This window comes from Pyxidicoccus fallax, assembly GCF_012933655.1.
Classification (GTDB): domain Bacteria; phylum Myxococcota; class Myxococcia; order Myxococcales; family Myxococcaceae; genus Myxococcus; species Myxococcus fallax.
In genome coordinates this window covers 1-55306 of sequence record NZ_JABBJJ010000040.1, presented here as the reverse complement: position 1 = coordinate 55306, position 55306 = coordinate 1, and the positions used below count along the sequence as shown (strand labels likewise).

At 68.2% G+C, this 55306-nt stretch carries 48 protein-coding genes, 1 tRNA gene and 1 pseudogene; 21 read left to right on the top strand and 29 right to left on the bottom strand.

Going from position 1 to position 55306, the window contains the following annotated elements; genetic code table 11:
- Positions 1–1277 (top strand): DUF2314 domain-containing protein (locus HG543_RS11635; protein ID WP_169344785.1); only part of this gene is annotated, 1277 nt, incomplete at its 5' end.
- Here HG543_RS11635 and mnmA read toward each other — a convergent pair.
- On the bottom strand, positions 1274–2320 hold the full coding sequence (gene mnmA, locus HG543_RS11630; RefSeq protein WP_169344784.1) for a tRNA 2-thiouridine(34) synthase MnmA: 1047 nt from the start codon (positions 2318–2320) through the stop codon (positions 1274–1276). The genes HG543_RS11635 and mnmA overlap by 4 nt on opposite strands.
- 504 nt (positions 2321–2824) lie before the next feature.
- Positions 2825–4093 carry a CCA tRNA nucleotidyltransferase gene (locus HG543_RS11625; protein WP_169344783.1) on the bottom strand — a complete coding sequence of 423 codons (1269 nt, stop codon included), beginning with the start codon at positions 4091–4093 and terminating at the stop codon, positions 2825–2827.
- A gap of 66 nt (positions 4094–4159) precedes the next feature.
- On the opposite strand from HG543_RS11625, the gene HG543_RS55205 reads away from it, so the two are divergent.
- Together HG543_RS55205 and HG543_RS11615 are read left to right on the top strand one after the other, a co-directional pair.
- Positions 4160–4360 (top strand): BTAD domain-containing putative transcriptional regulator, encoded by a 201-nt coding sequence (locus tag HG543_RS55205; protein ID WP_169344746.1) that lies wholly within the window; start codon positions 4160–4162, stop codon positions 4358–4360.
- A gap of 35 nt (positions 4361–4395) precedes the next feature.
- The gene (locus HG543_RS11615) at positions 4396–4953 is read left to right on the top strand and encodes an RBBP9/YdeN family alpha/beta hydrolase (protein ID WP_169344782.1); all 558 of its coding nucleotides are present in this window, start codon (positions 4396–4398) and stop codon (positions 4951–4953) included.
- Here the strand turns inward: HG543_RS11615 and HG543_RS11610 are convergent.
- Positions 4917–5456 carry a class I SAM-dependent methyltransferase gene (locus tag HG543_RS11610; RefSeq protein WP_169344781.1) on the bottom strand — a complete coding sequence of 180 codons (540 nt, stop codon included), beginning with the start codon at positions 5454–5456 and terminating at the stop codon, positions 4917–4919. The genes HG543_RS11615 and HG543_RS11610 overlap by 37 nt on opposite strands.
- 172 nt (positions 5457–5628) lie before the next feature.
- On the opposite strand from HG543_RS11610, the gene HG543_RS11605 reads away from it, so the two are divergent.
- Positions 5629–6618 carry an aldo/keto reductase gene (locus tag HG543_RS11605; RefSeq protein WP_169344780.1) on the top strand — a complete coding sequence of 330 codons (990 nt, stop codon included), beginning with the start codon at positions 5629–5631 and terminating at the stop codon, positions 6616–6618.
- Positions 6619–6762: 144 nt separating this feature from the next.
- The gene (locus HG543_RS11600) at positions 6763–8397 is read left to right on the top strand and encodes a Na+/H+ antiporter (protein WP_169344779.1); all 1635 of its coding nucleotides are present in this window, start codon (positions 6763–6765) and stop codon (positions 8395–8397) included.
- 12 nt (positions 8398–8409) lie between these two features.
- Here the strand turns inward: HG543_RS11600 and HG543_RS11595 are convergent, their stop codons facing one another.
- The 3 genes from HG543_RS11595 to HG543_RS11585 all read right to left on the bottom strand — a co-directional run bounded on the left by HG543_RS11595 (position 8410) and on the right by HG543_RS11585 (position 12345).
- Positions 8410–9315, bottom strand: coding sequence for a LysR substrate-binding domain-containing protein (locus tag HG543_RS11595; RefSeq protein WP_169344778.1), 906 nt, complete (start codon positions 9313–9315; stop codon positions 8410–8412).
- A 49-nt stretch (positions 9316–9364) separates the two neighbouring features.
- Complete coding sequence (locus HG543_RS11590) at positions 9365–10555, bottom strand: hypothetical protein (protein ID WP_343073327.1); 1191 nt, start codon at positions 10553–10555, stop codon at positions 9365–9367.
- A 461-nt stretch (positions 10556–11016) separates the two neighbouring features.
- On the bottom strand, positions 11017–12345 hold the full coding sequence (locus tag HG543_RS11585) for a DUF885 domain-containing protein (RefSeq protein WP_211193863.1): 1329 nt from the start codon (positions 12343–12345) through the stop codon (positions 11017–11019).
- Positions 12346–12557: 212 nt separating this feature from the next.
- On the opposite strand from HG543_RS11585, the gene HG543_RS56255 reads away from it, so the two are divergent.
- A complete protein-coding gene (locus HG543_RS56255; protein ID WP_281404391.1) occupies positions 12558–13742 on the top strand; it encodes a zinc-dependent metalloprotease in 1185 nt (394 codons plus the stop codon).
- An 84-nt stretch (positions 13743–13826) separates the two neighbouring features.
- Here the strand turns inward: HG543_RS56255 and HG543_RS11575 are convergent, their stop codons facing one another.
- Entirely contained in the window at positions 13827–16271 is a 2445-nt protein-coding gene (locus tag HG543_RS11575; protein WP_169344776.1) for a PKD domain-containing protein, read from the bottom strand.
- Between the two features lie 191 nt (positions 16272–16462).
- Here HG543_RS11575 and HG543_RS11570 point away from each other — a divergent pair, with 191 nt between their 5' ends.
- The gene (locus tag HG543_RS11570) at positions 16463–17128 is read left to right on the top strand and encodes a glutathione S-transferase family protein (RefSeq protein WP_169344775.1); all 666 of its coding nucleotides are present in this window, start codon (positions 16463–16465) and stop codon (positions 17126–17128) included.
- A 25-nt stretch (positions 17129–17153) separates the two neighbouring features.
- Here HG543_RS11570 and HG543_RS11565 read toward each other — a convergent pair whose 3' ends face one another.
- Entirely contained in the window at positions 17154–17876 is a 723-nt protein-coding gene (locus HG543_RS11565) for a Coq4 family protein (protein ID WP_169344774.1), read from the bottom strand.
- A gap of 107 nt (positions 17877–17983) precedes the next feature.
- On the opposite strand from HG543_RS11565, the gene HG543_RS11560 reads away from it, so the two are divergent.
- Positions 17984–18610, top strand: a complete 627-nt coding sequence (locus HG543_RS11560; protein WP_169344773.1) for a TetR/AcrR family transcriptional regulator — start codon at positions 17984–17986, stop codon at positions 18608–18610.
- A 57-nt stretch (positions 18611–18667) separates the two neighbouring features.
- Here the strand turns inward: HG543_RS11560 and HG543_RS11555 are convergent, their stop codons facing one another.
- The 5 genes from HG543_RS11555 to HG543_RS11535 form a co-directional block, all read right to left on the bottom strand.
- Positions 18668–19525, bottom strand: a complete 858-nt coding sequence (locus tag HG543_RS11555) for an SDR family oxidoreductase (protein ID WP_169344772.1) — start codon at positions 19523–19525, stop codon at positions 18668–18670.
- A gap of 20 nt (positions 19526–19545) precedes the next feature.
- Positions 19546–20850 carry a dipeptidase gene (locus tag HG543_RS11550; protein ID WP_169344771.1) on the bottom strand — a complete coding sequence of 435 codons (1305 nt, stop codon included), beginning with the start codon at positions 20848–20850 and terminating at the stop codon, positions 19546–19548.
- A gap of 61 nt (positions 20851–20911) precedes the next feature.
- Positions 20912–22357 (bottom strand): GTPase HflX, encoded by a 1446-nt coding sequence (gene hflX, locus HG543_RS11545; protein WP_169344770.1) that lies wholly within the window; start codon positions 22355–22357, stop codon positions 20912–20914.
- Positions 22358–22721: 364 nt separating this feature from the next.
- Positions 22722–23912, bottom strand: coding sequence for an alpha/beta hydrolase family protein (locus HG543_RS11540; RefSeq protein ID WP_169344769.1), 1191 nt, complete (start codon positions 23910–23912; stop codon positions 22722–22724).
- A gap of 228 nt (positions 23913–24140) precedes the next feature.
- Positions 24141–25184, bottom strand: coding sequence for an aldo/keto reductase (locus HG543_RS11535; protein WP_169344768.1), 1044 nt, complete (start codon positions 25182–25184; stop codon positions 24141–24143).
- A gap of 123 nt (positions 25185–25307) precedes the next feature.
- On the opposite strand from HG543_RS11535, the gene HG543_RS11530 reads away from it, so the two are divergent.
- On the top strand, positions 25308–26318 hold the full coding sequence (locus HG543_RS11530) for an AraC family transcriptional regulator (RefSeq protein WP_169344767.1): 1011 nt from the start codon (positions 25308–25310) through the stop codon (positions 26316–26318).
- A 117-nt stretch (positions 26319–26435) separates the two neighbouring features.
- Positions 26436–26509: transfer RNA gene (locus HG543_RS11525), tRNA-Arg, on the top strand.
- A 252-nt stretch (positions 26510–26761) separates the two neighbouring features.
- Here HG543_RS11525 and HG543_RS11520 read toward each other — a convergent pair.
- The 7 genes and pseudogenes from HG543_RS11520 to HG543_RS11490 all read right to left on the bottom strand — a co-directional run.
- Positions 26762–26953, bottom strand: a pseudogene (locus HG543_RS11520) (transposase domain-containing protein); the annotation flags it as partial.
- A 441-nt stretch (positions 26954–27394) separates the two neighbouring features.
- On the bottom strand, positions 27395–27760 hold the full coding sequence (tnpB, locus tag HG543_RS11515) for an IS66 family insertion sequence element accessory protein TnpB (protein WP_211193862.1): 366 nt from the start codon (positions 27758–27760) through the stop codon (positions 27395–27397).
- Positions 27754–28080 (bottom strand): IS66 family insertion sequence element accessory protein TnpA, encoded by a 327-nt coding sequence (tnpA, locus tag HG543_RS11510; RefSeq protein WP_169344766.1) that lies wholly within the window; start codon positions 28078–28080, stop codon positions 27754–27756. The genes tnpB and tnpA (HG543_RS11510) overlap by 7 nt, the downstream gene beginning before the upstream one ends.
- Positions 28064–28339 carry an IS66 family insertion sequence element accessory protein TnpA gene (gene tnpA / locus HG543_RS54440; RefSeq protein ID WP_211193861.1) on the bottom strand — a complete coding sequence of 92 codons (276 nt, stop codon included), beginning with the start codon at positions 28337–28339 and terminating at the stop codon, positions 28064–28066. The genes tnpA (HG543_RS11510) and tnpA (HG543_RS54440) overlap by 17 nt, the downstream gene beginning before the upstream one ends.
- A 421-nt stretch (positions 28340–28760) precedes the next feature.
- Entirely contained in the window at positions 28761–30407 is a 1647-nt protein-coding gene (locus tag HG543_RS11500) for a GmrSD restriction endonuclease domain-containing protein (protein ID WP_169344765.1), read from the bottom strand.
- Positions 30404–31393: a hypothetical protein gene (locus HG543_RS11495; protein WP_169344764.1), complete on the bottom strand. Its 990-nt coding sequence runs from the start codon at positions 31391–31393 to the stop codon at positions 30404–30406. The genes HG543_RS11500 and HG543_RS11495 overlap by 4 nt, the downstream gene beginning before the upstream one ends.
- Positions 31390–32694, bottom strand: a complete 1305-nt coding sequence (locus HG543_RS11490; protein ID WP_169344763.1) for an AAA family ATPase — start codon at positions 32692–32694, stop codon at positions 31390–31392. The genes HG543_RS11495 and HG543_RS11490 overlap by 4 nt, the downstream gene beginning before the upstream one ends.
- A 650-nt stretch (positions 32695–33344) precedes the next feature.
- Between HG543_RS11490 and HG543_RS55200 the strand changes: the two genes are divergently transcribed.
- The 3 genes from HG543_RS55200 (at position 33345) to HG543_RS11475 (ending at position 35305) form a co-directional block, all read left to right on the top strand.
- The gene (locus tag HG543_RS55200) at positions 33345–34073 is read left to right on the top strand and encodes an SMI1/KNR4 family protein (protein ID WP_246356935.1); all 729 of its coding nucleotides are present in this window, start codon (positions 33345–33347) and stop codon (positions 34071–34073) included.
- Between the two features lie 78 nt (positions 34074–34151).
- Positions 34152–34907, top strand: a complete 756-nt coding sequence (locus HG543_RS54435) for an SMI1/KNR4 family protein (RefSeq protein ID WP_246356934.1) — start codon at positions 34152–34154, stop codon at positions 34905–34907.
- A complete protein-coding gene (locus HG543_RS11475; protein WP_169344762.1) occupies positions 34886–35305 on the top strand; it encodes a hypothetical protein in 420 nt (139 codons plus the stop codon). The genes HG543_RS54435 and HG543_RS11475 overlap by 22 nt, the downstream gene beginning before the upstream one ends.
- On the opposite strand, the gene HG543_RS11470 is transcribed toward HG543_RS11475, so the two are convergent.
- Positions 35300–36511, bottom strand: coding sequence for an aminotransferase-like domain-containing protein (locus tag HG543_RS11470; RefSeq protein WP_246356933.1), 1212 nt, complete (start codon positions 36509–36511; stop codon positions 35300–35302). The genes HG543_RS11475 and HG543_RS11470 overlap by 6 nt on opposite strands.
- Positions 36512–36619: 108 nt before the next feature.
- Positions 36620–37396 (bottom strand): alpha/beta hydrolase, encoded by a 777-nt coding sequence (locus tag HG543_RS11465; protein ID WP_169344761.1) that lies wholly within the window; start codon positions 37394–37396, stop codon positions 36620–36622.
- 172 nt (positions 37397–37568) lie between these two features.
- On the opposite strand from HG543_RS11465, the gene HG543_RS11460 reads away from it, so the two are divergent.
- Positions 37569–39158, top strand: a complete 1590-nt coding sequence (locus HG543_RS11460; RefSeq protein WP_169344760.1) for an MBL fold metallo-hydrolase — start codon at positions 37569–37571, stop codon at positions 39156–39158.
- Positions 39159–39224: 66 nt separating this feature from the next.
- The gene (locus HG543_RS11455; RefSeq protein WP_169344759.1) at positions 39225–40115 is read left to right on the top strand and encodes a sulfotransferase domain-containing protein; all 891 of its coding nucleotides are present in this window, start codon (positions 39225–39227) and stop codon (positions 40113–40115) included.
- 6 nt (positions 40116–40121) lie between these two features.
- Here HG543_RS11455 and cysC read toward each other — a convergent pair whose 3' ends face one another.
- From cysC to cysD, 3 genes are read right to left on the bottom strand one after another with little or no spacing between them, the layout of a single operon-like run.
- On the bottom strand, positions 40122–40679 hold the full coding sequence (gene cysC / locus HG543_RS11450) for an adenylyl-sulfate kinase (protein WP_169344758.1): 558 nt from the start codon (positions 40677–40679) through the stop codon (positions 40122–40124).
- A gap of 10 nt (positions 40680–40689) precedes the next feature.
- The gene (locus HG543_RS11445; protein WP_169344757.1) at positions 40690–41946 is read right to left on the bottom strand and encodes a GTP-binding protein; all 1257 of its coding nucleotides are present in this window, start codon (positions 41944–41946) and stop codon (positions 40690–40692) included.
- A complete protein-coding gene (cysD, locus tag HG543_RS11440; protein WP_169344756.1) occupies positions 41946–42851 on the bottom strand; it encodes a sulfate adenylyltransferase subunit CysD in 906 nt (301 codons plus the stop codon). Before cysD ends, HG543_RS11445 begins: the two co-directional genes overlap by 1 nt.
- A gap of 214 nt (positions 42852–43065) precedes the next feature.
- On the opposite strand from cysD, the gene HG543_RS11435 reads away from it, so the two are divergent.
- Positions 43066–43851 carry a thioesterase II family protein gene (locus tag HG543_RS11435; protein ID WP_169344755.1) on the top strand — a complete coding sequence of 262 codons (786 nt, stop codon included), beginning with the start codon at positions 43066–43068 and terminating at the stop codon, positions 43849–43851.
- A 16-nt stretch (positions 43852–43867) separates the two neighbouring features.
- Here the strand turns inward: HG543_RS11435 and HG543_RS11430 are convergent, their stop codons facing one another.
- On the bottom strand, positions 43868–44644 hold the full coding sequence (locus HG543_RS11430; RefSeq protein ID WP_169344754.1) for a 4'-phosphopantetheinyl transferase family protein: 777 nt from the start codon (positions 44642–44644) through the stop codon (positions 43868–43870).
- 81 nt (positions 44645–44725) lie between these two features.
- Between HG543_RS11430 and HG543_RS11425 the strand changes: the two genes are divergently transcribed.
- On the top strand, positions 44726–45937 hold the full coding sequence (locus HG543_RS11425) for a phosphatase domain-containing protein (RefSeq protein WP_169344753.1): 1212 nt from the start codon (positions 44726–44728) through the stop codon (positions 45935–45937).
- A 133-nt stretch (positions 45938–46070) separates the two neighbouring features.
- Here HG543_RS11425 and HG543_RS11420 read toward each other — a convergent pair whose 3' ends face one another.
- Entirely contained in the window at positions 46071–48038 is a 1968-nt protein-coding gene (locus tag HG543_RS11420) for a galactose oxidase-like domain-containing protein (protein WP_169344752.1), read from the bottom strand.
- Between the two features lie 295 nt (positions 48039–48333).
- Here HG543_RS11420 and HG543_RS11415 point away from each other — a divergent pair, with 295 nt between their 5' ends.
- Genes HG543_RS11415 through HG543_RS11400 form a run of 4 tightly spaced genes read left to right on the top strand, consistent with a single transcriptional unit; the run spans position 48334 to position 52554 of the window.
- Complete coding sequence (locus HG543_RS11415; protein ID WP_169344751.1) at positions 48334–49587, top strand: glycosyltransferase family 2 protein; 1254 nt, start codon at positions 48334–48336, stop codon at positions 49585–49587.
- On the top strand, positions 49584–50684 hold the full coding sequence (locus HG543_RS11410) for a hypothetical protein (protein WP_169344750.1): 1101 nt from the start codon (positions 49584–49586) through the stop codon (positions 50682–50684). The genes HG543_RS11415 and HG543_RS11410 overlap by 4 nt, the downstream gene beginning before the upstream one ends.
- Positions 50685–50716: 32 nt before the next feature.
- Positions 50717–51853, top strand: coding sequence for a hypothetical protein (locus HG543_RS11405; RefSeq protein ID WP_169344749.1), 1137 nt, complete (start codon positions 50717–50719; stop codon positions 51851–51853).
- The gene (locus HG543_RS11400) at positions 51850–52554 is read left to right on the top strand and encodes a hypothetical protein (protein ID WP_343073326.1); all 705 of its coding nucleotides are present in this window, start codon (positions 51850–51852) and stop codon (positions 52552–52554) included. Before HG543_RS11405 ends, HG543_RS11400 begins: the two co-directional genes overlap by 4 nt.
- A 57-nt stretch (positions 52555–52611) precedes the next feature.
- Here HG543_RS11400 and HG543_RS11395 read toward each other — a convergent pair whose 3' ends face one another.
- Together HG543_RS11395 and HG543_RS11390 are read right to left on the bottom strand one after the other, a co-directional pair.
- A complete protein-coding gene (locus tag HG543_RS11395) occupies positions 52612–54225 on the bottom strand; it encodes a Rieske 2Fe-2S domain-containing protein (protein WP_169344748.1) in 1614 nt (537 codons plus the stop codon).
- Positions 54226–54500: 275 nt separating this feature from the next.
- A partial coding sequence (locus HG543_RS11390) for a carbohydrate-binding protein (RefSeq protein ID WP_169344747.1) occupies positions 54501–55306 on the bottom strand: 806 nt, incomplete at its 5' end.

The window sequence follows — 55306 nt, the reverse complement described above, 5'->3', positions numbered from 1 at the left end:
CGCTCCCGCCGGGGCCCCTCTTCTCGGCGCGCGCGTCGTTCCGCTACGCGCTCATCCACACGCCGAAGCCGGGCGCCCCCACTCCCCCGCCCCTGGAGGCGCGGCTGCGCGAGCGCTTCCCCGCGCTGCGGCTCGCGAGCGGCGAGTCGGACCCGGGGCCCCTGCCCACCGTGGCCGTCACGGAGGTGGCGTTGAAGGACTACCCGCTCCCCGAGCAGGGAATGCTGGAGGTCGCCGCGCGCAACCTCGCGCCCGAGGAGCAGGCCCGGCTCGCCGCCGCCGAGCGCGTCACCGTGCTGCACTTCGCCACCGAGCCCCCAGCCGTGGAGGCGGTGCGGCAGGCCCAGGCCCTGACGCTGGAGCTGGCGAAGGAGCGGGACGCGCTCCTGTGGGACGAGCAGATGGTGGAGCTCTTCTCCGTGAAGGACTGGTACGAGCGCCGGCTGGAGGACTGGGACGGCGGCGAGCCGCTGCTGCCCCGGCACTTCAACACCCAGGTCTACTCGGACTGGGACGGCACCGTGCGCCTCATCACCGCGGGCCTGACGACGTTCGGCCTGCCGGAGCTGGGCGTGCAGCAGGTGCCCGCGCCGCTGGCGGACAGCCTGGGCTCGTTCCTCAACCTCGTCGCCCAGCTCATGCTGGAGGGCACCGCCGTGCGCGAGGACGGCGCCTTCCCCGTCGCCATCGACGCGCTGAAGCTCGCGGAGTGGCGCGAGGCGCTGAAGCTGCAGGTGCGCCCGGACGCGCGCCAGAAGACGCTCATCGCGCTGCTTCCGGTGGACCCGAAGGACGTGGGCGGGCTGCCGCTGGTCGAGGTCGTCTTCCAGGCCCGCCCCGGAGACACGCCCTCGGAGCGTCCCTATGCCGCCGTGGCCGAGGTGTTCGGCGCGCGCAGCGAGATTGTCTCCGCGAACGAGGAGGACGCGGAGCTGCAGGCGGCCAGCAAGGCCGCGCGCGAGACGCTGCTCACGCGCATCAAGCCGCGCTTCCAGGAGGGACTGGAGGCGGAGTCCCGGCTGCTCGTGAAGGCCCCCTTCGACACCTCGGACGGCGGCATCGAGTGGATGTGGGTCCACGTCACGGCCTGGGAGGGCACGTCCCTGCACGGCACGCTGGACAGCCAGCCCGGGGACGTGCCGGGCCTCAAGGCGGGCGCGCAGGTGACGGTGAGGGAGGACTCCCTCTTCGACTACCTCCTGCGGCGGGGGGACGGCTCCGTCGAGGGGAACACCACCGAGCGCATCATCCTGGAGCGCGCCGGCGGGGCGCCCTAGACAATCCACCCGCCGCCGAGCACGCGGTCCTTGTCATAGACGACCGCGGCCTGGCCGGGCGTCACCGCGCGCGCGGGGGTGTCCAGCTTCACGGAGACGAGCCCGTGAGGCGAGACGTGGACGCGGCCGGAAGCCCCCTGGTGCCGGTGGCGGATGCGGACCTCCACGGGCTGCTCGGGCGGGGGCGGCGCGTCCACCCAGTGCGGCTGGAGGAGGCCGAAGCTGTCGCGGGCGGTGCCCTCGGCGGGCCCGACGACGACACGCTGGGTCTCCGGCTCCAGGCGCTGGACGTAGCGGACCTCGCCTCCGCCCAGGTTGAGCCCCTTGCGCTGGCCCACGGTGTAGCGGTGGATGCCCTGGTGCTTGCCAAGCACGTTGCCCTCGGTGTCCACGATGTCGCCCGCGGGCTGCGGCCCGGCGACCTTCTCCACGAAGCCGGCGTAGTCGCCGTCGGGCACGAAGCAGATCTCCATGCTCTCCGGCTTCTGGCTCGTCACGAGGCCATGGCGCTCGGCGACGGCGCGGACCTCGGCCTTCGTCATGTCTCCCACGGGGAAGACGATGTCGCGCAGCTCGTCCTGGCCGAGCGTGAAGAGGAAGTAGCTCTGGTCCTTCGCGGCGTCGGCGGCGCGGCGCAGGACGTAGCGGCCGTCCACCTCCTCCACGCGGGCATAGTGGCCGGTGGCGAGCCGCGCCCCGAGCGCGCGGGCGCGCTTGAGCAGGAAGTTGAACTTCACGTCGCGGTTGCAGGCCACGCACGGGATGGGCGTGCGGCCGCCGAGGTAGGACTGGACGAAGGGGTTGATGACCCGGTCCTGGAAGATCTCCTCGGCGTTGGCCACGTAGAAGGGAATCCCGAGCGTCTGGGCCACGGCGCGCGCATCGTCGATGTCGTCCGGGCTGCAGCAGCTCCCACACTTCGCCTTGCCCTCGTAGGACCAGACGCGCAGGGTGATGCCGATGACCTCATGGCCCTGCTCCTTGAGCAGGGCGGCCGCGGCCGAGGAATCCACCCCGCCGCTCATGGCTACGACGACTCGCATGGTGCTCCTTCCTACACGCCCGGACGCCCGGGCGCACGGGGGAGGACGCCCGGGCGGCCCCTTTCCCGACATGCGCCCGCGCCCGCCGGGCCTGCTTCGCCTCCACCATCCGAGAGACGAGAGCCTCGCCCTCCCCCTACCTCGCCAACGGACGAGGCGTGCGACAGGGGATGGCCCCCGCCTCCTTCCCCGCTACGCGGAACGGACGTTCCATTCCGGGAAGGGGACCGGGCAGAAGCCGCTGGCCTTCCTGGAATGGACGTTCCATTCCGGGAAGGGGACCGGCAGAGGCCCCTGGCCCGCCCGGAATGGACGTTCCATTCCGGGAAGGGGACCGGGCAGAGGCCGCTGGCCTTCCTGGAATGGACGTTCCATTCCGGGAAGGGGACCGGGCAGACGCCGCTGGCCTGCCCGGAATGGACGTTCCATTCCGGGGCGGACACGGGAGGCGCCCCCCTCCCCTGTTCCGTTGGGCCCGGGGTGGAGGCGGGGGACTCCCGTGGCTCACCGCCCGGAGCGGGCGTGCCACTCCTTCAGCCGGGCCCTCAGCGTGTCGGCCGTGTTCAGCGCCGGATCATCGAGCACGGAGTCCAGGAGGAACCGCGTCGCCTCGCCGACGATGGGAGACGGCCCCACGCCCAGGGTGGCCATGATGTCGCCGCCCGTGAGGGCCAGCTCCTTCGCGCTCAGCGGAGGCTTCGCGGCGGCAAGCGCCTCCAGCCGGGCGGCGAGCGCCTCGACCTCGGGCAGCCGCTCCGGGGCACGCACCGACACACGGGCACGAGCCACGGCGAGCAGTTGCGGAAGCTGCGCCAGCCCCACGCGGGCCAGCAGCCTGCGGAGCGCGGGGTCCGCCTCCCCCACCCGCTCCTCCAGCTTCGCGTGCTCCACCAGCAGCGCGACGAGGTCGGCCACCTTGTTGGGGAACTTGAGGCGCAGGCCGATGTCCCGGGCCTGCGTGCGGTCCACCAGGTCCGCGAGGAGCACGGCGAGCCGGACCTCGATTTCGAGGGGGGCGGCCTGCACGGCGGCGCGAGTCAGGCGCGCGGCCTCGGCGCTGGCGCGGGCCACCTCGGGGAGGAAGACGTCCAGCAGACCGGTGTCCGCGAGCAGCACCAGCCCGCCTTCCGCGCGAGGCGACAGGAGCAGCTTGACGAGCTCCTCGCGCACGCGCTCCAGCGCCACCTTGCGGAACACGCCGAGCGTGGCGGGGATGGCGTCGCGGGTAGCGGGGTCCAGCGAGAAGCCGAGCACCGCGGCGAAGCGCACCGCGCGCAGGGGGCGCAGGCCGTCCTCGGAGAAGCGCTCCTGCGCGGAGCCCACGCACCGGATGAGGTGGGCCTGGAGGTCCGTCTGCCCGCCGAACGGGTCCACGAGGTCCCGGTCCAGCGGGTTGTAGGCCATGGCGTTGATGGTGAAGTCGCGCCGGGACAGGTCCTTGACGATGTCGCGCTCGAAGGCGACGGAGCTGGGCCGGCGGCCGTCGAGGTAGTCACCCTCGGACCGGAACGTGGTGACCTCCACGTGGGTGCCGCCCTGGACGACGGTGACGGTGCCGTGCTGGATGCCGGTGGGGATGACCTTGCGGAAGGCGCGCTGGACCTCCTCGGGCAGCGCGCTGGTGGCCACGTCGAAGTCCTTGGGGTGGACCTTGCGTACCATGTCGCGGACGCAGCCGCCCACGAGGTACACGGCATGGCCCAGCTCGCGCAGCCGGGCGATGACGTCGAGCACGGGCCGGGGGATGTCGGCGTTGTGGAGGTTGGCGATCATCGGCGCGTGGAGACAGGCGGTGGAACGGGTGTCCCCCGTTGTACCCGTCCGCTCTCCGGCTTGCCAATGTCCAGGACGTCCGGAGGGCACGGCCGCGCTTCCGAATGGGCTCCGGCGCTCGCCACCTTCGAGAGGCTGCGCGCCACCCTCTCGAACGAGCTGGGCGTCACGCCGATGCCGGACACGCTCGCGCTGGTGCGGCAGATTGAAAAGGGCACGGCTCCGGCCGGTACCGGCCCGGAGAGTCCCGGGCTCTCGCGGACTTGACCGGCGCGGGGGCCGCCAGCTACGCCGAGTCCACCATGCCCACCGCCGTCAGCCCCACCGTGTTCATCCTGCCGGGCCTCTACAACTCGGGGCCCGAGCACTGGCAGACCCACTGGGAGCGGGAGCGGAGGGATTGCCGGCGCATCGAGCAGGCGGAGTGGAACACGCCTCGGCTTCGGGACTGGGTGGCCACGCTGGAGCGTGCCGTCTCGGAGGCGCCAGGGCCCGTGGTGCTGGTGGCGCACAGCCTCGCGTGCATCCTGGTGGCGTCCTGGGCGGCGACGCATCCAGAGAGCCACGGGAAGGTGCGAGGAGCGCTGCTCGTCGCACCGAGCGACACGGAGGCTCCGGGCTTCCCGAAAGGCACGGAGGGGTTCGCGCCCATGCCGCGCCAGCGGCTTCCCTTCCCGTCCGTGGTGGTGGCGAGCACCAATGACGCGTTCATCTCGATGGAGCGAATCACGGGGCTCGCCGCGGACTGGGGCGCGAGGCTGGTGAACGTGGGCGCGAAACACCACCTGGGCAGCGCGGCCCGGCTGGGCTCCTGGGCCGAAGGTCAGGCTTTGCTGGAGGAGCTGCTCGGGACGGCGTGAACGCAGGCCACGCTGGCGGGCTTCAGTTTCTTCACGCGCACGTCGCGCACGGTGAAGCCGTGGGCCTCCAATATCCTGGGCGTCCCATCCGCCCAGGGCCGCACCTTCGCCTCCAGCGGTGGCTGGTGGAACAGGTACAAAGCGCCTCGCGGACGGAGCACGGCGCGCAGGGTCTCCAGGGAGCGCGCCGGTTCCTTTCGAAGGAAATCCACGTTCACGGCGAACACCTTGTCGAAGCGTGCGCCGCCGAAGTCCGCATCCTCCAGTGAGACAGCGTCCAGGATGATGGCTCGTCCCGCCGCGACATGCTCGCGGTTGCGGCGGCGAGCCTGCGCAATCATCGCGGCCGAGCGATCAATCGCGAGGATGCTCCCGGAGCGCAGCCGCTCGCAGACAAGCGACACCGCGACGCCCTGGCCACAGCCGACCTCCAGCAACCGGTCCGCGGCGCGCACCTCCAGCGTCTCCACCGCCCAGACGAGTCGTTCGGAAGCAGGGGTCATGAAGTTCGCAGTATAGGAACACCCGCGAAGGTGCGCTCCTCATCGAAGAGGCCGTCCGCATTGTCAACCTGGGCTTAAGAGCCCATTGGCTCCCCGCCCTCTAGTACTTCGCTGTATCGGGGCGTACCTCTCTTCCAGTCGGTCCTGAAGGGTCCACGGAGGAGAAACAGCAATGCAGAAGCGCAAGCTTGGAAGCAGCAACCTGGAAGTCTCGGCCATCGGGCTCGGCTGCATGGGAATGAGCCACGGCTACGGTCCGCCCGCGGACAAGCAGCAGATGATCTCGCTCATCCGGACGGCATTCGAGCGGGGCGTCACCTTCTTCGACACCGCCGAGGTCTACGGCCCGTTCACGAACGAGGAGCTCGTGGGCGAGGCCCTGGCGCCCATCCGCGCCAAGGTGGTGATCGCCACCAAGTTCGGTTTCAAGCTCGACGCCAACGGGAAGCAGGCGGGCCTGGACAGCCGGCCCGAGCACATCAAGCAGGTCGCCGAGGCCTCCCTCAAGCGGCTCAAGACCGACGTCATCGACCTGTTCTACCAGCACCGGGTCGACCCGGACGTGCCCATCGAGGACGTCGCGGGCGCGGTGAAGGACCTGATTCGCGAAGGCAAGGTGAAGCACTTCGGCCTCTCCGAGGCGGGAGCCCAGACGATTCGTCGCGCCCACGCGGTCCAGCCAGTCGCGGCCCTGCAGAGCGAGTACTCGCTGTGGACGAGAGGCCCTGAAGCGGAGGTGCTACCGACCCTCGAGGAGCTCGGCATCGGGTTCGTTCCGTTCAGCCCGTTGGGCAAGGGCTTCCTGACGGGCAAGATGAGCGAGAACACCCACTTCGACGGAAGCGACTTCCGCAACATCCTTCCGCGCTTCAAGCCGGAGGCCCTCAAGGCGAATCAGTCCTTCGTCGAGCTGCTCGGCAGGGTCGCGGAGCGGAAGAAGGCCACCCCGGCCCAGATTGCCCTGGCGTGGCTCCTCGCGCAGAAGCCGTGGATCGTCCCCATCCCGGGCACCACGAAGCCGCACCGCCTGGAGGAGAACCTCGGAGCAGCCAACGTCGAACTGACGCCTGACGAGCTCCGTGAAATCGACAGCGCGGCCTCGAAGCTCACCGTACAGGGGGCTCGCTATCCCGAGCACCTGGAGAAGATGACCGGCCGCTGAGTTCTACCCTCGCACCGTTTCGAACGGTCGAAACAGGACGCCGTGCGGCCAGTCCTCGCATACGGTGCGCGCCCGACCAGGTAAGGAGCGGCGGAAACGAGGCCGGTACACAGCCTGGAATTCACCAGGGGACTCGCGCACCGCATGGAAGTCTTCGAGATCATCATCGCGTTGTTGCTCGCCGGTGCGGGCCTCACCGCACTGTCCCGGCGCCTCGGGACGCCCTACCCGGCCATGGTGGCACTGGCCGGCGCGGGGCTGGCGCTCGTTCCTGGCACGCCGACGCTCGTCCTGGACCCCGAGCTCGCGCTCACGCTCTTCGTCGCGCCGGTGCTGCTGGACGCCGCGTTCGATGCATCGCCGCGCGACCTCCGAGCGAACTGGCGGAGCGTCGCCAGCCTCGCCATCGGTGCCGTGGCCCTCACCATCGTCGTGGTCGCGGGGGTGGCCCGCCTGCTCGTGCCCGGAATGCCATGGGCCGTCGCGGTGGCGCTCGGGGCGATTGTCGCGCCCCCCGACGCGGCGGCCGCGACCGCCGTCCTCAAGCAACTCCGTCCGCCGCACCGGCTCCTCGTCATCCTCGAGGGCGAGAGCCTCTTCAACGATGCGAGCGCGCTCCTGGTGTTCCGGCTCGCCGTCGGTGCCACGCTCGCGGGCACGCTGTCCCCGGCGGGCGTGCTCCCGACGCTCCTCGTCGTCACCCTGGGCAGCGTGGTGCTCGGGTTCGTGCTGTCGCGGTTGATGCTCCTGTTGACCCGGCGGATGCACGACGTCGCCATCGCGGTTGTCGTCCAGTTCTGCGGGACGTTCGCGGTCTGGATGCTCGCGGAGCGGCTCCACCTCTCCGGCATCCTCACCGTGGTCGTCTTCGCGATGGCCATTGCCCGCCGCGCCGCGGACGTGATTCCGGCGCGCGTCCGCATCCCGTCGTACGCGGTCTGGGAGTTCGCCGTCTTCGTCTTGAACGTGCTCGCCTTCATCCTCGTCGGCTTCCAGCTGAAGGCCATCCTCGGCAGGATCGACTCGCGCACGCTCCTCGGGTACGCCGGTGTCGCGGCCGCGGTGTGCGTTGCGACGATCCTCGCGCGAATCGCCTGGGTGTCGGGCGCCGCGGCTTTCAGTCGCTGGTGGTGTCGTCCAGCTCGGGACGGCACGACGGAGCGTCGTGACACGGTGGCCCTGTCGAAGGGCGCCGCGGCCGTCGTCGGGTGGTGCGGCATGCGAGGCATCGTGACCCTTGCCGCGGCGCTCGCCCTTCCGACTGGCGGATCCGACGGGCCCGCGTTTCCCTACCGGGACCTGGTCCTGTTCACCGCGTTCTCCGTCGTGCTCGGGACCCTCGTCATCCAGGGCATGACGCTGCGCCCGCTCATGAACATGCTCCGGCTCGAGGACGACGGCGAGGTGGAGCGGGAGGTGCGGCTGGCCCGGGTCGAGACGTTCCGTGCCGCGCTCTCTGCCACGGCCGAGCAGCCCGGCGAGGAGATGTCGGAGATGCTGCGTCGCCGCTTCGAGGTCATGCTTCGGCGTGCCGAAGCGGAGCTGGCCCATGGCGGCAGCGTGCCTCACGGGGCGCCAGCGGGTGACGGACACGAGGCCAACGTCGACGCGGCCATCCTGCGCAGGGTCACCTCGGCCGAGCGGCAGCGGCTCCTGGCGCTGCGGGCGGACGGCACCATCGGTGATGCGGCCTTCCAGCGAGTCGAGCAGGAGCTCGACCTGGCGGAACTGGACCTGCGGCAGTTCGCCCCAGACTCCGAATCCGAAAGGGCGTCGTGATTCCGTCGTGACTCACTTCGCGCGCCCGAGGAGTTCCCTGGCCACGTCCACGAAGAGACGCAGCGCCGGGGACCGCTGCGCACGGCTGGGGAAGTAGAGGAAGAAGCCGGGAACCGTGGGCGCGTAGGACTCGAGCACCCGCTGCAGCCGGCCGTTGCGGAGCGACTCCTCCACCATGGGCTCCAGGACGTACGCCAGCCCCAGTCCCTGCTCCGCCATGGACAGCATCAGCTGGACGTCGTTGGTGACGAACCCTCCGCGCACCGGCACGCGCCACGTCCTGCGGCCCCGCTCCAGCTCCCAGGCGTAGAGCACCCCGGTGGTCTGAAAGCGGAAGGTGATGCACTCGTGGCGCAGGAGGTCCTCGGGGCGCTGGGGCGTCCCATGACGCGCGAGGTAGCTGGGGGCTCCCACCACCACGAAGCGGAAGGCGTCGGTGAGCCGCACCTGCACCATGTCGCGCTCGATGGCCTCGCTCAGCCGCACGCCCGCGTCGTAGCCCTCGGCCACGATGTCCACGAGGCGCTCCTCGACGATGACCTCCACCTCCACCCGCGGGTGACGCTCGCGAAAGGTGGGGACCACCGGGTCGATGACGAAGGGCAGCGCCCCCCGCGGCACCGACAGCCGGACCCGGCCCACCGTCTCTCCCGGTCGGGCGGAAACCTCGGTGAGCGCGGCGAGCGCCTGCCCCATCGCCGGGCCGGCTCCCTCCACGAGCCGCCGCCCGGCCTCCGTCAGCGCCACGCTGCGCGTGGTCCGGGTGAGGAGCACCACACGCAGCTGCTCCTCGAGCTGGCGCACCGACTGGCTCACCGCGGCCGTGGAGACGCCGAGCTCGCGCGCCGCGCCGCTGAAGCTGCGCAGGCGGGCCACGGTGAGGAACACCTGGAGCTGGGTGAACGGAGCCGTATTCACTGACGAGCACCGGGCACACTCCGCCACGCACGTCCAGGGGGAAACCGGCCTACGGTCCCCGGATGACGGTCAACCCCTGGTCGGTGAGGACGAGCAGCATGCTCGGCGTCACGGTGGGCTCGTAGACGAGCTGCACGACGCGTCGACCGGACACCTGACGCACCTGACTCAGCGTCGTGCCGTCCGGCTCCAGCCGCCAGAGACCCGCGTCATCCGTGCCGATGTAGAGCGCGCCATCGTCCGTCGCCTTGAGCGAGAGGATGCGATTCGTCGGCAGCCCGGCAAGCTTCGACCAGTTTCCGGCCGAGCGGGACTTCGGCGTCATTGCCCAGACGCCGTACTGCGCGCTCCCCAGGTAGTAGCGGCCCGAGGCGACCTGCTCGAAGGCGCGCCAGTAGTCATCGGAGGCCTGGCCGTTGAGCGCCTCGTTGAAGCTCTTGAACGTCCAGGGCGTGGGCCCATCCCAGGTCCGCTCGCGGTCCCACTCCTCGAGCTTCGGGCTCGGCACGAGCACGCCGAGCATCTGCTCATTCGCGACGAGCACGTCTCCGTTCGGCGCGATGCCCAGCCCGTGCATCGGCGGGCATTGCAGCGAACCCCACTCCGAGCCGTTCTCGTAGAGGTACCAGCCCGGGTGACGGTGGCTGTTGTAGACGAGCCCCTGGATGCGCGTCACGCCATGGTTCGTGGTGATGTAGAGGTCGCCCCGGTCCCTGCCGCGTGTCACGCGAGCGCAGTTCAGGACGGTGCGGTCCTCCTCATAGTGGTAGTCGTTGGTGTTGTGGATGCCCGCCTGCCGGTCCTTGTTGTTCCCGCCGGTGGTGCGCCAGATGTGCTCCTCGAGCACGACGCTTCCATCCGGCTGGAGGCGGACCGCGTCGAGGTCTCCCTTCCGGTATTCGGCGAAGCGCTCGGGCGAGTAGTTCGCCTCGCCCGGCCAGGGGATGTACGTGCGCTGCTCGATACCCGGCGCGCGTCTCATCTCGTTGGCGCGGTACCCTACGTACGCGCGCCCGGCCTCGCCGCCGCAGATGACGGTCGAGTCGATGGCGAGCGAGTCCGAACCGAACGGTTCGCTCGCCTGACCGACGCCCGTGGTCCACGACGGTGCCTTGTCGCCGGGACGCAGCACGCCGATGCGGCGGCCTTCGAGGAACCAGAGGTTCAGCCCTTCATCGATTCCCACGCTCTGGGGGGTGCCGACGCCGAACGCACGCGAGTAGTCGAGCACCGCATCCACCGGCCAGGGCCCCGCGCTCGGCGGCTCTCCGGCGTCAGGAGTTGGCCCGGCGTCAGGCGTTTCTCCAGCATCGGGCGTCTCGCCCGCGTCGGGGGGTGTTCCACCGTCTTCGCCTGGAGGGGGCGTGCCGGCATCTCCCGAGGCATCGGGAGGAACCGGAGAGGGAACTTCATTTCCATCCGGCAAACCCGGAGCCTGGTCCTCCCCAGGGTCGACTGTCTGAGACTTGTCAGCGCAACCCGCTGAGAACAAAGAGATGACCGCGAGCCCCACCCCCACCGCCCCTGCGCGAATACCCATCCTTGCCTCCGTCGGCGGGGGCTCCTTTGCACGACCCGGGCCGACGCTCGGAGGTCCGCAGTGAGCAGAACCCATCGACTTCCAGCCGGGTGAGTCGGGTCGACATGGCGCGGGAGACCACTCCCCTCCCCTCGGAGCCGTCCTGAGCCCGGCGTTGCGCCTCAGCGCAGGTCCGACGGCAGGCGTGGCGACGCGAGCAGGTCCAGGAACACCTCCCATCGCCGCGCTGGTGTGGCCTCCGGTCCCGCCCGGCGTTCCACGTACTGCCTCACCAGGTCGCGGCCCAGTTTGTAGTTGATGACGTACGAACGCGTGGACTCGAAGCTCGTCATCGCGAGCTCGGCACGCTTGGGCGTCAGGAGCGCGTAGCGCATCAACCAGTCGCGGGCGGCCTCCCGGCCAAGCCGGCCATCGACGTAGGCGCGCGCGACCTCGGTGTTCGCGTAGGAGAGCTTTTCGAGCAACGCCTCCATCCGCACGTAGTCAGCGGCGAGCCGCGGGTCGAGCCCCGCGAGCGGAAAGAGCGTGTCCCGCAGGAACGCCTCCGCGTCGGGAAAGGCCAGCTCGACGCCGTAATCGGCGCTGCCCTCGGCGATGAACGACATGGGAGAGAAGAGCGGGTACACCGTGAACTCCACCCACCCGCGCCCGCGCATCAGGTGCTGCTCCAGCAGCGTGTTGTAGACGTGATGACCGGGGTAGCCCTCGTGCGCGGCCAACATGACCGCGCGCCACACGGAGTTCGGCAGGTCCGTGTTGATCTGGATGACGCTCGTCGCCTGGCCCTTGAACCAGTTGTACCCACCCCAGGGCTTGCCCGTGACGTACTCCAGCGTGAAGCGCTCCTCGGCCGGCAGCTTCACGTGCAGGAGCGTGCGGCGGCGGGCCTCATCGATGGCGGCGCGATAGACGGCATCGCGCCGGTCGGCGGGAATGACGAAGCGCTGGCGGAAGCGCTCGACGCGCTCCCCCAAGGGACCGGAGCCGGGCACCCGCCGCTCGAGCTCCGCGAGCACCGCCTCGAACTCCGCCTCCGTGTGGCGCGGCGCGCGTGCGCCATAGAGGGCCTCGCTCTCGTCGTCGAACGTCAGCCGCTCGCCGGACAGCATGCGCGCCCGGGTGGCCACCGCGGTGAGCTGTCCGAGCAGGAAGCGGCGGCGCATCGCCAGGAGCGCATCGTCGGGCACGGGGACGGCCTCCACGGCCTTCCTCACCTCGACGGCACGCCTTCCTATCTCCTCCAGCGTCCACCGCGTGGCGCGGGCCTCCTCCGCCCAGGCCTCCGGTCCGTAGTAGGCATCCACCTCGCTCTCACCATGCTGGCCCAGGGCGAGGACGAGCTTCACGTACTGCTCCGCGGTGGCATCCAGCGGGGATGGGCGCTTCGAGGGCGCAGCGCGTGACGCCGCGGAGGTGGGCATCGTCCCCCGAGTCGCGCAGGCGAACAGCAACGACGTCAGGGCAAGGGCTGCCAGGGCGGGAGAGCGCATGAGGTGCTCCAAGGAATGAACCCACCGTATACGAGCCGAGGGTCCGCTGATTGCCACGACGCGCGACGATGTCAGTGCCTCTGTATGACCGGCGCACCTCCCGGTGTCCTCTCTTGAGGCTGCGTCAATTCATGGATTACCTTGGTTACGTATCTTCCGGGGGCTCGTCTCATGACGGCCCGGCGATACAAGTCCAACCGAGAGGAATATCCATGTTTGCGAGAAGTGTCGTGCTTGCGGCGGGATGTATTGCGTTGCTGTTTGGCTGCGCCGGCCAACCCGATGAGACGCAGGAGATTGTCGACAACCTGGGCAAGGCTGGCTTCCCGGCCGACGACATCATGGTCGTCGACGGGAAGGTCTACGTCGGGCGGGATGCCGAGGTGTCCCTGGATGCGTCGCGCGAGCTGCTCGAGCGGGGCGCCTCCACCGAGGAGCAATACCGCACGACGAACCTCGTCAGCCCGTCGGTGACGAAGATCTGCATCAACGGCTCGACGTTCACCGGCACGTTCAGCACGGCGCTCGACCTGGCCATCCAGAACTACGACGAGCTGCCGCTCTCCTTCGCCATGGCGCGCACGCCGAGCACCGGTTGCAGCTACACCATCAACGCGGTCATCCAGCCGGGCGTGGTGGGAGGCTCCGCCGGATTCCCCTCGGGCGGACTGCCGTACCACACCATCAACATCGGCGGCGGGCTCTCGTCCTACAGCGTCGACGTCATCGAGCACGTCATCACGCACGAGATTGGCCACACCATCGGGTTCCGCCACACGGACTACTACAACCGCAGCATCAGCTGCGGCACCGGCGGCGACGAGGGCGACGCGGGCATCGGCGCCATCCACATTCCAGGCACGCCGACCAATGCGGTCGTCGGCGGCTCGCTCATGAACTCCTGCTTCCGCTCGGTCGAGACGGGCGAGTTCGCTCCCGGAGACCTCTCCGCGCTGAGGGCGTTGTACACGCCCGTGCAGAGCAGCTGGCGCTGGTGCCACAAGTGCCAGGGGATGTTCTTCGGCGGCCACAGCAACTCCGTCTGCCCGGCCGGAGGAGCACACGAGAACGTCGGCAGCTACAACTACCACCTCGCGCACGACCTGGCCCCGACGGCGGGGTTCCAGGGTGGCTGGCGCTGGTGCAACAAGTGCCAGGGCCTGTTCTACGGCGGCCACAGCAGCTCCGTCTGCCCGTCGGGCGGTGCCCACGATTCGACCGGGAGCTGGGATTACCACCTGCACCACGCCGCGCCGGGCGCCCCCGACCTTCAGTCGAACTGGCGCTGGTGCAACAAGTGCCAGGGCCTGTTCTACGGCGGCAGCCCCGGCTCCTGCCCCGCTGGCGGCGGCCACAACAGCAGCGGCAGCTACGACTACAGCATGATCTTCCGCTGACCGGGTCCTCATTACCGTCCGCACGGAGCAGGAACCACGGGCGGAGCGCCGGAGGCACGTCCCGGCGCTCCGCGGCGCCTCCTGCTACCAGGAGACGTACACGGGGACGAGCACCTCGGTGAAGTTGCCGGCCGCGTCGCGGGCCTGCACCAGCACCACGTTCCAATCCCTGTTCACCAGGTCCACCCTGTGGGTGACGGTGCCCGTGCCAGCCTCCACCGTGGAGGACTGCACGAACTGCGTCGTCACCGTCACCGGGCTGGCGTCCTGGACGAACGTGGTGACGTCCACCAGGGGGCTTTCCAGCACGGCCTGCTCCTGGGGCGACAGCACGGAGACCCCCGGCGGTGTGAGGTCCACGCGCATCATCTGCTGCTTCGTGGTGACCCGGCCGTTGGCGTTACGAGCGCTCAGGGTGACGACGTGCTCGCCCTCCGCGAAGGTGTACGGCAGGCGGACGAACCCGGCGTTCAGGTCCGGCTCGACGTGGAGCGGCTCGCCGCCGTCCACGGTGAACCACGCCTCGACAATGCCGCTGTCGTCACCGAAGTGCGTCGTGAAGCCACACAGCTCACGCTCCGTGTCGCGCGTGTAGCGCGGCAGGTTGCACAGCGTCACGTCGGATGCGAACGCCTGCGTCACCTGGAGGCTGTCGGACACCGGCGCGGTGGCGCCGTCCGTCGCCGTCAGCGTCACGGTGTACGTGCCGGCCTGGTCGCAGAGGAACGTGGTGGTGAGGGCCTCCGGCGAGCCGAAGGTGCAGGTGACGCCGGGCGGCACGTCCTCGCCCGGGGTGACGGTCCACTGGTACGTGAGCGGCGTCCCGTCCGGATCCGAGGCCGAGCCGTTCAGCGTCAGCTCGGTGCCCACCCAGCCACTCGCGTCCGAGCCCGCGTCCACCACCGGCGGAGACTGGCTGGCGCGCCAGGCGACGAAGCCGTATTCCACCTGCTCGTTCACGGTGGCCTTCAGCAGGTCGATGGACTGACTGGTGCGCGTCTGGCACCACGCGGCCAGGCCGTCCGCGCCGGTGGACAGCGTCACCGCCTGCACCGGCCAGCGCAGCGCGGTGAAGCCCACGTCGATGTCCGGCACGGGCTGACCATTCACGTCCGCCACCTTCGCCGACACGCAGACCTCGGCGCCGGCATGGCCGATGTTGTAGCGCGGCGTCAGCTTCAGGCTGTGCACCGCCGCCACGGGGACCTGCGACATGCCGCCCGGATAGGCGTAGGACAGCTCCGTGCCCACGCCATGGACGGAGACGCCCAGCGGCAGCGGCGACGTCACCCGGTGCGTGCCCGGCGCCACCTCGAGCTGCGCGCCGTAGTAGTTCCAGGTGAGGTACCGGAGCTTGAGCAGCGGAATCGGCCGGCCGTCCACCTCCACCTGGTGCCAGGTGTTCCCGCGCACGATGAGGTTGAGGTAGCTCTTGCCGGACGGGGTGGGCAGCGCCGTCACCGTGTACTCGTTGAGGTACTGGGCCACGGGCGGGACGAGCATCATGGCCGGGCTGCCGTGGGCGTACTGGGTCACCAGGACGGGCTGGCTGGCGTGGATGACCACCTCCGACTGAAGGCTGCCCTGCCAGGCCTGCCCCCGGTTCAGCGACACCTCCTTCGCGTTGATGCGGACCCGGGTGCCGTTAGTGGAGGCGACGACGCGGAAGGTGTCCCCTCCCCTGGAGCCAGCCATTGGCATGGCCAGGAAGTAGCGGCCCCAGGCCTTCGTCGGCGGGAGCTGCTCGACCTGGAGGCCGCACGTGCCCGTCTTCGCGTCGGGCGCTCCGGAGCACCGGCTGCCGCTCAGCACCGCCACCGGCTTGTCCGACGTGATGACGGCGCCGGTCAGGTCGGCGCCTCCCGCCGAGGTGCCCGCGTACTGGAAGACCTCGCCCGGATTGAGGCTGATGGTGGACGGGCTGCCCTGCCGCGGGGTGAACGTCACGCGCGTGCCGCTCTCCGTGCCCACCACCGCGAGCTGCGTGCCCCGGGAGACCCTGGAGCTGGCGGAGGCGGCCACCACGTACTCCGTGCCCAGCGCGGACACCGGCAGGCCCAGGAAGGCCTCGGTGGAGCGGGAGGCACGACTCATCACCTGGACCGTGATGTCCGCGTCCGCGGAGACGTGGACGCCCTTGTTCTCCACGCCATTGGCCGTCGACAGCGCGGCGCCCGAGGGAATGGACACCGACGTCACCTGCCCCGGCGTCACGGAGAAGCCCTGCGTGTGGACCAGGCCCGGGATGCGCACCGTGCCCGTGGCGGCCGTCTCGCCGCTGATGAACAGCGTCAGCGTCGGCGCCGAGCCGCTGGCCACGTTCGTCGGGAGGGCCAGCCAGAACTCACGGCCCCGGCTGCCGGGCTTCGCCGGCCCGGCCACCGCCAGCGTCTCCTCCACCGCCTGCTGCCGCGACGCAATCGCCGCTTCCCCGGGCGCGGAGCCTCCTTCTTCCGCGCCACCACAGCCCACCGCGAGCCCCAGCAACCACGCCCACGCCAGGCCACTCCGCTTCTTCGATGTCTTCACTCGTGCTCTCTCGTAGTTGGTTCAGCAACCTCGCTACGACAGTACTTATATTTCAACTTTTAAGTAATTTTCCAATCTTGCTGTTTACCGGGCGTGGGGGCGCACCACACCGCTGGTGCTTCACAGGCGAGCTCGGCGCGGATGTCTGGCATGTGCGGGCGCGCAGCAAGCCCCGGTAAAAGGCAGCCTTGATGATCACCCTCTACCACTGCATGAGCGCCCGCTCCTTCCGTCCGCTTTGGACCCTGGAGGAGCTGGGGCTGACCTACGAACTCAAGATGTTGCCCTTCCCGCCCCGGGTCAGGTCGAAGGAGTTCCTGGAGCTCAACCGTCTGGGAACGGTTCCCCTCTTCACCGACGGCGACACACGCATGACCGAGTCGGCGGCCATCACGCAGTACCTGGTGACACGCTACGGAGGCACGTCACTGGCCGTCGCTCCCGAAGAGAAGGACTACGGCGCCTATCTGAACTGGCTGCATTTCGGTGAAGCCACCCTCACCTTTCCGCAGACCCTGGTGCTGCGCTACGGACGCTTCGAGCCGCCTGAACGCCGTCAGCCCCAGGTGGTCGAGGACTACAGCCGCTGGTTTCTCGCCAGACTGCGAGGCATCGACAGCGTGCTGACCACGCAACCCCATCTGTGCGGTGAGCGCTTCACCGCCGCGGATGTTTCCGTGGGCTATGCCCTGATGCTGGCGGGCTATCTCGGCATGGAGGAAGCGCTTCCCGCGGCCGTGCAGGCGTATTGGCGGAGGCTGGCCCAGCGCCCCGCGTATCAGAAGGCCCTGGCGGCTCAGCACCAGGCGGCGCTGGAACAAGGCGTCTCCACCGTTCCAGCGCCCCTGGTCGAATAAGCCTGGTGCGCAGTGCCCGGCAGGCTCAGGCCGCGGCCTGGCGCGCCTTGAGCTCCGAGCTCCGGATGGGACGGTAGTCGCGCGGGGCCTCGAGGTTCAGCCGGCGGCGCACCTCTTCGAGCGGCAGCGCGAGGAGCGACTCCCAGTCGACGGCCGGGAGCCACACGGCCTTCCGGCCGCGGCGGAAGCCGTCGAGGATGGTGGCGCGCGACAGCTTCGCTTTGGGCGCGCCGAGCGTCTTGAAGAGCCCGATGGCGGCAATCAGGGCGATGGCGGGGTTCTTCGTCTGCGCCAGGGTGAAGGCGAGGAGCGCCGTCTCGCCGAGCACGTCGCCGTGATAACCGGTCGCGGCGTGCCACAGGTCGTGCGTGTCGCGCATGCGAGCGTGCACCCAGTCGAGCGGCGCGGGGAGCGACTTGCCGAGCGTCGACCCCTTCGCTCCCGCATCGCGGATTCCCTGCGCGGAGATGTTCTCGCGCTCGACGAAGTCGAGGTACGCGCGCCCGAGTGAGCCTTCGGGGAGCCGCGCGAGAGCCGAGCGATCCACGAGCACGTCCACGATGTCCGGCTTCTTCGCGAGCAGCGCGCGGCCGGTCTCGCTGCGACGGAGTCCCGACGCGATCCGGTGCATCGTGTCGAGCGAGAGCGACTCGATGATGGTGAAGACCTGCGGCAGGTCGTCCGGGTCCCTGGCGAGGATGCGGGCGGCATGGAACGCGCGACGGGGAGCGAATTGCAGATGCGGCATGGGAATCCTCCTCTGCTACGGGTACGACCTTGGGACTTACTAACAATCTTGTCAACAGCCTGCTGACAGACTTGTCGATAAGCCCCCACCGTGAGATGGTGCCATCCATGGCCGAGACGAAGCGCAAGAGGCGTGACGCGGCGGCCGCGCGCACGGAGATTCTCGACGCCGCGGAGAAGCGCCTCGTGCTTGCCGGCCCGGGGGGCATCCGCCTCCAGGAGGTCGCGGCCGACGCGGGCGTGTCGCACCCCACGGTGCTCCACCACTTCGGCAGCCGCGAGGCGCTCGTCGACGCGGTCGTCGAGCGGGCGCTGCAGGCCATCCACGCGCGGCTGGTCGAGGCGCTCCAGAAGTCACGGGGCGAGGAGGCGGAGCTCGCGGCGATGCTCGACGCCGTCTTCGACGCGCTGGCCGGCTCCGGGCATGCGCGCGTGCTCCTGTGGATCGCGCTCGAAGGGCGTCACGTCACCGGCGGTGAGGTCCCGCTCTCCGCGGTCGTCGACGCGACGCACGCGTTGCGCAAGTCGAAGCACGGGCGGAAGAAGCCGCCGCCCCGGGAGGACACGGCGCACCTCGTGGTGCTCGCGTCGCTCGCCCTGGTCGGGCTGCCCGTGCTCGGTCCGAAGCTCTTGCGCAACTCCGGTCTCGAGAATGACGCCGACTCCATGCGTCGCTTCCGCGCGTTCCTCGCGAAGGTCATCCTCCGGCAGTTCGCGCCGCCGCCAGAGACGTGAGCCCTCCCGCTGCCCGTCCCCTCTTCCGGGGCTCCCGTTGACGGCCTCCCCGCCCGCTCAGCCGAGCACGCGCTTCACCATCGCCTCGGAGCGCTCGTACAGCTCGCGAGCGAGCGTGGCGTCCTGCGCCGAGGGGCTCGGCGTCCGCTCCCGGGAGGCGTCGTAGTAGCGGCCGCTGACGGTCTCCAGCTCCGGAGCGGTGGCGCAGTACAGCGAGGTGCGCGCGCCCTGCTCGTTGGAGAGCATGAAGAGCTTCATCACCGGGCGGATGGGCCAGGGCGCCTCGCGCCAGATTTCGGACGCCACCACCCCGGGGTGCAGGGCGTAGGTCGTCACCCCGGTGCCGGCCAGCCGCCGGGCCAGCTCGGCCGCGTGCAGCACGTTCATCAGCTTGCTCACCCCGTACATCCGCAGCCGCTCCGGCACGCTGCGCGTGGGCCGCTCGAGCATGTTCCAGTCGATGCCGCTTACCCGTGCGTGCGCGCGGCTCGCCACGTTGACGATGCGCGCCCGCTTCGCCTCCTGAAGCCGGGGCAGCAGCAGCGAGGTGAAGAGGAAGGGCCCGAGGTGGTTCGTCCCGAACGTCACCTCGAAGCCGTCCCGCGTCACCCCGGGTGTCGCGGCGATGCCCGCGTTGTTGATGAGCACGTCGAGGGGCCGGCCCGTGGCGAGGAAGCGCTCGGCGGATTCCTTCACCGCGTGCAGCGAGGCGAGGTCCAGCGGGAGGAACTCCAGGTCCGCGCCCGGGTGCTCGCGGCGGATGTCCTCGATGACGGGCAGCGTGCGCTCGGCGGAGCGCGAGGCCATCACCACCGCGGCTCCGCGTGAAGCGAGCGCCTCCGCCGTGGCCCGGCCGATGCCCGAGTTCGCTCCGGTGACGAGGAACGTCTTGCCCTTCAGCTCCTGCTCCGCCATGGCCTCACCCTCCCTTGTGCCTACTTGCCGGCTCCCGCCACGGGCTTCTCCGCCTCGGCGGGCGGATCCTCCGCGAGCCGTTCCTTCTGCAGGCGCCTGGCCGTTGCCTCCGCCTGACGCATCACCCGCAGCAGGTTCTTCCCGGCCACCTTGCGCACGTCCTCATCCGAGTAGCCGCGGCGCAGCAGCTCCGCGAGCAGCGCGGGATAGGTCTCCACGCCCTCGAGCCCCTGGATGGTCGTGGAGATGCCGTCGAAGTCCGAGCCCAGCCCCACCGAGTCGATGCCGGCGAGCTTGCGCACGTGGTCGATGTGGTCCGCCACCTGGGCCAGCGTCGCACGGGGCGCGGGGTTCGCCGACCTCCACGCCGTGAGGGCGGCCTTCGCCGCGTCAGGGTTGCCGGCATGCAGCACCTTGAAGCGCTCGGCGGCGGCACTCTCCTCGGCGCTGTACTTGCGCACCTCATCGGAGATGAAGCCGGGGACGAAGGTCACCATCACCAGGCCGCCATTCTTCGACAGCCGCCGCAACACCTCGTCCGGGACATTGCGCGGGTGCGGGTCGAGAGCGAACGTCGAGGAGTGGGAGAAGATGACGGGGGCCTGCGAGAGGTCCAGCACCGCGTTCATCGTGCGCGCCGACACGTGCGAGAGGTCCACCAGCATCCCCAGCCGATTCATCTCCCGCACCACCGCGCGGCCCTGCTCGGTGAGGGGTGTGGCCATGGGCGCGTCGGTGGCGGACTCCGCCCAGGGCACGTTCTTCGAGTGAGTGAGGGTGAGATAGCGCGCGCCGGCGCGGTACATCTGGCGCAGCACCCCCAGCGAGCCGCCGATGGAGTGCCCCCCTTCCATGCCGATGAGCGAGGCGACCCGGCTCGCGCGGTGGGCGCGCTCCACGTCGTCCGCCGTCAACGCGAGCGAGAGCTGCTGCGGGTAGCGCTCCACGAGCCGGTGCACCACGTCGATCTGCTCGAGCGTGGCCTGGATGGCCGCGCCGCCCTCCAGGTCCGCCGGGACGTAGACGCTCCAGAACACGCCCCCCACCCCACCCTCGCGCAGGCGGCGCAGGTCGGTGTGCAGCGGCGGTTCGAGCTTGCGGCCATCCTGGGTGAGGTCGAGCGCGGCGAGCCGATTGCCCACCCGCTCGCGAAACTGCCACGGCAAATCATTGTGCCCATCGATGAGGGGCACCTGGCGCAGCAGCCCGCGGGCGCGTTCCAGGCGCGCGGCGTCCTCACGCGCGGGCTGGGCGTGGGCCCGCGTGGAGACGAGGCCAAGCGCGGTGCACAGGAGGAGGGACAGGGCGGAGCGCAGGGGGAACATGGAGCCGTCCGGGAAGCGAGGGGCCCCGAGTGTAGGCCACATCAACGGCGCGGTGGAGCCTTCACCTCGTGCCAGGGAAGGCCTGGGTGAGCCGGGCGATGGCCGCCGGCAGGCCTCGCACGCGCAGCTTCCTGCCGTGCTCGTCGAACTCCTGGGAGACCACCGTGGTGTGCTCGTACACCTCGCCGAGACGTCCCTGGCTGGCGTACGGAATGACCAGGTCGGCCTCGACCATGGTGGCCTCGAAAAACTGGATGATGTGCTGGCGCAGCCCCGACACGTCCTCCGGCCGGTGCGCCGAGAGCTGGAGGGCGTCCGGGTACCGGGTCCGCAGCGCGTCCCGTGCCTCCGCGTCCAGCCGGTCCACCTTGTTCAGCAAGAGCCTGCTGGGGACGGCATCCGCGCCAATCTCCCGGAGCACCGCCCGGGTCACTTCGAGCTGTGCATCGCAGGTCGGGTCGGACGCATCCACCACGTAGAGCAGCAGCGAGGCTTCCAGCGCCTCGTCCAGGGTGGAGCGGAACGAGGCGACGAGGTCGTGCGGCAGCTTCTGGATGAAGCCCACGGTGTCGGAGACCAGCACGCGTGGGCGGGTCTCCGGCTGCAGCGCTCGCACCGTGGTGTCGAGCGTGGCGAAGAGCTGATCCGCGACGAGCACCTCGCTGCCGGTGAGGGCGCGCATCAGCGAGGACTTCCCCGCATTGGTGTAGCCCACCAGCGCCACCCGGAGCTGGTCCCTCCGGGCATACCGGCGGTGGTCCTGCTCCCGCTGGATGGCGGCGAGCCCCTCGCGCAGCTCCGCGAGCCGGTCGCGAATCTTGCGCCGGTCGAGCTCCACCGCGGAGTCACCGGAGCCACGGCCCTGCTGGCGCTCGCGGCCTCCGGTGGACTCTCGCAGCCGGGGGGCGAGGTAGTTGAGCCGGGCAATCTCCACCTGCATGCGCGCCTCGTGACTCCTCGCATGCCGGTGGAAGATGTCGACAATCACCCCCGTGCGGTCCAGCACCTGCGCCCCCGTGGCCTTCTCGAGGTTGCGAAGCTGGCTGGGTGAGAGCTCGTGGTCGACGACCACCACCGTGGGACGCGGGGTGGAATCGCCTTCACTGGGGACCGTCAGCTCCTCGGGCGGGGCGGCCTCTTCCTCTTCCTCCTCCATCTCGGCGTCGTCCGCCTCGGGCGCCTCGGCGTCGGCCTCCCCCTCGGCGGCCTCTTCCGCTTCCGCCTCCCACCGCTCGCGAGCCTTGGAGGTCGCGGTGCGCGCGCCCGACGTCACGACCCCCGCACCTCCGGTGAGCGCGGCCAGCTCCTTGAGCTTGCCCGTGCCGAGCACCGTTCCGGAGGCCAGCCTCGTGCGACGCTGGGACACGGTGGCGACCGCGTCGTACCCCAGGGTGTGCACCAGCCTGCGAAGCTCCGCGAGGTCGGCGGCGTGCTCCGTGTCCGAGACGCTGGGAAACTGGACCCCGACGAGGACAGCGCGAGGACGGACGGGGGTGTTCTTCGACATGCGGACCCTCTAGCACGTCGCCACCCCCGGGTGGGGACGCCTCCCGCCGCCCAGCCCGGTGAGTGGACCCTCCCTTCCCTGGTCAGCTCGAACTCAAGGTGGTTCTTGCCTTCCATGAGTCCGCCAATCGGCACCTGCAGGTCGAACTCCAGGTCCGCGATGCCTGTGATTTGCGCCTTGCCGTAGAGGGTGCGGTAGGGCCACCGCCGACCTGAACCACAGTCGCGGCGATGAGGTACGCCCATCACCAACACACGCTCATCCTGCTTCCCTCCGGCAAGGTCCTGGTCGCGGGCTGAAGAGATGCGCCTGGCGTCACCATCAGGTCAGATGTTCATTGCCGGTGGCGGCGTGAACAGAGCGCTCATCGCTTGATGCGGACCACCACGTCCGGGTTGCGCCCCAGGAGCCAGGTCAGGAACAGCGCCGCGTCCACCCGTCCGCGGAGCGAGGCCTCGAAGTGCGCCAGTGTCGCCGCCCGGCTCAGACGAATCTGCCGGGTGGCCCCCATGGTCTGCCTGTAGCGCTGGCCACACAACGGCAGGCAGCTCCCCGGGTCGAACACCCCCGGGTCCACCCCCGCGGTGAGCCGCGCCACGAACTCCGCCTGCCCCCGCATGGGGTCGGACATCTGCAGCAGCTCGCATTCCCGGGTGTCGGTGTTCTCCACGTAGGGCTGCTCCCGGTTCATGAAGCCGCTGTGGGTGCCGCCCAACAACTCCACCAGCGTCACCGGCGGGGGTGCCAGCGCGAAGGCCCGCTCCGGGCCCGAGATGGGCACCAGCTCGTCCGCGGTACCGGCGAGGATGAGCGTGGGCAGCGAGCGGCTGTAGAACGGGGGCCCGAAGAAGCAGGACACCGGCGCCTGGGCCACCGCGGACTGGATGTCAATCTTCAGCGCGGGGTGGTAGGCGGCGATGAGCACCGTCTCCCCTCCCGCCGACAGGCCCAACACCCCCCGTCGGGACGCATCCGCCGCCGCCGCCAGGTCCGCGTCCAGGCCGCCCAGCTGCGCCACCTGCCGCATCACGAAATCCAGATCCCCTGGCTGATTGGGGATGTCCGCGATGGTCGGCCCTCCCGGCGCGTCACCGCTGGAGAGCGGGAACCGCGGCGCCGCGATGATGTAGCCATGCGTGGCCAGGTGCTCGGCCATGAACCGCACCGGCTCCCCACGGCTGGTGAGCCCATGCGCATACGCCAGCAGCGGGAAGGGCCGGCCACTCGCCACCGGCACGCGGTTCTCCGGAGGAGGAGAGGCCTCCAGTCGCGGGTCGCATACCGGGTAGAAGACCCGCGTTCTCAAGGTCCTCACCGGCGAGCCCGGGTAGCTCCCATTGGGCGGCGTGAGACGTGTGGTGTCGACGAAGACGAAGTCCCGCGTGGCGAAGCCGTACGGCCCCCTGGACGAGAGCGCCTCCAGCGTGGCGGGCATGGGCAGCGAGTGCCCCACGCAGGCTGGGCGCCAGGGTTGGGTGCCATCACCCGCCTGGGTCACTCCCGCCCAGAGGACCAGCGCGCAGACCAGCATCGCCTTCAATCCCAAATGCTTCATCGGACCCTCCGGCCCTTGGGGCCAACCGACTGTGTTCGGGGAGAGCCGTCCCTCCAGATGGGTGACGGTGGCGCGCACCTGTCGGCGCATGGACCGGTCGGGCTGCATGGGCAGGAGGACTTCCTCGGCTCGGGACCAAGAGGTACGGGCTGCCCAGGCGTGGAACAAGTCGCCCGCGGGTATCGCGAGGCTGTTCTGAGCCGTGCGTGCGCGGAGGCACCTGGGAGGTCAGGCGACGGTCCACCGGGGGAGCTCGAGCTGCTCCCAACGGCCACCGGTCATGATCGCGCGCTGCTCCGGAGCCGCGTTGAGTTCGTGCGGATAGCCCAGGGGGACGGCGCTGACCTCGTCCAGCCGCCGGAGCTGCTCCGGGCTGAGACGCACCGAGAGGGAGGCGAGGTTGTCGTCGAGTTGGGCGCGGGTGCGCGGCCCGATGACCGGGAGGACGCCCTTGGCTTGGACCCAGGCAATGGCCACCTGCCCTGGAGTCGCTCCGAGCTCCTGGGCCACTGAGAACAGGGCATCGAGCACGGCATCGCGCTTCTCCGCTTCCTGGTGGAGGACGCTCCCCTTGAACTCCGTCGCCCTCCCCTTCTCCCCCTGGCGGTACTTGCCGGTCAGCAGTCCACCCGCCATGGGGGACCACGCCATGACTCCCAGGCCCAACCCGTCCGCCATGGGCAGCAGCTCGCGCTCGGTGGTGCGCTGGAGCAGGTTGTACTCGGCCTGGAGGGCGGTGATGGGGGCCCAGCCGCGCAGGTCCGCCGTGTTGGTGGCCAGGGCCACGCGCCATGCCGGGGAGTTGGAGATGCCGCCGTAGACGATCTTGCCGGCACGCACCAGGTCATCGAGCCCGCGAGCAATCTCTTCCATGGGGGTGACGCCGTCGTCCATGTGGACGAAGTACAGGTCGATGCGGTCCGTCCCCAGCCGCTTCAGGCTGGCTTCGACAGACTGCACCATCGCCTTGCGGTTGGCGCCGAGCTCGGCCAGCGCGGGACGGGACGAGGCGCCGCGGCTGTACTTGGAGGCGATGATGAAGCCGTCGCGGTGGGGACGGATGAACTCGCCAATCAACCGCTCGGACTCGCCTTGCTGGTAGTTGTCGGCGGTGTCGATGAAGTTGCCACCCGCCTCGGCGTAGGCCTGGAGGATGCGGTGCACCTCGTCTGGCGGGGAGCCGTAACCGAAGGCGGTGCCGAACATGCCAGCCCCGAGGGCCAGCTCCGAGACCTTGAGGCCGGTTCGCCGGCCGAAAATCCTGTAGCGCATCGGTGACTCCTGTCTGTTCCCATGGATGGGAAGTGGTAGACCCGATATGCGCCATCTCCTCTGGAGTTTCAGCGTCGGATACGCCGCATTCATGGTTCAAAACGCCAGGAAACGGGGGCTTTGATGGATGCTCTCTCTGAGAGCGTGAGCCTGCTCCGGACGAAGGGGCAGCTCTATGGCCGGCTGGAGTTCACGGCTCCCTGGGGCTTCGAGTTCCCCGGGGGCAAGGGCATCAGCCTGATGGTGACTCGCGGCTCCTGCTTCCTGGGCGTGGACGGGCAGGAGCCGCTGGTCGCCCTGGCAGGCGGTGACTTCGTCTTCCTGTCCTCGCCGGAAAGCTACTCCCTGCGGAGCACTCCGGAGGCCTCCCTGCGCCCCATGGAGTCGGTGGTCTCGCCCGAGACGTTCCAGCGCCTGCGGGCGATCTCATACGACGGAGGGGCCAGAGGCGGCGGCGGCACGTCCGTCTCCCTGATCGCCGGGTGCTTCACGTTCGCGACGCCCGAGAGCGAGTGGCTGGCTCAGCAACTCCCTCCGGTCATCCACGTGTCTGCGTCCGGTGCGCACGCGCCCCAGCGGTTTCAATCCACGCTCCAGTTCATCGATGCCGAGCTCGCGGAGAACCAGCCGGGAACTTCCGCGGTCGTGGACCGGCTGGCCGATGTGCTCTTCATCCAGGCCGTGCGCAGCCGGATCCGCGCCCCCTACCGGGACGAGAACCCGAGCTGGCTGCGTGCGCTGGCCGACCCACAGATGGGTGAGGCGCTGCGGCTGATGCACACCGAGCCAGGACATGCCTGGACGGTGCCGGAGCTCGCGCGCCGCGTATCCATGTCACGGTCCGCGTTCGCCGCGCGGTTCCGCGAGCTGGTGGGGGTCACGCCCCTCGAGCATCTGACGCAGTGGAGGATGGTCCGCGCCGCGGGAATGATGCGGGAGGGGCGTCCCGTGAAGCTGGCGGCCATCGCATCCGCCGTGGGCTACGAGTCCGAGGGCGCCTTCGGCAAGGTGTTCCGGCGGGTCATCGGCGTGTCCCCGGGACGGTATCGCCAGGAGCACGCGCAGGGGTCCCCAGCGGGCGGCCAGGAGGGTACTCCCACCCGAGCTCTCCCACCTGCCCGGCCCACGGCTTAACAGAGGCGCTTCGGCGAGCACATTAGACTCGTTGCGCGCATCCCATCGATTGCTATAAGGGCTCCCCATTCAGGAGCACCTGCGGCGTCAGGCGGGGGCTCACCAGAATCGCCGGCCGACCCCGTAGCTCAGTTGGATAGAGCGGCGGTTTCCTAAACCGCAGGCCACAGGTTCGATTCCTGTCGGGGTCACTCGCCCTGCTTCCCAAGTCCTCGGAAGCAGGGCGTTTTTTTGTCCGCACGCGTCCGAGTGCATCCGCTCGATTTGGTACCCGTTTGGTACCGGAACCGAGCCGTCCTCCCCCGCTAGCAAGCCCCCGCAACCACCATATCCGTCCGGTAAACGCTGTACCGGCCGCTTGAAGACGGACGAGGGTTGTGCTCGGCGGTGGTCGCGAGCCCGCGCGTGAGCAGGTGGACGGGAGAGAGACCGAGCGACGGTGCTCAGGAGGAGTCGGCGGCGCGCCGACGCTTCCACTCGTGAGGGAGCAGCTCGCCAATACGTGAGTTGGGGTGCGTCTGCACGCGCAGCAGCACGTCGGTGAGGTACTCCTCGGGATTGACGCCGTTGGCCTCGCAGGTGGCCACCAGCGCGTAGAGGCCCGCCAGGTTCTCGCCCGCAGCCTCGTGGCCGACGGGTACTCGTACACCTCGCTGGTGCGCCCCTTTCCCACCGGCTTCAATTCCTCGCTGCCGCACGCGCGGCAGTGCCGCTCGTCGGCGGGAACGGGGTGCTGAATCTCGCGCGTGGGGCACTCCGCAGCTTGGCGGGCAGCTCTGTCTCGGCGCTTCTTCTTCGCCGCCGCGTCCCGTGTCGCCTTCGACTTCGCGCTCTCCGCTTGGCCGCGCAGCTCGGCCGCTACCGGCGGCAGGCGCTCCGCCCTCCTGCCGAAGACGTGACGCTGGAGGGCGGCGGCCAGCTGCCCCTGGAGCGCTGTCAGCTCCCCGCCGATGCGCCCCACCTCGGCCTTGAGCTCCTCGGCTTCCTCGCGCCAGGGGCAATGATGGTCAAGGGGAAGGACTCCGGGCACCCGCCCTCAACAACTCCCCGGGTGGGCCATTCGGCAGGTGACGTCTTCAGCTACCTGTGCGCCCAGGGGGCGTCCAGGCGGGCTGGCGCTTCACCTCGGCCACTTCGACGCCGTCCAGCAGCACGACCAACTGCGTGGCGTCCAGTGGCACCGACCGGGCGTCCTCGTCCACCGGCGGCAGCCGGAAGCGGCCCGTCTCCAAGCGCTTGTAATAGAGGACGAAGCCGCCCCGGCTGAAGGTGAGGATTTTCACTCGGTCGCCCCGGCGGCTGACGAAGGCGAAGAGGTGGCCCGAGTAGACGTCCTCGCCCCACGAGGTGCGCACCAGAGCCATCAACCCATCAATCGACTTGCGCATGTCCACCGGTGAGGTGGCCAGCAGGACTCGCACCGAGGCCGGCAGCGTCAGCACGCACCGCGCTCCAGGGCCGCCACCAGCCGGGCTAGGTACTCGACGTCCGCGTCCGGTCCGAACCGCACCCGGACGCCGCTGGGCAGGGCGACCTCCAGCGGGGTCGTGGCTGGGCCGGGCGCGCTGCTCACCTGCACCGGCAGCAGGCGCACAGGCGTCTCGACTGCAGCGCCCACCTGGCGCCGCCGACGGTAGACCCACGATTGCAGGGTGCTCAGGCGCAGCCCTCGGCCCTCCGCGAACTCCCGCTGCGTCAGCCCGCTGGCTTCGAACTCCTCAGCGGCCCGCAGCCACTCCGGCGTCTCAACTCTCTTTTGCACGCGTCGAGGGATGACCCGGCCCGCTCAGCTCGGCAATGCCCCGCGGCACGTCATTCGCCGGACGGGTACCCTGCACCGGCAGCAGGCGCACGGGCGGCTTGGCCACCGCGCCCCCCTGACGCCTGCGCAGATAGACCCACGACTGCAACGTGCTCAGGCGCAGCCCCCGGCGCCCGGCGTACTCACGCTGCGTCAGCCCGCTCGCCTCGAACTCCTCGGCAACCCGCAGCCACTCCGGCTTCTCGACTCGCTTCTTCACGCGTCGAGCGATGACCCAATCTGCTCAGCTCCGCAACGCCCCGCAGACACCCTTCGCCGGGCGGATACGGACGGATACCAGTGCACCGCAGGTAATGGCTCGGCTCCCCATCGCATAGGTGCGCTGTCTCAACGATGCTCTCGATGAATGCGTATTCCGGTCATGCCAATGAGGGGACCGTCCCCAACTCCCCATGGCTGCGCAAGTCCGTGCAGCTCGCGGCGGGCCGCAGGGCCGGGGCTTTGCAACCACTGGAAGTGAGGAGCAACCGGCAAACTGGCATCTGCGGCCACTAATTAGCGCGCTCTACGGGCGAGACATCCACAGCCGAGATCATCACCCCGGCTTCGCCTCAAGCCAGCGCGCGAGGCTTATCTCCGAAGATGAGCGACTGCTGCTGGCACATGTAGATTGCATTCTTTTAGTCACCGCCACCCGTATCGATATCTGCATCTCCAGACTCGTTCTGCGGCAAAGTAATTTTGAGGGTGGACATAAAGCTCCGTTCTAAGGAAGCAAGATGTGCAGCGCGAGCTTCAATGAAGCCGCGCGAATCTCCGCAACTAAGTGCCGCATAGGCCTCCTCCGAAATGGCGTGGCTATCCAGCACTTGCGATCTAACCTCTTGCGGAATGCTCAGAAGCTGGGCTCGCGCGGTTTTACCCTTGATAGGGGGAAGGAACACACGATTGGCTGGACTCCACACAGGATCATCGGACGTTTTGAAAACGTATTGAAAGGCGCGACTATCATACTCACCCAACAGACCAGTGACGCTTAGTGCAGTGCCGTTGAAGGCAAGTGGTTTCTTTCTTCTCAACTGGGTGAGAATGAGTGCGCGAACGCGAGCGCTACGTAGATCAAAGCTTTCAGGAAATGGCCTTGCAGCCTCGTCAAGGCGAACGGCATTGAATGAGTGAAGGTCTCCCTTGCCTAACCCCCGAATCTCCTCCAACGCCAAGCGGACATTTGTCGAGTTTGCACCTGCAAACCAGCCAGAATAAGATGTCGACCAAAACCAACGCCTGAGCAACTCAAGCTGCACAGAATTACACTCAGGCCCTTGTCGGAAAAACTCGCTCAGCATGACAAATTGAAGTGCGTAGGGAAGCAGGCGACTACTGGGAACCCCCAGATTCTCAACCAGAAATTGTGCTGCACGAAGCATAGACGCCTCGGCAGCCTTCACCGTATCTGGCAGTTTGCTACCTAAGTTCTTGGCAAGTTGCGACCAGTTGGTACGAAGAATATCTTCTTCAGCCGCCGCGACAATTGCGCGGAAAATAATGACACGACTCATGTCGCCAAAGTGATATTCAGCCAAACCATTGATTATCTCATCTATGCGTTTGGCAAGATCGAATCCATCCTGACCCTCTCGATACGTCAAGGCAGACACCATTTGATCCGGCGTCATTTCTTCCCCGCGCGTATTGAGGCGGGAAAAGACCTCGACAGCCTGCCCCAGGTTTCCCCCTTGGATGCGAATCAGGGCGAGCTTATATGACTTAACTTTTTGAGCCAGTCGCTCAGCCTTTTCAATAAGACTGGCCGCCTCTTTTGGAAGTTGCTCTTGGAGTATGCGTGCCGCCTGGAGGAAATCCATAGTGCGCAACAATGCGCGAAGCGGAAAGAAATGCGGTGGCGGAGATTCGCCCCGCAGATGCACAAAAATATCGTTCCTCAGATCATACCAAACCCACCACTGCCAGAACTTTTGGTCGGGACCTTTTGGAAAATCTTGAGGTAGGCGGAGTACCCCATACAGAGTGGAGAGTCGCTGATGCCCGTCCAAAACATAGGCCACTGCGCCGGTAGGTGCTTGGGGTACACTCAACGGACCCATCTCGTCGGTGCTGTCAAATTGCTCTACAGCGCTCCAAAGTAGCAGGCTGCCGATAGGATACCCTTTTTGAATGCTATCGAAGAGTTCACGCATAGCCTCGGGCTTCCAAAAAAAGCGCCTTTGGAAGCGAGGAATGCGCAGCGTCCCTTTGCTGATCTCATCGAAAAGTTCCTCGATGAGGGAAGAATCGGGCTTTACAATGGGGGCAGAGGATTCACTCACAGAAGCCCCTCAATTCGGTCGAGAATAGCTTCGATTTCGCCAGGATTAGTTGTGCACGTAAGACGCATGGCATTTTCATCGGGCAGATGGGTCTTTAGCTCGAATAACCGCCAGGCATGCTCACCAAAGCCTCCACAAAGAGCTTCGATTACATGCCGACCGCGCTTTCGGAGGCTCTCAAAGAGCGCTTCTTGCTCCTTAGGGATAATTGGTCTCTCGCTTTCCTTATCCCGTATAAATCCACTCTTCATATCATAGTGGTCTCGCTGCTCGACCGACAGCGCCAGAAATGCCCTATACGTATTCTTTTGCCGCGCTGCTTGAAGTGCGCTGACGGGAAGATAGTTTTCTATCTCGCGCTTGTGGAGCACAATGACACCGACTTGGTGATCTCTTGAGATCTCCTCAAGCAGTTCTACTGTTTCGGATCTGTGCCCAGGAAACATTCTGTCGCTATCGGCAAAGACAAGAATCCGGTCTTTGGGTATGCCTTTCTGAAACAACTCAATGAGGCGTCGTTTGATCTCGCCCTTTCCTCCGGCGTGATCAATCTCCCACCACTGCCGCTTTAGGGCCTTGGCAAGCTCATCCCGCCCAAAGGCCCGCATCATGGCCTTAAGAAACGCCCCGTCACTCCCAGAGTTCTCAACAATGACATATGCTTTTTCCTCAAGAACATACCGCGCCGTTTCTGGAGGAATTCCTCCAGAAACCGAGGGGTCGCGAGTAATGACGAGAAAAAGGCGATGCCTTCGGTGGGATGGTGGTTCTCGGTCTATTGCGGTGAGGTACTTTTGCAGAGCTTCGACGTTGCGGTGGGTCGTCCGACTTTCGGGCTCTTCGGTCAGCCACGGGCTACTCAGAAGGACTTCTTCGTCCTCAAAATGCCAAGCGTGGCGCTCTTCAAGAAAGCAATCAACAAGCCTATCAAGCAGGTGCCAAGCTCCTTTATCTCTCAAAACGTCCAGACCGATTTCGACCCTCATTCCCGCCCCCCTTCACGCTTGGCGGCACGGATGGCCCGAACTTCGTCAAAATCCTCTGCAAACACCCCTCGTGGCCACGATGAAACATCGCCATTCGGGTAGAGTGTGATAGGCACGATTTGGCTGTCTGGACGAGGCTTGTCGTCTACCCAGCAGATTCCAACACGTCGAACGTCCAGCGTGCCCTCCGCAATGCGTCGGCGAATGCGAAGAATAAAGTTCTCGGAATGAGTCTCGATAAGGAAACGAGAACCAGGGTGTTTGGCCGCCTCGATATAAAGATCAGCCAAGTCGCCATGCGCACCAGGGTGTAGGTGTAGTTCCGGCTGCTCTACAATCTCTATGCTTCCTCTTTTGCCGGTGAGCGTCTCAAACAGACGCTGAACCACCAATGGAAGGACTTGGCTCAAGCCAGTCCCAACATCCACCAAATTCACCTCGACATTTGGATCATCCGGATTACGGAGTACCAGCGAGAATGAATCCCCGCTGCGGGAAATATCAAGTATCCACCCGCCAAGGTAATCGCGGTACCACTCGCTGACGGCCTTTAGAACAATGCCGCCTTTCCTCAATGAATCTACGCCGAGGAGAGCGGGCGCGTCGTAACCACTAACCCCCACGCTTTGAGGGGCGCCACCAGGAAAGCGATACTGTCGAACTGGTGGAGTTCGAAAGGGACCTAGATAGCCCACCCTCTCGACTGCGCCTCGAAGCCCCGGCAGCAGAGCGGCCAAAAGCTGGGCGATTTGCTCCACAGGATAGACCGAATCTTCAGGTTCTTCGCGACGCGAGTGAACAATTGGCCAGAGCCCCTGAAATGACAGGAGTACGCCGAGGAGGGTTTCATTCTCGCCCCACTTGCAACCGTAAAGTGCAGGTTCGACTTGGGGATCGACCTCCGACCGCTTGAAATGCAGTAGCGGTTTTCCGTTTTTCTTCACCTCGAAGGTGTCTACGACCTGCATCATGAATTCGCTAAAGTGTTGGACCTTGGCCCACAATTCGATGCGCTCCCCGTGGGCGCTTTCGAAAGTTGCTCCCAAACCAACGGCGCCATGCGGGGTACGATTGTGGATGAGGTCTACAAACGACCCACCGAAGTCCACTCCTCGAATATCCAGATCAAGGGGCGATTGCGCGCGTTCGGAAAGGGCTTGGGCCAGCAGCAGTGGGAATCGGGCGATTGCGCTCTTGCCGGAACTATTTCGGCCGATAAGTATCGTGAGCGGTCGCAGGGCGAGCGTTTCCCAGTTGGGGAACGCCTTATAGTTCTCGAAGGATAGGCCGGTCAGTTCCATGTAGGGTCCCAGTAACCCACGATACCTAGAACCGCTGTGCAGGCGAACATTCCGCTAGAGGTAATTTTCTGGGCGTCCATAGCTGCGCGGTTTCGCACAGCCAGCGGCGCCTCCTGTAGTCGGGGTGTTGGTCCCGTCGCGGAATCCTGAACGTAGTTGCGACCGAACAGGTGACGTCGTGTCCTCGGCCACAGCAAGCGTAGGCACGCTAGCGAGCATCCAGGGCAGGGCCTACGGCCCATATTGTACCCCAGGCTTCGATCTAACCGTCCTGCCTATCGGTCACGGCGTCGCCTTGGCCGAGCCCCCTAGAAAGGCTCCGGGACGGCCGGCTACCCAGGGAGCCTTGCACTATAGTGCAGAGACTCGGGAGAAAGAGCTATTTCTCCAGGGGCTCACGGACTGGAGCCTGCCTCGCGACGCAGTGACGACAGTTCCTGTCGCGACAGCCGTAGCTGGCGGGGCCAGCTTGGGACAGTCGGTGTCGCGTAGCTCCGGGCCCAGCCCGGCTCCTGGTGCGGCCCCGCCATCGACCCCAAAGCCCCGGCCCCGCGTTCCCACGTCCTCGTCGGGGGGCCGTGCCCTTCCGCCAGGAGCACAAAAGCCGAGGAAATGACATGTCAGAGACAGGAATACCGTCTGAGCCCGGCATGGAGAGCTTGCTCCTGAGAGTCGTTCCCGGGATCGCCGAGCAGTGGAAGGGCAGCACGCCCGAAGAGATTGCGCAGATCGAGCAGATTGCAGGTCGTCCCCTTCCCCCCTTCTACCGCTGGTTCCTGAGCCGTATGGGTCAGAGCATGGGGCCGCTGTCCAGCTCGACGCTGGACTTCTCGGTGCAGCGCATCCTCGACTGTTACGCAGAAGGGCTGGTCGAACCGGATCCCCGGTTCCTGCTCATCGCATACGAGTCTGATGAGATGATGCCTCTGCATCTGTTCTATGACTTCAGCGCACCGGCACGAGGCGATGCACTGGTCACAAAGCGCGATGCTCAGGGGGGTGAACTCTATGACATGTTCGAGACGCTACGCGAGAAGCTCGCTAGGGGCGTGCTCTTCAGCTACCGGGTGAGCGTGATGCCGCAGCGGTGCAGCGGCATTCTCGAAGGCGACGATCCCGACTTCCTCTCGCGCCTCGACCCGGTGATGAGCGGTTTCGGGTTCACCCAGCCGGTCACCACTGGACGCATCTGCCGGCTGTATGAGCGCCCCGATGCCGTCATGCTCTGCAACGGTGCCCCGCGGGCGGGAGTTGGCAACAGGGTGGCTTTCACGCTGGGGGGCGGAAATGCTGAAACGCTCAGAAGAATCCTGGGGGTGGTCTCCACAGAGTCCTCGCTGAACGTCCTGGTCCGCAAATGGCAGCCAGAGCTCCCGTGAGACCCGCCCATGACGCCTGACGGAGCACTGCGCTTCGAACTCCCACGCATCTCGCTGCCCGGGGGACGGGGAAGACAAATGTCCGAACAACCACTAGAGCCCGAGCTGGAGGCATTCCTCCTCAGAATTGTTCCAGGACTCGCCGAAGCATGGCGAGGCTGCACACCTGAGGAAATCGCACAGGTCGAGCTGATTGCAGGACGACCCTTGCCTTCGTTCTATCGTTGGTTCCTGAGCCGCATGGGCCGAAGCATGGGGCCCCTGGCCTACCCGACTCTAGACTTCTCGGCACAGCGCGTACTTGCCTGTTACGCAGATGGATTGATCTCGACTGATCCTCGGTTCTTGCTCATCGCATATGAAACCGATGAAATGATGTCCGAGCATCTCTTCTATGACTTCAGCGCATCGACACGAGAGGATGCGCTGGTGACAAGACGCGATGCCGAGGGTGGACCTCTTTCTGATATGTTTTCGACTCTGCGCGAGATGTTGGCGCGGGGTGCCCTCTTCAGGTTTCGAGTTCGCAAAATGCCGCAACAGTGTGACGGCATGGTCAGAGGCAACAACCCAGACTTCCTCTCGCACCTCGACTCGGCCATGAGCAGGCTTGGATTCACGAAGCCGATCTCCACCGGCCACCGCTGTCGGCTGTATGACCGGCCTGATGCGGCCATGATATGCGACGGCCTGCCAAGAGGAGGGGTCGAAAACAGATTGAGTTTCACGCTTGGGGGCAGCAGCGATGGCGCGCTCAGAAGAATCCTGGGCGAAGTAGCAATGGAGCCCTCACTGGAGGTCAAGGTCTACAGATGGACTCCAGAACTCCGGTGATTGAGCGGACCGTCCAGCGACTCGTCGCCGACTGGTCCTCGCTGCCCGAGGAACGCCGCCCCTGGGCCACCTGGGTCCTCCTCTGGGGGCCCCTCGAAACCCACGAAGCGCTCGAGGTCCCCCATCCCACGGTGCCGCTGCTCGGAGCCTGGTTCCTGACCGACTCCGGCTACGTGCGCCGCGACGTGTGGAGCTATCTCCGCTTCCGCGCCATCCAGTACTCCCCTATCACCCGCTACCCGCTCGCGAACCCGGTGGCCGTGCTCGAAATCGCGCCCTACCGCGACAGCCGCGCGCTCTACGCGGCGGGCCACTTCGGCCCGCTCCACGCCTACGGCATGCGCACGGAGCTGGACGCGAACGGCCAGCTCACCGAGCACCGCTTCTGGGTCTCATGACCCCGCGGCCAGCACCCGGCCCAGCCGCGCCACGGCCTCTTCGATTCGCGCCGGCTCGCAGTTGCTGAAGTTCAGCCGCATGCAGTGCGCCGCGGACCGGCCTCCCTGCACCGAGAACGCCTGCCCCGGTAGGAACGCGACCTTCTCCGTCTCCAGCGCGCGCGAAAGCAGCGCCGTGGTGTCGCTGCCCTCGGGCAGCTCCGCCCAGACGAACATGCCGCTCGACGGCCGCGTCCACGTGGCGCCCTTCGGCATGTGCTTCTCCAGCGCGCCCAGCAGCGTGTCGCGCCGCAGCCGGTACTCCCGCCGCAGCCGCTCCAGGTGCCCCTCCAGCCTTCCCGAGTCCAGGAACGACAGGATGATGCGCTGGGTGAACGTCGCCGTGTCGATGTCGCTCGACTCCTTCACCGTCGCCAGCCGGAACACCATCGGCTCGGGCACCACCACCCAGCCCACGCGCAGCGCGGGCGCGAGAATCTTCGAGAACGAGCCCACGTAGTACACCCACTGCTCGTCCAGCGCGCGCAGCGGCGGCACCACCGTGTCCTCGTAGTGGAGGAAGCCGTACGCGTCGTCCTCGATGATGGGCATCCGGTAGTCGCGCGCCAGCTTCACCAGCCGCTCGCGCTCCGCCACCGACAGGCTCGTGCCCAGCGGGTTGTGCCCGTCGCTCATCGTGTACAGGAACGCCGGCCGCTCACCCGCCTTCAGCACCGCCTCCATCCCGTCCAGGTCCAGCCCCGTGCGCGAGTCCCGCCGCACCGCCAGCCGCTTCGCCTGGAACGGGTCCAACACCTGCTGGAAGCCCGAATACACCCGGTCCTCCAGCATCACCGTCTGCCCCGGCTCCAGCATCAGCCGCGCCAGCAGGTTCATGCCCTGCTGCGCGCCGGTGGTCAGGAACACCTGCTGCGGCGAGCAGCGCACGCCCCGCTTCGCCATCATCGCCACGATGTGCTCGCGCAACGGCTGCAACGTCGCCGAGTACTGGAGCGCCCCGCTCTGCTCCGCGAGCACTCGCGCCGCCGCCTCTCCCATGCCCTCTTTCGGGAACAGCTCGGCGGCCGGCAACCCCAGCGCCAGGGAGTAGACGCCGGGCTTCGTGATGTTCTGCAGCATGTCCTGGATGGCCGACGGCGCCAGCCGCCGTGCCCAGGACGCCAGGGGAAGCTCGGAGAGGTTCATCGCCCCTTCATGGTACTTCATCGGCAGCTGAACATTCCAGGTGTACCGTGCTGGCGCGGAATCCATTCCTCGTGGGTAGCCTCGCGCTTTCGTGCTCACTCCGGCCGGGAATGGGGCACGGGCCCGCACTCACGGTGCGGCGGCGCCCACCAGGAAGGCGAAGCCGTCCCGCGCGATGTCCTCGGGCACCGTGTGCTTGCCCTCGAACTCGCGGTACTCGACGGAGTAACCCTCCTCGCGCAGCGTCTCCGTGAGGAGGCGCCCTCCCAGGTCGACGGGCAGCACCGGGTCCAACGTGCCGTGGGAGATGAAGATGGCGGGCCGGCCGTTCAGCTCGGACGCGTTGGCGCCGCCCGGAGAGAACGCCGCGATGCGCCGGAACAGGTCGCCGTTGGTGAGTCCGAGCGACAGCGCATAGCTGGCCCCATCCGAGAAGCCACTCACGGTGACGCGCTCCGCGTCCACCGAGTACTCGCGGAACACGCGCGCCAGCGCCTCATCGAGGGCGCGCACGTCCTCACCGAAGCGGTCTTGCGTCACCATGTCCCACGAGCGGTCCACCGACTTGGGCACCAGCAGCACGGTGCCGGTGGCGTCGGCGTGCGCCTTCAGCAGCGGCAGGATGGCCTCGGCGGTTTGTCCCGACCCATGCAATAGCACCACGAGTGCCGCGGGGTGACCCGACTGGTAGGCCTCCGGTACGTACAGGAGCCCGCGCGTCCCCAGGGGCAGCGTCCCCTTCGCCGCGGAAGGCGCGGAGGCCGCCGCGGGCCGGACGCTCAGCCGCGCCGAGCCGAGGTCCTCGTTCACGAAGATGGGGGGCTCACCGCACCCGGCCAACGCCAGCAGCAGCCCCAGGACGACGGAGGGCCGTCCCCTCCGAAATGATGCGCTCCGGGTATCCATACGGGTCACCCTCATGTCACGTGTGACATGGGCGGAAACGAGGAGCCCCTGGCCCCATATCGAGCGAGCACACATGCACTGCGCGTGTCACCGCTCCCATGCGGACGGGATTCCGTGTATCAACCGAGCACACGAGCACCGCAGGTAGTTCAAGCCTTACCCGGAGACCGTAATGCTGGACCGTCCGATGTACCTCAAGCCGAATGTCGCCATCGAGCCGCTGTACAACCAGTGGTACGTCTGGTGGTACCTGCTGTCGCCGGCGACGGCGCCGCTGTTCGTGACGAACCTGCACCTGAAGCTGATGCAGTCCTTCGTGGCGAATCCGGACGTCCACGTCGCGGCCCTGAAGAACCCGCTGCTGATGGGCGGCCCCTTCATCAACCACCCGGCGTCGCGCGTGCCGCAGGTGAAGGAGCTGCTGGAGCGCACCCAGCGCGAGCAGGCGCACATGCTGGCCTTCACCAAGGCCATGGCGGAGCTCGAGCAGCTCCTGGCGCCCAACAACGGCGGCTCGCTGGAGTCGCTCTACCCCAAGGTGCCGGACCTGCTGCGCGGCTACGTGGAGCTGACGTACGACCTGCAGAACCGCGCCAGCGGCCGCCTCATCGAGCCGCTGCTCTACAAGAGCCGCTTCTACCAGGAGTCCTCGCAGAGCGTGACGCTGAACATGGTGGACGGCGACTGGCGCCCGTACATCTTCAGCACGCCGCGCCTCGAGGAGGACTCGCCGCTGTGGCTGCGCGTGCCCTACCGCCACGAGGGCATCGACGAGCTGTTCCGCATGCGCCACACCCCGGGCTCGCCGGGCCGCGTCGCGGAGATGCTCGGCGTGCCGAACTCCGCGGCCTCGCACTTCGCCAACCTCTTCACGGAAGTCGCGCCCCGCAAGACGGAGCGCTACGCCGGTGAGGGCGTGCGCGTGCGCTACTTCGGCCACGCCTGCGTGCTGATGGAGACGAAGGAGGTCAGCATCCTGACCGACCCCGTCATCAGCTACGAGTTCCCCACGGACGTCCCGCGCTTCACCCACGCGGACCTGCCCGAGCGCATCGACTACGTGCTCATCACCCACGGGCACGCCGACCACCTGATGATGGAGACGCTCCTCCAGCTCCGCCACCGCGTGGGCACCATCATCGTCCCGCGCAACAACGGCAACAGCATCGCGGACCCGTCGCTGCGGCTGCTGCTGCAGGCCACTGGCTTCAAGAACGTGGTGGAGATCGACGACCTGCAGGAGATTCCCGTCCCCGGCGGCAGCATCACCGGCCTGCCCTTCATCGGCGAGCACAGCGACCTGGCCATCCAGGCCAAGACGGCGCACCTGGTGCGGCTGGGCGGCAAGTCCATGCTGATGGCGGCGGACTCCAACGCCCTCGAGCCGCGGATGTACCAGCACCTGCGGGACATCATCGGCACCATCGACGTGCTCTTCCTCGGCATGGAGTGCGAGGGCGGCCCCATGAGCTGGATGTACGGCCCGCTCCTCAACAACCCGCTGCCCCGGAAGATGGACCAGGCCCGCCGCCTCAACGGCTCGGACTGCGCGCGCGCCAGCGAAATCTTCAACTACCTGTCGCCCAAGGAGGTCTACGTCTACGCCATGGGCCAGGAGCCCTGGCTGCGCCACGTCATGGTGCTCGTGTACGACGACAAGACGCCGCAGATCGTCGAGTCGAACAAGTTCATGGAGTACTGCCGCTCGAAGGGCATCCCCGCGGAGCGGCCCTACGTGCGCATGGAGCGCATCCTGAAGTAGCCTCGGCGCGAAGAGCGTGGGCGGGCTCCCCCGGGCCCGCCCACGTGCCCCCCGCCGTGGAGCAACATGTCTGGTCGTCTCTCCCTGAAGCAGCGCGCCACCCACGCGGCCATCCGTGCGGGCCTGACGATTCTGAGCGTCATCGTCGGCCTGTCCGTGGGCGCCGCCCAGTTCCTGCAGTGGCTCCGGCTGCGCCACCTGCGGCTCAAGCCCCGGCCCGGCGACATCTACGTGGCCACCGCCGCGAAGTCCGGCACCACGTGGATGCAGCAGATCGTCTACCAGCTCGTCACGGGCGGCCGGGGTGAGTTCGAGCACATCTACCAGGTGTCCCCCTTCCTGGAGGAGCTCATCTCGGCACCGTGGGCGGAGCGCGTGCTGGACGCGCTCCCCTCCCCGCGCATCCTGAAGACGCACATGGACTGGCCGCACCTGAAGGCGCCCCCGGACAGCCGCGTCATCTACGTCACGCGCAACGCGGCGGACGCGCTGGTGTCCATCCACAACCACCGCGTCCTCAACGAGGGCTACCGGTTCGACTTCGACACGTCCTTCTTCCACGGCGACAAGCTGGTGCGGCACTGGTTCCGCCACCTGGAGTCCTGGTGGCCGCACCGCAACGACGCCAACGTCCTCCACGTCCGCTACGAGGACCTGGTGGCCGACCTGGAGGGCAGCATCCGGCGGGTGGCGCGCTTCCTGGGCATCCCCATCGAGGAGGAGCGCATGGGCGACATCCTGGAGAAGTGCGGCTTCGCGTACATGAAGCGGCACGACGCCCGCTTCGACACGCGCATCGGCTTCTTCGACGCGAGGGAGGCCGGCAAGCCCACCTTCATCCGCAAGGGCGCGGTGGGCGACGGCCGTACGGAGCTGTCGCCCGAGCTCCAGGCCGCGCTCGACAGCCGGCTGGCGCCGCTGCGCGAGAAGCTCGGCCTGGGCCCGTCCGACGTGTGAGGCCGCTCAGGCGGCGGCGGCGCCCGGCAGCAGCCCTCGCGCGCGCAGCGCCTCCAGGGTGCGCTCCAGCCCGGCCTCCACCGGCTCCGCGTCCGAGCGGACGGTGACCTCGGGGGCCGAGGGCGCCTCGTACGGGTCCGACACGCCGGTGAAGTGCGGAATCTCCCCGGCCAGGGCCTTCTTGTAGAGGCCCTTCACGTCCCGGGCGATGAGCGCGTCCAGGCTGGCCTGGATGTAGACCTCCACGAAGGCGATGCCCTTCGCGGTGGCCATGCGGCGCACCTCGTCGCGCGAGCCCTGGTACGGGGAGATGGCGGCGACGATGACGCCCACCCCGTGCCGGGCCAGCAGCATCGCCACGTTGCCGATGCGCCGCACGTTCTCCTCGCGGTCCTCCCGCGAGAAGCCCAGCCCGCGCGACAGCCAGGTGCGCACCTCGTCCCCGTCCAACAGCTCCACCGGCCGCATCGACTCCAGGCGCTCGCGCAGCGCGCGCGACAGCGTGCTCTTGCCCGCGCCGGACATGCCCGTCAGCCAGAGGATGAAACCCGCGCTCTGTCTCATCGTGCTCACCTCAGACCGCCGGTCCGTTGATCATCCCGGCCCCCACCGTGGCGTTCGTCGCCTCGTCGATGAGGATGAAGCTGCCGGTGTGGCGGTTGCGCCGGTACTCGTCGAAGAACAGGGGGACGGTGGTGCGCAGCGTCACCCGGCCAATCTCGTTCAGCTTCAGCTGCGCGCTGCCCTCGTCCCGGTGGAGCGTGTTCACGTCCAGCCGGTAGTGCAGCTGCTTCACCATGGCCCGCGCCGAGCGCGTGGTGTGCTTGAGGGCCAGCCGCGCGCCGGGCTGCAGCGTCGTGGACTCCGACAGCCAGCACACCATGGCGTCCAGGTCCTGCCCCACCAGGGGCGGGTTGCCCGGCCGGCAGAGCATGTCGCCGCGGCTGATGTCCAGCTCCTCGGCCAGCGACACGTTGACGGACATGGGCGGGAAGGCCTCGGCCAGCGGCTTCCCGGCCAGCTCCAGCGAGCGGATGCGGGTGGTGAAGCCGGAGGGCATCGCCATCACCTCGTCGCCCGGGCGCAGCACGCCGCCCAGCACCTGCCCCGCGTAGGCCCGGTAGTCGTGGTACTTCGCGGACATGGGGCGGATGACGCTCTGGACCGGGAAGCGCACGTGGATGAGGTTCCGGTCGGACGCGATGTGCACGTTCTCCAGGTGGTGCAGGAGCGTGGGGCCCTGGTACCAGGGCATCTTGTCCGAGCGCGACACCACGTTGTCCCCGCCCAGCGCGGAGATGGGGATGAACGTGAGGTCCGCCACGTCCAGCTTCATGGAGAACTGGCGGAACTCCTCGCGGATGCCGTCGAAGACGGCCTGGTCGAAGCCCACCAGGTCCATCTTGTTGATGCACAGCACCAGGTGCGGCACGCGCAGGAGCGACGCGATGAAGGCATGGCGGCGCGTCTGCTCCAGCACGCCCTTGCGCGCGTCCACCAGGATGAGCGCCAGGTCCGCCGTGGACGCGCCCGTCACCATGTTGCGCGTGTACTGCAGGTGTCCCGGCGTGTCCGCGATGATGAACTTGCGCTTCGTCGTGGAGAAGTAGCGGTACGCCACGTCGATGGTGATGCCCTGCTCGCGCTCGGCCTTCAGGCCGTCCAGGAGCAGCGCCAGGTTGACGTACTCATCTCCTCGCGCCTTGCTGGTGCGCTCCACCGCCTGGAGCTGGTCCTCCAGGATGGACTTGGTGTCGTAGAGCAGCCGCCCGATGAGGGTGCTCTTTCCGTCGTCAACGGAGCCCGCGGTCGCGAAACGAAGCAGTTCCACTAGAAGTAACCCTCACGCTTGCGGTCTTCCATCGCCGTCTCGCTGAACTTGTCGTCCGCGCGGCTGGCGCCGCGCTCGGTGACGCGCGAGGCGCGAATCTCGTTGATGACCTGCTCCACGCTGACGGCCGTGGACTCGACGCACGCGGTGCAGGTCATGTCGCCCACGGTGCGGAAGCGGACCTCGGCCGTGGACACCTCCTCGCCGGGCAGCATCTGGAGGTACGGCGACCAGGCCATCAGCATGCCGTCGCGGCGGAACACCTCGCGCCGGTGGCTGAAGTAGATGGACGGCAGCGCCACCTTCTCCTGGTCGATGTACTGCCAGATGTCCAGCTCGGTCCAGTTGGACAGGGGGAACACGCGCAGGTGCTCGCCCCGGCGGTGGCGCGCGTTGTAGAGGTTCCACAGCTCCGGGCGCTGGTTCTTCGGGTCCCACTGGCCGAACTCGTCGCGGAACGAGAAGACGCGCTCCTTCGCGCGGGCCTTCTCCTCGTCGCGCCGGGCGCCGCCGAAGACGGCGTTGAACTGGTGCTTCTCAATCGCCTCCAGCAGCGGCACCGTCTGGGCGCGGTTGCGGGAGGCGCGCGGGCCCTTCTCCTCCGCCACCCGGCCGGCGTCGATGGCTTCCTGCACCGACGCGACGATGAGCCGCGCGCCCAGCTCCGCCACGCGCGCGTCCCTGTATTGGAGGACCTCCGGGAAGTTGTGCCCGGTGTCCACGTGCATCAGCGGGAAGGGCAGCGGCGCCGGGGCGAAGGCCTTCACCGCCAGGTGCAGCATCACCGCCGAGTCCTTGCCGCCGGAGAAGAGGAGCACCGGCTTGTCGAGTTCCGCCACCACCTCGCGGATGATGAAGATGGACTCGGCTTCCAGCGCCTCGAGATGTGACAGCTCGTAGCTCACGATGCCTCACGCTAGCACGGCTTCCTGCCATTCCCGCCAGCCCTCCTCTTCCATGACACCCGGCACATCCCGCGAGGGAGGCGAGCACCTGTGTCCCCAGGTAGGGAGGCGGAGCGAGCCGTGTGAACACGGAGTCTCACGGCCAGTGAGACTTTGAGCAATCGCGTCAAGACTTGACCCGTTTTCCGCCCCCGTGCGACAGAGTCGGACCGCCATGCGAAGCGCGAACACCCCGAGCCCCAATCCCCCCGACCGCTGGTTCCCCACGCGCAAGCCGCTGCCGGAGCCGCGCCTGCGGCTGTTCTGCTTCCCGTTCGCCGGCGGCAGCGCGGCCATCTACAACAACTGGGCCGCCGCCATGCCCCCCGGAGTGGAGCTGTGCGCCGTGCAGCTCCCCGGGCGCGAGCGGCGCCTCATGGAGAAGCCCATCGACAACCTGCCGGCGCTGGTGGAGGCCCTGCTGCCGGTGCTCGCGCCGCTGCTGGACCGGCCCTTCGCCTTCTTCGGCTACAGCATGGGCTCGCGCATCTCGCTGGAGGTGACGCGCCGGCTGCATGTGCGCAACGGCCCCATGCCGCGCGGCCTGATGCTGGCCGCCGCCGGGCCGCCGCGCGCCAATGACCGTCAGCCCGTCCACCACCTGCCGGAGGCGGAGTTCATCGCCCACCTGCGCAAGTACGACGGTACGCCGGAGGAAATCCTCCAGCACCGCGAGCTTCTGGAGCTGCTGCTGCCCACGCTGCGCGCGGACTTCGCGCTGGCCTGGTGGGAGAACGGCAACCACCCGGTGAAGCTCGACGTCCCCATCTCCGCCATGGGCGCCGTGAATGACGGGCATGTCCCGGTGGAGAAGCTGGAGACGTGGCGCGAGGAGACGACGAGCCCCGACTTCCGCGTCCGCCACTTCGAGGGTGGCCACTTCTTCATCCGCCAGCAGCAGGACGCCCTGCTCGCCGCCGTGCGCGAGGACCTGACGCGCTGGATGTCCGGCTCGCCCTGAGCGTCCCCTGCTGAGCTCACGCCGCCTTGTACTGGGGCGGCGTGTCACCGGACAGCGGCACCGTGAACTGCCAGCGCACCTTGAGCGGCTGGCCCCGCGCGCGCCGCACCGCCACCGCCGCCTGGTGCCGCTCGGACGGCCGCAGCTGGACGAACTGCCATGCCTCCGGGTCGTCGTGCATCCGCGGGTCGAAGGAGATGCGCGGCGACGGGTCCGGCTCCAGGTGGAAGGCGAACTGATCCAACGGCAGGGACAGCCCCGCCCCGCGCGCCTTGATGTAGGACTCCTTCAGCGTCCAGTACTCGAAGAAGCGCCCGCGCTGGCGCTCCGGGGGCAGCGCCCGCAGCGTCTGGATTTCCGAGGCCGCGAAGTAGTGGTCGGCGATCTCCACCGTCTCCCCCTCGCGCTCCGCGTCCTCCACGTCCGCGCCCAGCTCCGCACCTGTGCCCACCGCCACCAGGGCCATGCCGTCCGTGTGGGACAGGTTGAAGCGCAGCCGCGTGCTCCACTCGCCCTGCACCTCGGGCCGCCCGTACGCGTTGGTCGCGAAGGCCCACGCTGCGGGCGGTACCGGCGCGTAGCGCGAGAGTGTCAGCCGCACCAGCGCGTGACTCACCAGGTACTGCCGCTGGTGCCGCTCGAAGCGGAAGCGGCGCTGCTTCTCGCGCTCCCGCGCGTCCAGCAGTCCCCAGTAGGCGTCCAGGAGCTGCCGGTCGTTGATGCGCTCGGGCTCCACGATCCACACGTGGACCTCGTCCGGGCGCAGCTCCAGGAGATTGGCAACAGTCGACATAGGTCTACCTCTACCACGCCAGGACTCGCCGGGCGTAGGCTCGGCCACTGGCCCGGGAGTACCGGGCCGGGGGGAAGAACCATGGACCTGACTGCCGCGACGAAGACGCTGGAGACGCTGCGCACCCTCATGGCCGGCCACACGGACACCGCCGAGGAGCGCCGCATCCTGGAGCTGCTCACCGGGGCTCCGGCCGCCGAGCTCAACTTCCTCCTGGCCAACGTGGACCTGGAAGCGCTCCTGAGCGACATGGACGACCGCGTCATCGGGCCGGACCACCACACCGCCCTGCTGGACATGCTGTGCGTCCGCCGCGCCGCCGAGCTGTCCCTGCCCGTGCGCGCCAGCCTCGTGACGGCGCTCCAGAAGGGCACCACCCACGCGCGGGCCGAGCGCCGCATCCGCGACCTGTTCCTCGGGCTCCACGGTCGCGAGCTGACCGCCTTCAAGAACCTGCTCGACGCGGGCAACAACCACCAGGACCTGGAGAAGCTCCTCTTCGACGACGTGGACGACGCCGCCCTCCGGGAGGAAATCCTGGTCCACATCCAGCACGAGGCCGAGGCCACGCCCAGCGGGGAGAACAAGGTCCTCAGCGACATCGACGACACGTTCTATTGCAACCTCAAGGACAAGCGGTACCCGTCCAAGACGGTGTACCCGGGCGTGCTCGCTTTCTACGAGGAGCTGGACCGGGGCCCCGGCATCATCCCCGGCCGCGACGGCGACCTCACCTTCGTCACCGCGCGCCCCATGGACCCCATGGGCATGGTGGAGAACATGACGCTGGAAACGCTGCGCAAGCACGGCGTCCCTCCGCCCGCGGTGCTGTCCGGCAGCCTCTTCCACCTCATCGGCAACTCGCGCATCGCGGACAAGAAGTTCGACAACTTCCAGCGCTACCTCCGCGCCTTCCCCGAGTACGGCTTCGTCTTCGTGGGTGACAGCGGCCAGGGCGACGTGGAGTTCGGCGACCGGATGCTCACGGCCGCGCCGCGCTCCGTCCACGCCGTCTTCATCCACGACGTGGTGGACACGCCGGAGGCCACCCGCCAGACGTGGCGCGCGAAGCGCATCTACTTCTTCGACACGTACGTGGGCGCCGCGGTGGAGGCCTTCCAGGTGGGCGTCATCTCCCGCGACGGCGTGGCGCGCGTGGCCCGCGCCGCCCAGGAGTCCATGGCCGGCATCGAGTTCGACGCCCCTGGCCAGCGCGAGGCCCGCCTGTACGAGCTGAACCGGGACCTCCAGCGCGCGGCAGCCCTCACCGCCCCGCCGCCGGCTGCACGCTGATTCCCAGCTCCAGCATCAGGTCGAAGCTCAGGTCGGGCGACGTCGAGCCCACCTGCTTCACGCCAGGTCCACCGTGGACACGGTGCCCTGGGTGTTCCAGCGAATAGGGAAGACAGCCCCGACAAGCACCTCCTCACCGCCGGTGGGCATCACCAGCGTCAACGTGTCCGGGACCGGGCTGGCCGTCGGTCTGCTCCAGCTCCAGGCCCAGCGCGAAGGTCAGGTCGTCGGACGTGGCGTTCACCTGCTTCACCATCACCGCGATGACGTTCTCCCCCAGCACGAAGGGGTTGCCCGTCAGCGGCACGGTGGCGCGCGCGTACTCGTTGCTCACGGAGGCGGAGGCGTACTCGTTGAAGCCCGTGCCCTTGTCCATGTTCCGCGTGAAGACGGGCACGCCGTTGACCCACACGCCGATGCCGTCGTCGAAGAGCACCTCCAGCTGGGCGCGGGTGACGGGGCGGTCCAGGGTGATGCGCTTGCGGAAGTAGACCGAGGGCTGGGACGGAGTCGTGCGCGTCAGCAGCGTGCCCTCGTCTCCATCCCCGTAGCCGAGCTGCCCCGGACCGGAGCGCCACGCCGAATCGTCATGGTCCCGCTGGTTCCAGCCCGGGCCGAGGTCCACGCCGTGGTCGTTGTACTTCCACGTGTCGCTGAAGGAGACGACGCGACGGAGCTTCGGCGTGACGAGCGCCACGGTCACCATCTCCCCCACAGACGGCACGCCCTGCTCGTCCACGAGGAAGAGGAGGTACGGCCCCGGGGGCGCGTCCACGTTGGTGGCGGGCGCGGTGATGGTGAGCCCATCCGCGGCGGGCGTGAAGTCCAGGGTGAGGAAGCGCTGCCCCTGGTCGATGGCGTGCGTCGGCGCGCCGAGGCCGATGAGCGTCACCTTGCGGATGGACGCCGCCCGCGGCGTGGTGACGCGGAAGGTCTTCCCCGGCTCCACGACGCCCGGCACGGAGGACACGGTGGGCCTCGGGCCCTTGAAGAGGTACGGGGGCGAGAAGACCTCCATGGTGCGCACGTTGCGGCCGCCGCCATGAAGCACGCGCCCGTCCGGCAGCAGCAGCGACGTGGCGTGGTAGCCGTGGAAGTCCCGGCTGGACGCCAGGCGCGTCCACGTCTCCGTGGCGGGGTTGAAGACCTCCGCGTACTTCACCGCGCCCGCGGCGTTGTTGAAGCCGCTGGCGCTGGAGCCACCGGTGACGAGCACCGTGCCGTCCGGCAGCAGGGTGGCGTTGGTCTGCCGACGCGGCAGGGACATGGAGGCGACGTACCGCCACGCCGGCCTCGGCTGGTTCAGGTCGATGAGCTCCACGGTGGCCGTGGGCGGGTCCCCTCCTCCGAGGAGCATCACCTTCCCGTCGAGGTACACCGCGGAGCCGTAGGTGCGTCCGCCGAAGAGGCTGCGGCCGTGCTCCCACCAGGTGCCCGTGCCGTACCAGTCCAGGAACAGGGTGGCGCGGCGCGGGGCGGAGAAGAACAGCTTGCCGTTGGGCGCCACGAACATGCGTGGGTAGTACGGCAGGTTCCTCACCGCCGTGGAGAGGTTGCGCAGGGTGTGGGCCGGGCCGCTGTCGTGAGCGCCCATCTGGTACACCTGCACCAGCTCGTTGATCGTGCCCGGGCCCTCCGTCTCACCCGCGAGGATGGCCACGTCCCCATTGGGCAGCGTGACGTTGGTGGGGTACCACCGCTTGTCGTTCATGTCGGGGCCGCGGAACCACGAGTCCGTGGCCCCGTCATAGATGCTGGTGTGGGAGAGCCCCACGTGCGAGTCGATGTGCCCGCCCGTCACCAGCAGCCGCCCGTCGGCCAGGAGCGAGTGCCCCGCGCAGAAGATGTTGTAGTCGGGCGCCACCGCCCGCTCCAGCACGCCGGTGACGGGGTCCCACAGCACCGGCCGTTCCACGCCCTCCTCGAACTCGCCGAAGACGAATACCTTGCCGTTCGGAAGCAGGTTGGCGTGGGTGGCGGACATCGGCCACGTCCCCAGGAACGTCCACTGCCCGACCTGGGAGGGGTCCTGGGCGCGTGCCGAGCCCCCCCACAGCAGCACGCATGCCACGAGGAGCACCGCGCGGCCTCGCGGTGCCAAGAATCCTGATCCTGACGACATGGCTCCCCCCGGCGGCGCCACCCCGAACTCCGAGGGCGGAACCTGAGGGGGCTTCCCGCCCCCGTCATCCAGGTCGTCAGTCGCAAGCAATGCCGGGTAGTGGACGTGTCACGTGCGGATGTCGTGGTGGATGTCCATCACTCCGCCTGTACGGATGGACAGTTGGCCGCGGCGGAAGTGCCGCCAACCTTCCGGACGCTCAGACTGGGGGCAGCGAGGGCGTGCGCGCTTTCGTGGAGAAGGAGCACATCGGCGTGACGGGGAGCGGGAACTGATGGAGCTCTTTCCCATTCATCTGCTGTTCATCGTGGTCCTGATGAACCGTTACATCCTCGGGCCCTTCATGAGGCGCCTGCGGGGACGGCAATTCGACCGGGTGGACGACACGTACCTGCCGCGGGTGGCCATCGTCATCCCCCTGTTCAACGAGGGGAAGGGCATCTTCCATGCCGTCCGCAGCCTCCTGGAGCAGGACTACCCGGCCCACCTGCTGCAGATCGTCGTGGTGGACGACTGCTCCAAGGATGACAGCTACGCCTGGGCGCTGAAGGCGGCCGAGGGCCACCCCAACGTGCTGGTGATGCGCAACCCGGAGAACATGGGCAAGCGCAAGGGCATCAACCGCGGGGTGAAGGCCGCCGTCGACGCGGAAATCATCGTGTCGGTGGACTCGGACGTCATCGTCGACAAGTCCGCGGTCCGCCAGCTCGTGCGCCGCTTCACCCACCCGCGCATCGCCGCGGTGGGTGGCCGCACGTACGTGACGAACCGTCATCAGAACTGGATGACGCGGATGATTGAAATCAAGTTCCACTTCGCCCAGGAGTGGCTGAAGGACCTGGAGCGCAGCTTCCGGCAGGTGATGTGTCTGTCGGGCTGCCTCACCGCGTACCGCCGCCACGTGCTGCTGGAGCTGGAGCCCATCCTCGAGGCGCGCAACATCGCCGGCGTGCCCATCAAGTACGGCGAGGACCGCTTCCTCACGCGGCAGATCGTCAAGCACAACTATGAGACGGTCTACACGCTGGACGCCTTCTGCTTCACCGCCGCGCCCGCGACGCTGGCCGGCTACTTCTCGCAGCAGCTGCGGTGGCGGCGCTCCAACCTGGTGGACCTCCTGGGCGGCCTGTCCCATGCATGGCGGCTGCACCCGGTGGTGACTGTCCACTACGTGTCCCAGCTCGCGCTGTTGCTCTCGTATCCGGTGGTCATCGTCCACAACGTGCTCAACGGTGAGTTCTGGGACATCCTTGCCTTCCACTTCCTCGTCATCGGCCTGCTGGGCATCGTCTACCGCTACGAGACGCGGCACCTGCCGGAGGACCGCAAGGTGCATGGCGCCAGCTTCCTTCCCATGGCGCTGCTGATGCCGGTGACGTACGCACTCTTCACGCCGCTCGCGCTGCTGACGCTGGACTCCGGAAGCTGGGAGACCCGCGGCAGCCCCAGCGCGGCCCCCGCCGAGTCTCCCGCGGGCAACGGCGGCGACCTTCCTCCCACCCATGCTGGTGAGGGCTCTCATCCATGAATCAACGCGTCGCCAACAAGGTCAACTCCATCCTCGTATCGGCCTACAAGTTCATGGGCTCGGTGCTGCTGGCGTTGATTCTCCTCGGCCTCATCTCCTTCCTCACCGTGCAGGGCTTCTTCATGGTGAGCCGCGGCTGGGTGTCGCCCACGGTGGTGTCGCCCACGGACCCGGAGATCCTCACCCTCAACACCCAGGTGGCGGCACAGACGTCCGCGAGGGACCACGTGCTCGCGGAGCGCCGCACGGTGGAGAACCGCATGGCGGACGCCGAGCGCATCATCGCCGCCGAGCGCTCCTTCCAGCAGCGCTTCCAGGTGGCGCTGGCCGGGGAGAAGACCTCGCGTGACAAGGTGGCCCGGCGGCTGGCGTCGCTGCAGCGCGAGTACCTCGAGGCCCGGGAGGAAATCGTCCAGTCCAACCGCGCCTTCTCCGGCCTGACGCGCGTGCGCACGGACGCGCTGTACGGCGCGCGCCTGCTGGAGCAGGAGGACAAGCTCACCATCAACCACCACCTGGCGCAGCTGGCGCAGAGCAACCTGTCGCTGGCGCAGACCTCGGTGGACCTGGAGACGCGGCTGGAGTCGCTCCAGCGGGAGAGCCTCGGCCTGGCGGCGGTGCAGAAGGGGCTGGGCAAGGACACCACGCCGGACGGGATGACCACCGACGTGCTGCTGCTGGAGCGCGAGCACACGCACTCGGTGCTGGAGATGGCGCGCGCGGAGGCCACCCTCAAGAGCCTGCGGGAGGACCTGAAGGCGCTGGACGAGGTGGCCCAGCGCTACGACATGCTGATTGCCTCGCTGCGCGCGTCGCCGTACCTGCGGGCCATCGAGAAGAACCTGACGGTGGCCTTCGTCCCCTATGAGAACCTGAAGAACGCCGAGGTGGGCACGCCGCTGTACGCCTGCACCGCGAAGCTGTTCTGGTGCCACGAGGTGGGCGTGGTGGGCAACGCGCTGGAGGGCGAGGTGTCCATCAAGCACCCCATCCGCCAGTACATGCTCCGCGGCTTAATGGTGGAGATCCAACTCACGGACGACGCCTCGGCACGCGAGGACCTGCTTCACCTGAGCAGACCGCCGATGCTGCTGTAAGACATCCGCTCCTCTGGAGGTGGAGACGGTTTATGCGGAAGATCCTCACTCGCGGCGCGCTGCTGTTCCTGGCGGCGCCGGCCGCCCTGGCGCAGCAGGTGCCTGCGACGGAGGCGGCCGTGCCGCCCCAGGTGGAGGACCGGGCCAGCGGTTACTGTGACTTCGTGCGAGGCGTGGCGGACGCGGAGGCGGAGCTGGAGCTGGCCCCGGACGTGTTCGCCAGCTTCGGCGTGGTGAACGCGGGAGACGCAGGGGGAGACCCCAACGCCATTCCGCTGGGCGAGCCGACGCCCCGGGTGACCGCCGGCGTGGCCTACGACTTCGTGGGACTGTACCGGGGCCGCACGCTGCGCAAGCGCGCGGAGGCCGAGTGCCGCCGCCAGCGCGTCATCTCCACGCTCGAGGCCGCGGTGAGACAGGGCAACGGGCTGGGCGAGGAGGCCGCGCTGGAGGCCCGCGCCCGGGTGCTGCGGGACGCCCTGCCCCGCGCCGAGGAGCTCGTCACGGCACTGCGCAATGACCTGCGCGAGGGGCGGACCACGCTGGAGGAACTCAACGCGGTTCAGGTGCGGCTGGACAACCTGCGCGCCCTGGCCACGAACACGGCGCTCGCGCGGGAGCGGCTGGCGGCGAGGCCGCGGTTCCCCGAGGGGCAGCGGCTCGACGCGATGATGGAGGAGCTGCGCGCCGCGGATGACGCGGTGGAGTCGTACGCCGGAGGCCTGCGCCGCGCGCGGGCGTGGCGGCTGAGCCTGCGGGGTGGATACGACAAGCTCATTGACGTGGACCAGGAACTGCCGCTCTTCGGGCAGCTCACGCTCAGCTACAACCTGGGGCACCTGTGGCAGGGCTCCGCCAACGCGCGGGCGCGCGAGGGCCGGCGCCGCGCGATGGTGGAAGAGGTGGTGGGCGTTCCCCAGCGCATCAGCGAGCTGGTGGCCGAGCTGCGCGCGCTCCAGCGCACCGAGGAGGGCCGCCTGCGCGAGGTGTCCACCCTGGTGACGGACCTGGAGGGGCAGCTGCGCGAGGTGGAGGCGCTGCAGACGCGGGAGATTCGCCGGTTCCGTGACTACCTGCTGCTGGAGCTGACCCGGCTGCGCGCGGAGCAGGCGTACCTGCGCGCGCATGTGGATTCGCTCAACACGTTCCTGGGAGCCGCGACGCCGTGACACCACGAGGGGCCGCGCGGCACGTGCTCGCGGCCTGTGTCGCCGTGGTCGGACTGCTGGGGTTGTGCGGCCTGGCCCCGACACGCGACCTGGACCGAGAGCCCGTCGGCGGACGCAAGGCACCGGCGCGGGGCCTGTCGCGCGTGGCGCTGTCCCGGTTGGAGGTCACCCAGGGTGAGCTGCGTCCCGGGCCTGACGGGCAGCTCACCGTCGAGGGGCCTCGCATGCGCGCGGTGGTTCCCGGGACGAGCGCCGCCGCCGCGGAGCTGCGCTTCACGGTGCTGGGCTCCACGCACCAGCAGGTCGCGCTCGCGTCCGGTGAGCAGCGCCAGCAGGTGGGCCTCAAGCTGCGCGCGCTCGACGGCTGCAACCTCGTCTACGTGATGTGGCGGCTCGCGCCGAAGCCGGGCATCGTCGTCAACTACAAGCGCAACCCGGGACAGCACACGAGCGGCGAGTGCGGCAACCGGGGCTACACCACCGTGCGCCCGGCCCGCCAGGTCCGCGTGGGTGCACCGGCGCCCGGAACCTCGCACACGCTGCGCGCCGCGCTCGACGGCGGCACGCTGCGCGTCTGGGCGGATGGCGAACTGGTCTGGGAAGGCGACCTGCCCGAAGAGGCGCTCGCCATGAACGGGCCCGTGGGGCTGCGCTCGGACAACGTGCGGCTGGCCCTTCAGTTCTACGGTCCCCTGCCCTGAGCCGCGCCCTGCCCCGGGAGCCGGGCACCCTGCCCTCCGGCTCCCGGTCATTCCGGCCTACACCCGTGGCTGGAGCTCGCCGGCCACGGGCGTGGCGGCCTTCTCCTTCTCCTGCCGCTCCGGCACCTGCTCCGCGCACAGCGAGGAGTTGTTCATCGTGCAGCGGCCGCCGTCCTGCAGGTCGAACTGCCAGCGGTGGCGCGGGCACACGAGATAACGCCCCTCCTCCACCCAGGCCTCGGACATGTCCGCGCCCTGGTGCGGGCAGAAGCGCTGGACGGAGAACTTCTTCCCGCCCGCCTCCACCACCGTGCGCTCGCGCTGCGCCTCCGTGGCGCGGATGCCCTCGCAGAACTCGCGGATGTCCTCAATCTCCACGCCCAGGAAGCCGTGGAGCACCGGCTCGTACACGTCCGGGTTGCGGCTCAGCCGCAGGCGGAAGGACAGCAGGAAGTCCTCCCAGTTCAGCTTCCGGTCCAGCACGCGCACGATGTCCGCCGCGCTCGTCTTCATCGTGTAGCGCACCGCCTCGCGAATCTCCGGCACCACGTCCACGCGCCGGCCCTTGAAGTCCACCCGCAGCAGCCGGTCCGGCAGCTCGGTCAGCTCCACGTACAGCGGCATGCCCACCCGCTCGTGCAGGTCCAGGAGGTCCAGCTTGCGCTGCAGCTCCACCCGCAGCCGCTCGTGAATCTCATCCACCTCCGCGCGCAGCAGGTTGCGCTGCCGCGCACGGAAGACGTGCGCCTGCATGGCCGCGTACTTCTCCAGGTACTCCTTGAAGTTCTCCGGCGTCACGCGCTCTTCCACCATGGAGGCGTACTCCAGCGACTTCACGTCGAGCACGTCCCCGGGCATGGGCTCCAGGTAGCGCGTGCTGGCCTCCGGCATCCGCTGCTTCAGGTACGCGAAGAGCTGCGTCGCGTTGGGGAAGATGTTCACCTTCTCGAAGTTGAGGTGGAACTGGGCCGGGTCCAGGAAGCACGCCGGGCCCGCCGCGGCGATGTACGCCCTCGGCTGCACCACCTCCATCGCGCGCGCCACCGCCTCGAACTTGCTGTCGCGCTTCTTCAGCGAGATGGAGGCGTACGTCTCCGGCGCGTACTCGTAGCAGGTGGGGTGCCAGATGGCCCCGGAGAACTGCGCGGAGAACACGTCGATGGGCCCCTCCTCCGAGACGATGCGCACCATGCGGTCATGGAGCTTGCAGTCGTTGAGGTTGAGGAAGCACTGGTTGTCCCCGCGCACCATCACCGCGGAGTCCCGGTTGGTGCCCTGCTCGGACACGAAGAGCTTGATGTAGCCGCCCTTGATGGGCACCTCGCGCCCGTCCTCGCAGGCGATGACGCGCTTGCAGCCGTACTTCGCGAAGACGTCCTGCAGCTCCGAGCGCTGGAAGCGCGGCACCAGCACCGTGAAGTCACGCCGCTGCACGGTGGCGAGGAACTCCGGGTCGAAGTGGTCCTTGTGCTCGTGGCTGATGTAGAGAAACCGCTCCTTGCCCGGGGTCTCCAGCTTCTCGCGCACCAGCGGAGCCAGGTGGTGGTTGCGAGGGAGCTGCATCCACGCCGAATCGAAAGCGCCCCGCTCGGAGAGCCACGGGTCCATCACCACGATGGCCCCCGCGGTCTCCACGACGAAGCCGGCGTGGCCCAGGAAAGTAATCTGCATGGAAGTCTTCCCTTCGGACGAGAGGCGGGCCGGCGGGGAGCCGCGCCCGGACAGACGGATGCCGGCGACTGGCGCGTCGGCGCTCGAAGGCTGGGAACCGTCTGCCCCCCAGGCCACCTGCTCTCGGGTACAATGTCGCCGTCCACTGGCCAACGCGCCGCGCGTCCTCCAGGAAACACGAAGGGCGCGAAGGCCCCTGGCCCCCGCGCCCCCGTTGGCTTCCGGACGGTGGTGGCCCCGCGTGACACGGGGGCACCTTCCGGCTCAGGCCCGGACTACGGCTGGATTTCGCGCACCGACAGCCACTTGAAGTCCACGTCGTTGGCGTTGTCCCAGCGGAACGTGGCGATGGGGCCGCCCCAGGTAATCGGCATCGCACCCACGGCGCCGCCGCAGTGCTGGGCGTCGCCGCCCCAAGAGCCGGCGTCCACCATGTCGTAGACCTTCTTCCAGGTCACCTTGTCGGCGTTCTCGTTGACGTACAGCTCCAGGCGCACGGCCTCCTTGCCGCTGTTCGTCGTGTTGCGCATCACCGCCTTGAAGCCCACCCAGCGGCCCTTGAGCGGCGAGGTGGCCGGCTTGTAGGCGGCCTGGTTGTACGAGACGTGCCACGTCTCCTTCTGCCAGCGGGCGCGGCCGTCGTAGTGCAGGGCGCCCTTGTAGCTGCTGCCCTCGCAGCCCGAGTGGTCGTCGTTGTGCTTGCCGCCACGCGCGTACCAGTCGAAGTTGTCCGAGCCGTCCTGCGCCGCGTTGAGCTTCACGAAGCCCGTCATCTCCACGTTCTTCCAGTCGTTCGGCTCCTGCATGTAGCCGCGGCTCGCCATGACGTCCCGGTCGTACGTGGGAATCCTGGACGAGCTGTAGCCGGTGGACGTGAAGACGGACATGCGCACCTGGCTGTTCTTCATCTTCCAGGAGCCGTCCGCGTTGCGGGTGATGGGCTTCTGCGGGTCGAAGCGCTTGTCGGACGTGGGGTTGTCCGCGAGGAACCACTCCTCACCACCGGCCACCGTCGGGTACAGCTGCGTCACGCCGAACTTGTCCATGCCCGGCTGGGACGGCGTGGGCGTGGGCTCCGGGG

What these genes read in the sequence shown, in the direction of transcription:
- HG543_RS11600 (WP_169344779.1), top strand. Translation starts at nt 6,763, where the DNA reads ATGGAAGTCTTCGAGATCATCATCGCGTTGTTGCTCGCCGGTGCGGGC.
- HG543_RS11615 (WP_169344782.1), top strand. Translation starts at nt 4,396, where the DNA reads ATGCCCACCGCCGTCAGCCCCACCGTGTTCATCCTGCCGGGCCTCTAC.
- HG543_RS11625 (WP_169344783.1), bottom strand. Translation starts at nt 4,093, where the DNA reads ATGATCGCCAACCTCCACAACGCCGACATCCCCCGGCCCGTGCTCGAC.
- HG543_RS11395 (WP_169344748.1), bottom strand. Translation starts at nt 54,225, where the DNA reads ATGCAGATTACTTTCCTGGGCCACGCCGGCTTCGTCGTGGAGACCGCG.
- HG543_RS11415 (WP_169344751.1), top strand. Translation starts at nt 48,334, where the DNA reads ATGGAGCTCTTTCCCATTCATCTGCTGTTCATCGTGGTCCTGATGAAC.
- HG543_RS11460 (WP_169344760.1), top strand. Translation starts at nt 37,569, where the DNA reads ATGCTGGACCGTCCGATGTACCTCAAGCCGAATGTCGCCATCGAGCCG.
- HG543_RS11405 (WP_169344749.1), top strand. Translation starts at nt 50,717, where the DNA reads ATGCGGAAGATCCTCACTCGCGGCGCGCTGCTGTTCCTGGCGGCGCCG.
- HG543_RS11535 (WP_169344768.1), bottom strand. Translation starts at nt 25,184, where the DNA reads ATGCGCTACAGGATTTTCGGCCGGCGAACCGGCCTCAAGGTCTCGGAG.
- HG543_RS11490 (WP_169344763.1), bottom strand. Translation starts at nt 32,694, where the DNA reads ATGGAACTGACCGGCCTATCCTTCGAGAACTATAAGGCGTTCCCCAAC.
- HG543_RS55200 (WP_246356935.1), top strand. Translation starts at nt 33,345, where the DNA reads ATGGAGAGCTTGCTCCTGAGAGTCGTTCCCGGGATCGCCGAGCAGTGG.
- HG543_RS55205 (WP_169344746.1), top strand. Translation starts at nt 4,160, where the DNA reads ATGTCCAGGACGTCCGGAGGGCACGGCCGCGCTTCCGAATGGGCTCCG.
- HG543_RS11470 (WP_246356933.1), bottom strand. Translation starts at nt 36,511, where the DNA reads ATGAAGTACCATGAAGGGGCGATGAACCTCTCCGAGCTTCCCCTGGCG.
- HG543_RS11425 (WP_169344753.1), top strand. Translation starts at nt 44,726, where the DNA reads ATGGACCTGACTGCCGCGACGAAGACGCTGGAGACGCTGCGCACCCTC.
- HG543_RS11605 (WP_169344780.1), top strand. Translation starts at nt 5,629, where the DNA reads ATGCAGAAGCGCAAGCTTGGAAGCAGCAACCTGGAAGTCTCGGCCATC.
- HG543_RS11530 (WP_169344767.1), top strand. Translation starts at nt 25,308, where the DNA reads ATGGATGCTCTCTCTGAGAGCGTGAGCCTGCTCCGGACGAAGGGGCAG.
- HG543_RS54435 (WP_246356934.1), top strand. Translation starts at nt 34,152, where the DNA reads ATGTCCGAACAACCACTAGAGCCCGAGCTGGAGGCATTCCTCCTCAGA.
- HG543_RS11560 (WP_169344773.1), top strand. Translation starts at nt 17,984, where the DNA reads ATGGCCGAGACGAAGCGCAAGAGGCGTGACGCGGCGGCCGCGCGCACG.
- mnmA (WP_169344784.1), bottom strand. Translation starts at nt 2,320, where the DNA reads ATGCGAGTCGTCGTAGCCATGAGCGGCGGGGTGGATTCCTCGGCCGCG.
- HG543_RS11475 (WP_169344762.1), top strand. Translation starts at nt 34,886, where the DNA reads ATGGACTCCAGAACTCCGGTGATTGAGCGGACCGTCCAGCGACTCGTC.
- cysC (WP_169344758.1), bottom strand. Translation starts at nt 40,679, where the DNA reads ATGAGACAGAGCGCGGGTTTCATCCTCTGGCTGACGGGCATGTCCGGC.
- HG543_RS11435 (WP_169344755.1), top strand. Translation starts at nt 43,066, where the DNA reads ATGCGAAGCGCGAACACCCCGAGCCCCAATCCCCCCGACCGCTGGTTC.
- HG543_RS11410 (WP_169344750.1), top strand. Translation starts at nt 49,584, where the DNA reads ATGAATCAACGCGTCGCCAACAAGGTCAACTCCATCCTCGTATCGGCC.
- HG543_RS11455 (WP_169344759.1), top strand. Translation starts at nt 39,225, where the DNA reads ATGTCTGGTCGTCTCTCCCTGAAGCAGCGCGCCACCCACGCGGCCATC.
- HG543_RS11570 (WP_169344775.1), top strand. Translation starts at nt 16,463, where the DNA reads ATGATCACCCTCTACCACTGCATGAGCGCCCGCTCCTTCCGTCCGCTT.
- hflX (WP_169344770.1), bottom strand. Translation starts at nt 22,357, where the DNA reads ATGTCGAAGAACACCCCCGTCCGTCCTCGCGCTGTCCTCGTCGGGGTC.
- HG543_RS11585 (WP_211193863.1), bottom strand. Translation starts at nt 12,345, where the DNA reads ATGCGCTCTCCCGCCCTGGCAGCCCTTGCCCTGACGTCGTTGCTGTTC.
- HG543_RS56255 (WP_281404391.1), top strand. Translation starts at nt 12,558, where the DNA reads ATGTTTGCGAGAAGTGTCGTGCTTGCGGCGGGATGTATTGCGTTGCTG.
- HG543_RS11540 (WP_169344769.1), bottom strand. Translation starts at nt 23,912, where the DNA reads ATGAAGCATTTGGGATTGAAGGCGATGCTGGTCTGCGCGCTGGTCCTC.
- HG543_RS11550 (WP_169344771.1), bottom strand. Translation starts at nt 20,850, where the DNA reads ATGTTCCCCCTGCGCTCCGCCCTGTCCCTCCTCCTGTGCACCGCGCTT.
- HG543_RS11465 (WP_169344761.1), bottom strand. Translation starts at nt 37,396, where the DNA reads ATGGATACCCGGAGCGCATCATTTCGGAGGGGACGGCCCTCCGTCGTC.
- HG543_RS11610 (WP_169344781.1), bottom strand. Translation starts at nt 5,456, where the DNA reads ATGACCCCTGCTTCCGAACGACTCGTCTGGGCGGTGGAGACGCTGGAG.
- HG543_RS11430 (WP_169344754.1), bottom strand. Translation starts at nt 44,644, where the DNA reads ATGTCGACTGTTGCCAATCTCCTGGAGCTGCGCCCGGACGAGGTCCAC.
- HG543_RS11555 (WP_169344772.1), bottom strand. Translation starts at nt 19,525, where the DNA reads ATGGCGGAGCAGGAGCTGAAGGGCAAGACGTTCCTCGTCACCGGAGCG.
- HG543_RS11565 (WP_169344774.1), bottom strand. Translation starts at nt 17,876, where the DNA reads ATGCCGCATCTGCAATTCGCTCCCCGTCGCGCGTTCCATGCCGCCCGC.
- HG543_RS11495 (WP_169344764.1), bottom strand. Translation starts at nt 31,393, where the DNA reads ATGAGGGTCGAAATCGGTCTGGACGTTTTGAGAGATAAAGGAGCTTGG.